General features: G+C 43.7%; 43 protein-coding genes (2 of these 43 running past the window's edge). 22 read left to right on the top strand and 21 right to left on the bottom strand.

Features of this window, described 5'->3' with window-relative positions; all coding sequences use genetic code 11:
• The 6 genes from FDP09_RS17875 to FDP09_RS24310 all read left to right on the top strand — a co-directional run.
• Positions 1–208, top strand: partial view of a queuosine precursor transporter gene (locus FDP09_RS17875; RefSeq protein ID WP_137403960.1) — the 3' portion only. Its footprint begins 593 nt before the window's first position; the window shows 208 of its 801 coding nt (coding positions 594–801); its start codon lies beyond the left edge, outside the window; its stop codon occupies positions 206–208.
• 192 nt (positions 209–400) lie between these two features.
• Positions 401–805: a hypothetical protein gene (locus FDP09_RS17880; protein ID WP_137403961.1), complete on the top strand. Its 405-nt coding sequence runs from the start codon at positions 401–403 to the stop codon at positions 803–805.
• 32 nt (positions 806–837) lie between these two features.
• Complete coding sequence (locus FDP09_RS17885; protein WP_137403962.1) at positions 838–1,266, top strand: DUF1330 domain-containing protein; 429 nt, start codon at positions 838–840, stop codon at positions 1,264–1,266.
• Positions 1,267–2,134: 868 nt separating this feature from the next.
• Positions 2,135–2,989: a DUF488 domain-containing protein gene (locus tag FDP09_RS17890; RefSeq protein WP_229683340.1), complete on the top strand. Its 855-nt coding sequence runs from the start codon at positions 2,135–2,137 to the stop codon at positions 2,987–2,989.
• Between the two features lies 1 nt (position 2,990).
• Positions 2,991–3,803 (top strand): hypothetical protein, encoded by an 813-nt coding sequence (locus FDP09_RS17895; RefSeq protein ID WP_137403964.1) that lies wholly within the window; start codon positions 2,991–2,993, stop codon positions 3,801–3,803.
• 341 nt (positions 3,804–4,144) lie between these two features.
• Entirely contained in the window at positions 4,145–4,294 is a 150-nt protein-coding gene (locus tag FDP09_RS24310; RefSeq protein WP_394344034.1) for a PLD nuclease N-terminal domain-containing protein, read from the top strand.
• Between the two features lie 120 nt (positions 4,295–4,414).
• Here the strand turns inward: FDP09_RS24310 and FDP09_RS17905 are convergent, their stop codons facing one another.
• Both FDP09_RS17905 and FDP09_RS17910 read right to left on the bottom strand, forming a co-directional pair.
• A complete protein-coding gene (locus FDP09_RS17905; protein ID WP_137403965.1) occupies positions 4,415–5,410 on the bottom strand; it encodes a bile acid:sodium symporter family protein in 996 nt (331 codons plus the stop codon).
• Between the two features lie 132 nt (positions 5,411–5,542).
• Entirely contained in the window at positions 5,543–6,289 is a 747-nt protein-coding gene (locus FDP09_RS17910) for a TrmH family RNA methyltransferase (protein WP_137403966.1), read from the bottom strand.
• Positions 6,290–6,304: 15 nt separating this feature from the next.
• On the opposite strand from FDP09_RS17910, the gene tamL reads away from it, so the two are divergent.
• From tamL to FDP09_RS17925, 3 genes are all read left to right on the top strand, one after another.
• Positions 6,305–8,722, top strand: coding sequence for a translocation and assembly module lipoprotein TamL (gene tamL, locus FDP09_RS17915; protein WP_137403967.1), 2,418 nt, complete (start codon positions 6,305–6,307; stop codon positions 8,720–8,722).
• A 210-nt stretch (positions 8,723–8,932) separates the two neighbouring features.
• The gene (gene hemF / locus FDP09_RS17920) at positions 8,933–9,841 is read left to right on the top strand and encodes an oxygen-dependent coproporphyrinogen oxidase (RefSeq protein ID WP_137403968.1); all 909 of its coding nucleotides are present in this window, start codon (positions 8,933–8,935) and stop codon (positions 9,839–9,841) included.
• Positions 9,842–9,845: 4 nt separating this feature from the next.
• A complete protein-coding gene (locus tag FDP09_RS17925; protein ID WP_137403969.1) occupies positions 9,846–10,439 on the top strand; it encodes a phosphatase PAP2 family protein in 594 nt (197 codons plus the stop codon).
• Between the two features lie 151 nt (positions 10,440–10,590).
• On the opposite strand, the gene FDP09_RS17930 is transcribed toward FDP09_RS17925, so the two are convergent.
• Positions 10,591–11,178 (bottom strand): riboflavin synthase, encoded by a 588-nt coding sequence (locus FDP09_RS17930; RefSeq protein WP_137403970.1) that lies wholly within the window; start codon positions 11,176–11,178, stop codon positions 10,591–10,593.
• Between the two features lie 145 nt (positions 11,179–11,323).
• Between FDP09_RS17930 and FDP09_RS17935 the strand changes: the two genes are divergently transcribed.
• The 6 genes from FDP09_RS17935 to FDP09_RS17960 all read left to right on the top strand — a co-directional run bounded on the left by FDP09_RS17935 (position 11,324) and on the right by FDP09_RS17960 (position 15,991).
• Positions 11,324–11,977 carry a protein-L-isoaspartate(D-aspartate) O-methyltransferase gene (locus tag FDP09_RS17935; RefSeq protein ID WP_137403971.1) on the top strand — a complete coding sequence of 218 codons (654 nt, stop codon included), beginning with the start codon at positions 11,324–11,326 and terminating at the stop codon, positions 11,975–11,977.
• Positions 11,978–12,531: 554 nt separating this feature from the next.
• Entirely contained in the window at positions 12,532–13,074 is a 543-nt protein-coding gene (locus FDP09_RS17940; protein ID WP_137403972.1) for an acyl-CoA thioesterase, read from the top strand.
• A 120-nt stretch (positions 13,075–13,194) separates the two neighbouring features.
• The gene (locus FDP09_RS17945; RefSeq protein ID WP_229683339.1) at positions 13,195–13,770 is read left to right on the top strand and encodes a hypothetical protein; all 576 of its coding nucleotides are present in this window, start codon (positions 13,195–13,197) and stop codon (positions 13,768–13,770) included.
• Between the two features lie 2 nt (positions 13,771–13,772).
• Complete coding sequence (locus FDP09_RS17950) at positions 13,773–14,096, top strand: DUF3817 domain-containing protein (RefSeq protein ID WP_137403974.1); 324 nt, start codon at positions 13,773–13,775, stop codon at positions 14,094–14,096.
• A 15-nt stretch (positions 14,097–14,111) separates the two neighbouring features.
• On the top strand, positions 14,112–15,128 hold the full coding sequence (locus FDP09_RS17955; protein WP_137403975.1) for a hypothetical protein: 1,017 nt from the start codon (positions 14,112–14,114) through the stop codon (positions 15,126–15,128).
• A 374-nt stretch (positions 15,129–15,502) separates the two neighbouring features.
• Positions 15,503–15,991 (top strand): Dps family protein, encoded by a 489-nt coding sequence (locus FDP09_RS17960; protein WP_137403976.1) that lies wholly within the window; start codon positions 15,503–15,505, stop codon positions 15,989–15,991.
• Between the two features lie 74 nt (positions 15,992–16,065).
• Here FDP09_RS17960 and FDP09_RS17965 read toward each other — a convergent pair whose 3' ends face one another.
• The gene (locus FDP09_RS17965) at positions 16,066–18,615 is read right to left on the bottom strand and encodes a phosphoenolpyruvate carboxylase (RefSeq protein ID WP_137403977.1); all 2,550 of its coding nucleotides are present in this window, start codon (positions 18,613–18,615) and stop codon (positions 16,066–16,068) included.
• Positions 18,616–18,949: 334 nt separating this feature from the next.
• On the opposite strand from FDP09_RS17965, the gene FDP09_RS17970 reads away from it, so the two are divergent.
• Together FDP09_RS17970 and FDP09_RS17975 are read left to right on the top strand one after the other, a co-directional pair.
• Positions 18,950–20,128, top strand: a complete 1,179-nt coding sequence (locus tag FDP09_RS17970; RefSeq protein WP_229683338.1) for a lactonase family protein — start codon at positions 18,950–18,952, stop codon at positions 20,126–20,128.
• A 337-nt stretch (positions 20,129–20,465) separates the two neighbouring features.
• Positions 20,466–20,657, top strand: a complete 192-nt coding sequence (locus FDP09_RS17975; protein WP_015267483.1) for a cold-shock protein — start codon at positions 20,466–20,468, stop codon at positions 20,655–20,657.
• A gap of 279 nt (positions 20,658–20,936) precedes the next feature.
• Here the strand turns inward: FDP09_RS17975 and FDP09_RS17980 are convergent, their stop codons facing one another.
• A complete protein-coding gene (locus tag FDP09_RS17980; protein WP_137403978.1) occupies positions 20,937–21,905 on the bottom strand; it encodes a glycoside hydrolase family 43 protein in 969 nt (322 codons plus the stop codon).
• Between the two features lie 350 nt (positions 21,906–22,255).
• Here FDP09_RS17980 and FDP09_RS17985 point away from each other — a divergent pair, with 350 nt between their 5' ends.
• Positions 22,256–22,753 carry a PEGA domain-containing protein gene (locus tag FDP09_RS17985; protein ID WP_137403979.1) on the top strand — a complete coding sequence of 166 codons (498 nt, stop codon included), beginning with the start codon at positions 22,256–22,258 and terminating at the stop codon, positions 22,751–22,753.
• Positions 22,754–22,841: 88 nt separating this feature from the next.
• On the opposite strand, the gene FDP09_RS17990 is transcribed toward FDP09_RS17985, so the two are convergent.
• The 4 genes from FDP09_RS17990 to FDP09_RS18005 form a co-directional block, all read right to left on the bottom strand.
• Positions 22,842–24,137: a D-alanyl-D-alanine carboxypeptidase/D-alanyl-D-alanine-endopeptidase gene (locus tag FDP09_RS17990; protein WP_137403980.1), complete on the bottom strand. Its 1,296-nt coding sequence runs from the start codon at positions 24,135–24,137 to the stop codon at positions 22,842–22,844.
• A gap of 140 nt (positions 24,138–24,277) precedes the next feature.
• A complete protein-coding gene (locus FDP09_RS17995) occupies positions 24,278–25,678 on the bottom strand; it encodes a SusD/RagB family nutrient-binding outer membrane lipoprotein (protein ID WP_137403981.1) in 1,401 nt (466 codons plus the stop codon).
• A gap of 12 nt (positions 25,679–25,690) precedes the next feature.
• A complete protein-coding gene (locus FDP09_RS18000) occupies positions 25,691–28,891 on the bottom strand; it encodes a SusC/RagA family TonB-linked outer membrane protein (protein WP_137403982.1) in 3,201 nt (1,066 codons plus the stop codon).
• Positions 28,892–29,160: 269 nt separating this feature from the next.
• On the bottom strand, positions 29,161–31,407 hold the full coding sequence (locus FDP09_RS18005; protein WP_137403983.1) for a sodium-translocating pyrophosphatase: 2,247 nt from the start codon (positions 31,405–31,407) through the stop codon (positions 29,161–29,163).
• Positions 31,408–31,728: 321 nt separating this feature from the next.
• Here FDP09_RS18005 and FDP09_RS18010 point away from each other — a divergent pair, with 321 nt between their 5' ends.
• Together FDP09_RS18010 and FDP09_RS18015 are read left to right on the top strand one after the other, a co-directional pair.
• Positions 31,729–32,718 (top strand): NAD(P)H-quinone oxidoreductase, encoded by a 990-nt coding sequence (locus tag FDP09_RS18010; protein WP_137403984.1) that lies wholly within the window; start codon positions 31,729–31,731, stop codon positions 32,716–32,718.
• 441 nt (positions 32,719–33,159) lie between these two features.
• Positions 33,160–34,566, top strand: coding sequence for an amidohydrolase family protein (locus FDP09_RS18015; protein ID WP_137403985.1), 1,407 nt, complete (start codon positions 33,160–33,162; stop codon positions 34,564–34,566).
• Positions 34,567–34,578: 12 nt separating this feature from the next.
• Here the strand turns inward: FDP09_RS18015 and FDP09_RS18020 are convergent, their stop codons facing one another.
• Positions 34,579–35,685: an o-succinylbenzoate synthase gene (locus tag FDP09_RS18020; RefSeq protein WP_137403986.1), complete on the bottom strand. Its 1,107-nt coding sequence runs from the start codon at positions 35,683–35,685 to the stop codon at positions 34,579–34,581.
• Positions 35,686–35,794: 109 nt separating this feature from the next.
• Between FDP09_RS18020 and FDP09_RS18025 the strand changes: the two genes are divergently transcribed.
• Positions 35,795–37,018, top strand: a complete 1,224-nt coding sequence (locus FDP09_RS18025; RefSeq protein WP_137403987.1) for an S-adenosylmethionine:tRNA ribosyltransferase-isomerase — start codon at positions 35,795–35,797, stop codon at positions 37,016–37,018.
• Here the strand turns inward: FDP09_RS18025 and FDP09_RS18030 are convergent.
• From FDP09_RS18030 to FDP09_RS18060, 6 genes are all read right to left on the bottom strand, one after another.
• Positions 37,015–37,431 (bottom strand): LytR/AlgR family response regulator transcription factor, encoded by a 417-nt coding sequence (locus tag FDP09_RS18030; RefSeq protein ID WP_137403988.1) that lies wholly within the window; start codon positions 37,429–37,431, stop codon positions 37,015–37,017. The genes FDP09_RS18025 and FDP09_RS18030 overlap by 4 nt on opposite strands.
• 330 nt (positions 37,432–37,761) lie before the next feature.
• Positions 37,762–40,920 carry an efflux RND transporter permease subunit gene (locus FDP09_RS18035; RefSeq protein WP_137403989.1) on the bottom strand — a complete coding sequence of 1,053 codons (3,159 nt, stop codon included), beginning with the start codon at positions 40,918–40,920 and terminating at the stop codon, positions 37,762–37,764.
• Positions 40,921–40,960: 40 nt separating this feature from the next.
• Positions 40,961–42,067: an efflux RND transporter periplasmic adaptor subunit gene (locus FDP09_RS18040; protein WP_137403990.1), complete on the bottom strand. Its 1,107-nt coding sequence runs from the start codon at positions 42,065–42,067 to the stop codon at positions 40,961–40,963.
• A gap of 22 nt (positions 42,068–42,089) precedes the next feature.
• Positions 42,090–43,424 carry a TolC family protein gene (locus FDP09_RS18045; RefSeq protein ID WP_137403991.1) on the bottom strand — a complete coding sequence of 445 codons (1,335 nt, stop codon included), beginning with the start codon at positions 43,422–43,424 and terminating at the stop codon, positions 42,090–42,092.
• A gap of 110 nt (positions 43,425–43,534) precedes the next feature.
• Entirely contained in the window at positions 43,535–44,107 is a 573-nt protein-coding gene (locus tag FDP09_RS18050; RefSeq protein ID WP_137403992.1) for a TetR/AcrR family transcriptional regulator, read from the bottom strand.
• A 1,782-nt stretch (positions 44,108–45,889) separates the two neighbouring features.
• On the bottom strand, positions 45,890–46,309 hold the full coding sequence (locus FDP09_RS18060) for a hypothetical protein (protein ID WP_137403994.1): 420 nt from the start codon (positions 46,307–46,309) through the stop codon (positions 45,890–45,892).
• Positions 46,310–46,777: 468 nt separating this feature from the next.
• On the opposite strand from FDP09_RS18060, the gene mgrA reads away from it, so the two are divergent.
• Positions 46,778–47,767 (top strand): L-glyceraldehyde 3-phosphate reductase, encoded by a 990-nt coding sequence (gene mgrA, locus FDP09_RS18065; RefSeq protein ID WP_137403995.1) that lies wholly within the window; start codon positions 46,778–46,780, stop codon positions 47,765–47,767.
• Positions 47,768–48,188: 421 nt separating this feature from the next.
• On the opposite strand, the gene FDP09_RS18070 is transcribed toward mgrA, so the two are convergent.
• The 5 genes from FDP09_RS18070 to FDP09_RS18090 form a co-directional block, all read right to left on the bottom strand.
• On the bottom strand, positions 48,189–49,949 hold the full coding sequence (locus tag FDP09_RS18070) for a glycoside hydrolase family 9 protein (RefSeq protein ID WP_137403996.1): 1,761 nt from the start codon (positions 49,947–49,949) through the stop codon (positions 48,189–48,191).
• A gap of 3 nt (positions 49,950–49,952) precedes the next feature.
• A complete protein-coding gene (locus tag FDP09_RS18075) occupies positions 49,953–53,291 on the bottom strand; it encodes a VCBS repeat-containing protein (RefSeq protein WP_229683337.1) in 3,339 nt (1,112 codons plus the stop codon).
• A gap of 415 nt (positions 53,292–53,706) precedes the next feature.
• Positions 53,707–54,978 (bottom strand): glycan-binding surface protein, encoded by a 1,272-nt coding sequence (locus FDP09_RS18080; protein ID WP_137403997.1) that lies wholly within the window; start codon positions 54,976–54,978, stop codon positions 53,707–53,709.
• A 216-nt stretch (positions 54,979–55,194) separates the two neighbouring features.
• Complete coding sequence (locus tag FDP09_RS18085) at positions 55,195–56,859, bottom strand: RagB/SusD family nutrient uptake outer membrane protein (protein WP_137403998.1); 1,665 nt, start codon at positions 56,857–56,859, stop codon at positions 55,195–55,197.
• 20 nt (positions 56,860–56,879) lie between these two features.
• A protein-coding gene (locus FDP09_RS18090) for a SusC/RagA family TonB-linked outer membrane protein (protein WP_137403999.1) crosses the window boundary here: on the bottom strand, positions 56,880–57,671 show its 3' portion. The gene runs 2,367 nt beyond the window's last position; only the last 792 of its 3,159 coding nucleotides appear in the window; its start codon lies beyond the right edge, outside the window; it ends in the stop codon at positions 56,880–56,882.

Raw genomic sequence — 57,671 nt, forward strand, 5'->3', positions numbered from 1 at the left:
GGTACTGGGCATCGCTTTTTATGTCTTTGGCAACTGGTCCATCGAGCAGCTGATCTCCGTGGGCATCATCAACTACATTTACAAATTTACCGTCGCCATCATCCTCACGCCCCTACTCTACCTCGGACACAATATCATCGACAACTACCTCGGCAAAGAATACGCCGAACGAATGGCTGAAGAAGCCGCTGGGAACACTTCTTTTTGAGGTATGTCGTCGTTCGTATTGATTCTATTTGATATATAGCACGCATTTGAAATGCGGGCTTCTGAGATAGGCATTTGCAATGCAACTCCTAAACCAACTGAGTAAGGGGGATTTTGATTTGGCTTGTTATAAAACCGATTCAATACAAACCTCCTAATCAAACAAAAAAATCAGATTAGCGTAACTATTATCATGAGAAGGTTCATCCTATTATCATTTTTGATTTCATTGGCTCACTTTTCTTGGGCCCAGCAGGAAAAGACAATTCCTGAAGATAACAATAAAATCCCCAGGTCCAATATGATTTGTAGAGTAACCGTTTCACTTCAGCCCACAGACCATTTTCTGGCAGACAGTATTCCCAAAACAGACTTTTATGAGAAAATGGTCACAGAAATCGATGAAACGCTTAACATTAATGGGAAAACGAACACCGTACCGTTAATTATAATCGATGGTGTACCTTCTAAAATCGCAGATCTAAACAAGTATACGGAAACAGAAATTGGACAGTACCAAATACTATCCCACCCAAGTAGTACAGCAATCTTCGGAAGCAGGGGAGACGACGGTGTGGTCTTGATCAAAACAAACTAAGAATCACTGAATAACCTGAAATCAAAGAAAACATGAGCAAACACCTTGATGCAAGGCCTGAAGCAGGGAAGGAATTTTATCAGACCTTTCACGACAAAGGAAAAGTAGTGATGCTGAACTTACTTAAATTTAGGGCAACAGCTGACTATACCAACTTAGAAGAATTAAAACCTGGCAAGGAAATCAGCGGAGAAGATGCTTACCAATTGTATATGGAAAGTACTTTACCTGAATTAAAGAAAGCAGGAAGCCGGATTATCTATTATGGAAAGAGCCGACACTTTCTGATTGGCCCCGGCTCTGAAAGATGGGATGCCGTTCTGTTAGTTGAACACGAGTCTGTTTTGAAGTTCATGGAATTGGCCCAAAGTCCGGACTATCTAAAAAAAGCGGGACACCGAACAGCAGCATTGGAAGATTCTAGGTTATTACCATCAAATGAAATGAAAGACTATATGTAGCGACTATGATTTCGTTACGTGCGAAGAACAAACAATGAATGTGATACACACGTAACCGGTGAGGTTCTTAAGGGGATTAAGTTGGGAATTTGTAGGGGCTGGAGGTTGGAAAAATCAAAATTGCAGAATCCCGTCCCGATAATGCTTTTTCTTTAGAGAATCATTTTGACACGGAGCAACTACTTCCCCACACAAGGAAGCCCGATAGAGACAAGCACAGACTTTTCGTCCTCTGGATTATTTTGGTATCATCGACACCTGACACCAATGCTAGGTACACACAATGCATATGATGTTCATAGCTGCTAAACGAAGTGAAATTTCAATATTTATTCGTAAATTAAAATTTCAGACATTGGAAAAACCTTTAAACAATGATAGTTAAAACAGCACAGTCACCTACCTTGAACGAATTAATTGAGGTTTTAAAGAGCCAGTTCTCCAATTACTCTGTTTATACGTTTGACTCTAAGCCTCAAAAGAGTATAATCGTACAGAAATCAGCCGTTATTGGCGCACAAATAACCATTTTAGATAACGAAATAATAGTTGATGCATGTTGTTCTAACATTTTTGTATCAGCCTTAATTGGTCTTATAAGTACAATTTTTCCTCCCTATCTTAATTTCGAAATGAAGATCACAGATTTCTTGAAAAATAAGTACACTCGACAATATTTATAAGCTGCTCAAAAAGTCAACACACAAAACGGCTCATTTTGTTTTTTTTTGCCGATACACTGATCTGAAAACTTGGCTACGATACTTAATCCAAGTTTAGTAATGACAATAATTGTAGCTACTTAGGAATAAATTTGGAATCGAAGTAACTTTGGAAAATGTTCTATAGACGAAAAATAATACTTGGGTTGATCGAGCTACTTGGTGGAGAAGTAGAAAAATTACGTTTACAAAAACTACTATTTCTATACACAGAGAAAAAGCCGCAGGCTGAGTACGATTTTATACCATATAAATATGGTTGTTATTCTTACTCTGCAAAAGCCGATGTAAATACCATGATCAAAAAAGGGTATTTGATTGAGACGGAAAACAAGTATTCTAAAATGGACACTTACAACTATTTTGAAAAGTTGAAACAAACAGACGCAACACTATTGCAACAAGTAGTCTCCGATTATGGACAAATGAGCAGCAATGCACTAATCAAGCATACCTATTTAAATTTCCCTTTTTATGCCATTCGGAGTACCATTGCCAATGAAATATTGCCAGGACAATTATATGAACGTATAGAAAAAGCAATGCCTAAAGATGAAGAAACTACTCTGTTCACAATTGGCTACGAAGGTATCTCCCTAGAAAAATACTTGCAAAAGCTTGTCAAGAATAATGTCAAGCTTTTAGTTGATGTTCGAAAAAATCCGCTGAGTATGAAGTTTGGATTTAGCAAAACATTGTTAAAGAGGTATTGTAACAGCTTGGGCATTGAATATTTACACATTCCTGAAGTAGGTATTAACTCAGACAAACGGCAAAAATTGGAAGTACAAGCAGATTATGATCGATTGTTTGCCGATTACAAAAAAACAACATTGTCTGAAACGAGCAAATCACAGGAGCAAATTTTAGGATCATTAAGACAATACAAGCGAATTGCACTTACCTGTTTTGAAGCAGAACCATGTCAGTGTCATCGTTCACATTTAGCAGAAGCTTTAATGAAGTCTCCAGACTTTAGTTATTCATTAAAACATCTGTAAAATGACTTTAACAAGAGTTCTCATTACCGTAAAAACCTACCCTACTATCTCTTCAAAATATGATGAGTTGGTTTGTACTGCAGGTTTTCGGGAAGATGGAACTTGGGTTAGAATTTATCCTGTCCCTTTTCGCAAGCGCACTTACACCGAACAATATAAGAAATACGATTGGATTGAATTAAACTTGGTTAAAAACACCAGTGATTTCCGTCCTGAAAGTTATAGACCTGCAACTTTAGAAACGGAAATAAATGTGATTGGCCACATTGATACTGCCAGAAACTGGGAAGAACGGAAAAAACTCTGCTTAGGCAAGATATACTACAACTTGTCTGAACTCATCGCAGAAGCCAAAGACAAAAACATTGGTACATCATTAGCCGTATTCAAGCCGACAGAGATTTTGGATTTCTATGTTGAACCTGTTGATAGAGATTGGAGTCAAAAGAAATTAGATGTGCTTTTACAATTGAACCTTTTTGAGGCCAATAAAAAGGGGCAATTCGAAGTAGTCAAGAAGTTACCGTATAAGTTCAAATTTAGATTTAAAGACAATCAAGGGAAAGAAAGTAACATGATGATTGAAGACTGGGAAACGGGGCAGTTATTTTGGAAGTGTTTAGCAAGACATGAAGGAAATGAGCAAAGGGCTATTGAAGATGTTCGTCAGAAATACTTTAAAGATTTTGCCATGACCAAAGACCTTCATTTTTACTTGGGAACCACACAGAAAAACCATTTCGTTTCGCACAATCCCTTTATGATTATTGGAACTTTTCATCCGAAAATTGAGACTCAAATGAAGCTGTTCTAATTCCAGCCCTCAATAGTCGCACACCGTTTCAAGATTAGATACCTAAAAGGTGATTTTAATACCACACTCGCTAAAAAAACCATTAAATATTTTATAAATACATCATTTGTAAGTATTTGGAGAAATAGTTCATAGTTTAAGCAAAATTCACTACTTTTTACTTAATTAATTTTTGGATTCCCATTCAAAATTGTTTTACTTCATCTATTATTTGCTAAGTAACCGTTTGCCACATAAAAATGTTGCCTACAAACTGATAAAATCATGGATCAAACCATCACCAATTTCTCATCTGGATTGGCTTTTGGCAAGTATCGATACTGTTCATCATAGGGGTTTGGATATATTGCCTAATCGACATTTTAAAAAATAGGTTCGAGCAAAATGACAAGTTGATTTGGGCATTGGCAGTGATATTTCTTCCGCTATTGGGATCAGTCCTATACCTAATCATCGGTAAAAATAAAAAACTAGAACAAACAGAAAATTAGTTCGAGTTAAATCAGAAGTCCAATATCAGGGTAAAGGATTTTACCATATTGGGTATTGCAACCCGTCTAGTCTGCATTTTGAATACAGACTTTCAGGAAAAGTATTTGCAACTCCTTCCCTTACTGTCCCTTCTTACCCCTCTCAGCCAACTGCTGGGCTATGATGCTGCCAGTCACCAACTGCAAAGCGTGGTAAAGCATCAGGGGAAGTAGGACCACCCCAAAAGTCACCGGATCAGGAAAGAGGACTTTGCCCATGGCTGCACCTTGGATCAGGGATTTCTTGGAGCCGCAAAAAAGCACCGTAATCTGATCGGCCCGGTCAAAGCCCATGAGCCTCCCCATCCCATACATCAAGGATACCATCACCAGAAATAGCAGCAACATCATTCCTCCCAATCCTACCAAAAACGCCCAGCTTCTCCCCTCAAACATCCCCCTGCCCACTGCGGCAGAGAAAGCCGAAAAAACAATCATCAAGATGATAGACTGGTCAAGGTTTTTGAGTGCGGTGCTGTGCCTATTGACCCAAGGCCCCAAGACGCGATGCAAAAGAAAACCTCCCATCACCGGAAACAACACCTGCAGGCTCAGCTGCCAAAAGGTATTCAACAGGTCAAAGGTCATCTCACTTCCTTCCAAGAACAATTCCATCCAAATGGGCGTAATAAAAATCCCTACCATGCTGGAAATGCTGGCATTGAAGATGGCGGCGGGGATATTGCCCCCCGCGATGGATACCATGACCACCGATGCCGATACCGTGGATGGCAATGCCGAAAGGTACAGCGCTCCCAGCCACATGGGATCATCGCCTGCGCCGACGATGGTCTTCACCATCATGACCACCGCCGGAAACACCAGAAAAGTGGTGCTCTGGATCAGCAGGTGCAATCGCCAATTGGCCAATCCGGCTTTTAGCTTTACAGGATCCATCTTTACGCCATAAAAGAAAAATATCACCGACACCCCATAATGCGTGATCTCCTTAAACGGAATCATGCTGTCCTCTGCCCCCAACTCTGGGAATATATTGGCCAAGACAATTGTCCCTATCAAGGCCAGAAAAAAACCGTTGAGACCGGCTTTGGTGAGGATCTTTTTAAGTTGACTCATTCCTTTACTGGTTAATGGTTACTAGCTTTACTGGTACACATTGCATACTGGTTACTCCTAACTGATCACTGGTTTACTTGTATTGGTGCCGACCCTGCTTACTTCCTTTAAAGCGCCGAAGCCGCTTAAGACTCAATGCCCACCTCTCCTAAAATTATCACAAATTACAGCAGTGGCAATGGCCACATTAAGGGATTCGGCATGGCCAAATGATGGAATGGTCAGCTTCTGGCTAACCAATGCCTCCAGCCGGGGACTGATTCCTTTGGCCTCATTGCCCATCAGGATGATTCCCGCTGGTACCAACGTGCTCCTATGGATGTCCTCTCCCTCCAAAAACGCCCCATAAATGGGTAGTGCCTGCTGGGGCAGGTAGGCTTCAAGGTCGGTATAAAAAAAAGACACCCGCGTAAAAGAACCCATGCTGGAATGAAGCACTTTGGGATTATAAAAATCGGCCGTTTGTGAAGAAAGCACCAGCTTATGGATACCATACCAGTCGGCGATCCGGATGATGGTGCCTAGATTTCCTGGGTCACGCACATCGTCCAGTGCAATGGCCAGTTCCCCTTCTTCGATATCAAATGGTGTATTTTTCTTAAGCTTGGCTACTGCCAAGGCTGCGTCGTTGGTTTGAAAAGAGCCTGCAGACTCCAAGGTCTTTGGGGACACTTCATAGCTGGCCGCATTGCAGGAACTGATCAGCTGGGAATGTTGCTCTTGGTATTTGGCAGTATAAAGAAGATGCGTAACTTCAAAATCCGAATGCAGTAATTCCGTTACATTCTTGGCTCCTTCCACAAAAAAAACGCCTTCCTGTTTACGGAATTTTTTCTGTTGCAAGGATTTAATAAACTTAACTGTATTTTTGCTGATCATTAAGGTCAATCAATTGTGAATAAAACCAAATATATAAACTTTATTCTAGCCTTGCTGTTGCTTTCGTCATGTTCTTTGACCAAAGGGCTCAAAGAGAACGAATACCTGATTTATGATGTGGACCTTAAGGGCATCAAAAAAGCCAATGAAGTAAAAGTAAAGCAGCTGATCAAGCAAACGCCCAATACCCGTGTACCGGTCATCAATTTTTCCCCCGGTGTATTCATTTACAATATTGGCGCGAAAAACTATGACAGTAGTAAAGTGGCCAAAAAAATGGCTTCCTTACAAGCCAAGCAACGTGATATCCAAAGCCAACTCGAAAACGACCCCAACAACAACAAACTAGAAAAACGGTATTACAAATACGCCAATAGATTAGACGATCTCAAAAAGAAATTGAACTATGGCAACTGGTTCATGCGAACGGGAAACCCCAAAACTGTCCATGACAGTGCCAAAACAGCAGAATCAGAAAAGGAAATCCAAAACTACTTGGTAAACCATGGATTTTTCGAGGCGGAAGTGAGTACGCAAATACAGCGGAAAAAGAAAAAAATGTACATCACCTATAATGTAGCGGAAAACAGCCCCTACTTAATAGACAGCAGCTATACCAAAACCGGTGATGCCAATATTTCCCGTTTGTTGGAAAAGGACAGTAAAAACAGCCTTGTGCATACGGGTCAACGCTACAACCAAGACAACCTTACGAAAGAGCGCCAGCAAGTCGAGGACTTGCTCAAAAACCGAGGGTACTATACGTTCTCCAAAACCTATATCGAATACAATGTCTATAAAGATACAGTGGACAAAAATGTGGTGATCGAACAGGTCATCCGAAAACCCTCCTTTGCAGATCAGCACAAGGTTTATACGATCGATTCGGTGATCTTTGAGATTTCTACTCCTACAGATGTTATTTCGGACCAAGAAGTGCAAAAGCAATATGATGACATCTCATACATCATGTACCGTGACCGCTATTCGGAAAAAATCATTGATTCAAGGGTCTTTATCGATAAAGGTGCACTATACAACAAGTCCGAAGTACTGGAAACCCAGCGGCAACTGGCCAATTTGGATATTTTCCGCTATATCAATATTTCTTTCGATACACTGGGCAACCACATTACCACGCGGATACAGACTCAGCCCAATGAAAAATACCAAATCACCAACCAATTGGGTGCCAGTATCACGGAACAACTACCAGGGCCGTTTTTTAGCCACTCGCTGCGAAACAGAAACCTCTTTCGTGGGCTGGAGATCTTTGAGTTTAACTTCCGGGCCGGTCTGGAAGGAGTGGCATCGGCAACGGCGGAAGGCGGTGTTTACCGTAGCCGAGAGCTCAGCACTTCGGCATCGGTCATTTTCCCACAATTTTTGCTCCCATTTAGCAGAAAAGGGCTCAAACGCTACGGGCGGTACAATCCCCGAACCAGAACACTGATCGGGTACAATTATGTAAACCGTCCGGAATATATCCGGGAGGGTTTCAACACGATAATAGCCTATAATTGGGCTACACGCAACCAACGGCAACAATACAGTGTAAATATCCTGGATGCCAACCTGATCAGATCCAATCTGGATCCAGACTTTGAGAATCGCCTGATAGAGCTCCAAGAGCAAGGTAACAACTTGATCAATTCCTTTCAGTCTTCGTATGTCAGCAGTATTTCCGGTCAGGTGATCATCAACTTCAACCAGTATGGCCTATGGCAAAGAAACCGGTCTTCCCTATGGCGACTTAACTTCGAAAGCGGCGGAACCACTATCAACTTCCTGAACAAAGCGCATTTCCAAAACCGAAACTTAAAATACTTCCAGTTTCTAAAATTCCAGTCAGACTTCAGAAGATACATTCCCCTCAGTAGAAAAAGCACATTTGCCTATCGCATCAATGCGGGACTGGCTGTTCCCTATGGCATAAGTGATGGAGTACTGCCGTATGAAAAATACTTCTTTGCAGGAGGAAGTACCAGTATTCGGGCCTGGTCGCCAAGACGTTTGGGCCCTGGGTCATTCACCCCCCAGACAGATGAAGAAGGGAATTTTGATTACCGGTATGAGCAGCCGGGAGACATTTTGCTAGAGGGAATGTTTGAGATCAGGCGTGAGCTATTTGGGTACTTTGACGGGGTGTTTTTTGTAGATGCGGGGAACACGTGGACCCTAAAAGAAGACCCCACAAGGGAAGGCTCCCAGTTTAAACCAAAGACTTTCGTCCGTGAAATTGCCGTGGGTACGGGGATCGGACTGCGGATGGATTTTGATTTTTTGGTACTCAGATTGGACATGGGGATCAAGGCCATCGACCCGGCTCAGCCAAAGGGAGAGCGTTTTGTTCTCGACAACCTTTCGTTTAAGAAACCTTTGGGCGAAAAAGGTCAAACCGTATTTAACATTGGTATTGGATATCCTTTCTAATGGTTTAATTTTGGAACATTGCAGCAATCAAACCGTTAAGAAGTGGGTATTACCGTTTGATCCTCCACTGGTTTGCCTGTAAAAAAGGTTTCCCGCAGATTCCAGATTACCGGCCAAAATTGGTGGACACTTGGTCTGACGGGCACTTTGCCCGGTAATCCTGAGGATAATTCTCGATAAAAACAACACGTATCATTTACCTATAGATAAATGTCAAAAAGCATCAGCAAAGAGCAGATTTCAGAAGCGTTCAAAGACATACAAGACCACATTTGCCAAGAACTGGAAGCAGGGGACGGCAAAGCCAAATTTCACGAAGACCTCTGGAAAAGAGCGGCAGGTGGCGGTGGCCGCACACGGATCATCAAGGATGGAAACATCATTGCCAAAGGCGGCGTGGCCTTTTCTGCTGTCCATGGTCCCACACCAGATAAAATCCTGAAAAAACTAAAACTGGAAAAGGCCGATTTCTATGCTACCGGTGTATCCATCGTGATCCACCCAAACAGCCCCATGGTACCAATCATCCATATGAACATCCGGTATTTTGAGATGAGCAACGGCACCTATTGGTTTGGAGGCGGAATAGACCTTACGCCACACTACGTGGACAAGGGAGACGCGCGGTACTTTCACCAACAAATAAAAGCGGTCTGCGACCAGTACAACCCTGAATTCTACCCAAAATATAAAAGGTGGGCGGATGATTATTTTTACCTCCCCCACCGTGAGGAAACAAGGGGCGTTGGAGGTATTTTCTTTGACCGCCTGACGGCAACAGAAGCCAACTCATTTGAATCTATTTATGAATTTGTAAAATCCATTGGCTTCCTCTTTCCAAAAATTTACCGTCACTTTATGGCCAAGAATGCCGCATTGCCATTTGGTGAAAACGAGCAAAAATGGCAAGCCTTGAGAAGGGGACGCTACGTGGAATTCAACCTTGTTTGGGATGCAGGGACGAAGTTTGGGCTGGACACGAATGGCCGCACTGAAAGCATTCTTATGAGTATGCCTCCCGTGGCAGAATGGGAATACATGAACATTCCGGAAGAAGGCAGTAAAGAGGCGGAAACGCTTGGATTACTGAAAAAAGATATTGACTGGATTAACCTATAAGCCTGTGATAGAAACACTGAAACATTGGGATGAAGAGCTTTTTCTTTTCCTGAATGCCCAGCACTTGGACTGGTTAGACCCCATCATGTTTGGCATTTCCGGTAAGTTGATTTGGCTTCCTTTTTATGCCCTTTTGGTCTATCTGATTATCAGAAATGCAGGTAAAGGCAGTATCTGGATTTTCATCGGGATTGCTTTGGCAATTCTTTTTAGCGACCAAATCGCCTCTGGTTTTATGAAGCCTTTCTTTGAGCGTCCGCGTCCCTGCCATGATCCGCGCTGGGAAGGTATTATGTTTAATTATAAACACTGTGGTGGCATGTATGGTTTTGCATCCTCCCATGCCTCCAATACTTTTTCGCTGGCCACCTATTTGCTGGTGACCTTCCACCGAAAAGTCAAGGGCTTCGGATGGATGTTCTTGTGGGCCGCTCTCGTTTCCTATTCCAGAATTTACCTAGGTGTGCACTATCCTGCCGATGTGCTCGTAGGCGCTGTGGTGGGCATGATTTCGGCATTCGTTGCCTGGTGGTTAGTCGTAAAAATCAAGATGACCACCATCCGAAAGGTCGAAGAAATGGATGAGCAAGAAGAATAGTCAGCAACCCATTGTGGATGGCAAATCCTACACTTCCGAGCGACTGATTACACCCTTCGACATGCCCAGAAAGTTTCGGATGCCTGTGCGTAGCCAGAAGCCATCCACGGCGACTCCCTGCTCTTTCCCCTAATCTTCCTTGGCCAAAAACTCAATAACCTTTCACCATGCGCTGGATATACTTGCCAACGATGTCAAATTCCAAATTGACCTTATCCCCTACTTTCAGCTGGTGAAAATTGGTATGCTCATAGGTATATGGAATGATGGCTACGGAAAAGACGCCCGGTCTGGAATTAAAGCAGGTCAGGCTGGTGCCATTAATGGTAATGGAACCTTTTTCCACTGTTACGTTACCGGCAGTTTCCTCAAATGAAAAATCAAAGAGCCAACTTCCATCCTGATTTCCAACCCGTTCCACTTTACCGATCTGATCCACATGTCCCTGCACGATATGCCCATCGAAACGGCCATTGGCCGGCATGCATCTTTCCAAATTCACCTTAGTACCTTCTTTCCATTCCTGAAGGTTTGTCCTTTTGAGTGTCTCATCAATGGCCGTTACCGTATAAATATCCCCGGCCACCTTTACCACCGTCAAACACACCCCGTTATGCGCCACCGATTGATCGATTTTCAGTTCTCCCGTAATCGGCGATTTGATATCAAAGTGGATATTTGTACCTTCTCGGGAAATGGCCACAATTTCGCCCATGGTCTCTACGATACCCGTAAACATCTTCCTAGTTAAATTTAACGTTCATAAAATCAGGCAATAAGTAAAATTGCCCATTAAGGATTAAAATTAAGCGATTTAATCCATTAACTTAGCATTAAACCTAGCTTAAAAAGAATTTTCAACGCAAATAAGTTCACTTATCATTATGATAAACTTGGAGGATGGCTATTCTCACAAAGGTCAGCGAAAAACTCTGGTAAAGACACTGGAAAGAAAGGGTATCATGGACAAGAAGGTGCTGGAAGCCATTGGTACGATTCCCCGTCATTTTTTCTTCGACAGTGCCCTGCATTCCCATGCCTATGAGGACAAAGCTTTTCCCATCGGTGAAGGACAGACCATCTCACAGCCATTTACCGTCGCCTTCCAAAGCGAACTCTTGGCGATCCAACCTGGTGATAAGGTATTGGAGATCGGCACAGGATCCGGGTATCAAGCCGCCATTCTCTATCTTTTGGGCGCGGAAGTACATACCATAGAATATAACCAAAGCCTATATCGAAGGACCAAAAATTTCCTTCCCAAGCTCGGCATCAAAGCCCATTTCTATCACGGTGATGGCTCCCTAGGCATTCCCGAAAAAGCTCCTTTTGACAAGATCATCGTCACGGCAGGGGCACCTGTGGTGCCCAAGAGCCTGCTCAAACAGCTCAAGGTCGGTGGCATTTTGGTCATCCCGGTGGGTGATAGAAAGACCCAGAAGATGATGAAATTGACAAAAAAAACGGCCAAACAAATAACCCAGGAGGAATACGACAGCTTTGCTTTTGTGCCGCTACTGGGACATGAAGGGTGGTAAGCAGCGCTGTCATGTATTTTATAAGTATTAACCTGAGCTCGACTTAATTTTAGTATTAAAAGCGTCATACGCGAACCCTTTTAAGGAGGATGTGGGTTGGAAAAGGGTGTGGCAGCTCGCCGCGGCGAGCTGCCACGGCTTCCACCCCTCAAATCTCCCTCTAAGCCTCGCAGTGACGATTTTATAATCGAACTGAGGTTATTAGTATTTAGTAGAAAGTGCGAAGTTTCCATTTCTGAATGGTGACTGAATGGTGCGGGATCTCTGCCCCAGCAAAGGCAAGAATGGAGTAACCGTGGATGGCCTTCGGCTACGCTCAGGATCCCTTAGCTGTCCTTAATTGGAATCCTTGACATCATTAGACAATTGGCCAACGGCAATTTAAAATGCTCCTGATTCCTGTATGGAGCAGGTCGAAAGGGACAATCCGGAAATCGCGGGTCGGCCACTTTAGCAATAAAACAAGCAGGATCAAAATTTTATTTCACACATTACGTTTTAAAACTTGATTTGTAGAATTAAAATTTTGTATTTTCGTAAAAAATATAATTAAAATGGGAAAAGTAAAGCGAGCACAGGAATCTGAAGTAATCATGACCGAGATGGTCCTACCCAATGATACCAATACACTCAACAACCTCATGGGGGGCAAATTGATGCATTGGCTGGATGTAGTAGGTGCTATTGCTGCACAGAAACACTCCAACAGGATCGTGGTAACTGCCTCAGCGGACAGTATTTCTTTCCAACATCCCATTGCCCTTGGCAACGTCGTCACCTTAAAAGCCCAGGTGACCCGGTCTTTCAACAGCTCCATGGAAGTCTATATTGAAGTATGGGCGGAAGATATTCCTGCCAACAAAAAAACCAAAACACACCGGGCATTTTTCACCTTTGTCGCCGTGGATCAAAACGGTCGCCCTATAGAAGTACCTAAATTAGAACCTACCACTGATGAAGAGAAGGAATTGTTTGACGGAGCACTTCGCAGACGGCAATTACGCTTGGTACTTTCCAAAAGGATGGATCCAAAGGATGCCGTGGAGCTTAAATCCATCTTCGGCTTAGAAGAAGCTTTAGGTGCAAAGAAAGAGTAGTTTCACAACACCCCTTTTGGGTTTTCAGGGTTTTGGATATAAAAACCGATCTAATCCCTGAGAAATCAAACAAAAGTTGTTTTCAGGCGATTTTTTGATCATTTTAGCCGTATGGAAGAAATGGACATCGACAAATTGGGATTCTTCATAGAGGAAGATATTTTCCTTATCCCAGAAGACGCCCAAGAGATACTGCTAGCAGATAAATTCAAGGATGTTGCTGGAGATATTTCTGAAAAAAATCCTGCAACTACGACCGGCAGCATTGCCGAAAACCCGGAAGCGCAACCGGACAACGAAACCGTCTCCCCTCCTTCGTTGGTTTACGACGGGGATTTTGAAAAAGGCTTGCTAGTCATCCATCAGGATGATCCATTGGGCGAGGAACTAAAGGAGTTTTTATTGAAAATCCTCCGAGCGGTTTCCTATTCGCTTAAAGACATTGCCTTGATCTCCGCCTCCCAAGTGGCCGAACTTCCACCAGAAGCAGTCCAACAGCTCAACCCTCATAAAATCCTGGTATTTGGGCGGCTGAGCCATCCGATGATCCAGCTCAAAGAGGTCAATTATGAAGTCACCAGTGACGGAGAAATTGAGTACCTTTTTGCCGATAGCCTGCCTGTCATCTATGAAGAGCAAAACCTCAAAAAGCAACTTTGGAAAAGTCTCCAAGCATTTTTCAACATCAATAAGTAACAATGGACAACGCACATAAATTACGAATACTCAATCGATTTAGAATCATCAGTTATGCAGAGGGCATTTCCTATCTCCTCTTGCTGTTTGTCGCCATGCCCTTAAAGTACACCATGGACATGCCTCTAGCGGTGAAATATACCGGTTGGGTGCACGGCATTCTTTTTATCCTGTATGTATATTTTGTTTTCCCTACCCGCAGAAGCCTGAACTGGACCTTTCGCAGGACGCTATTTGCCCTAATTGCCTCAGTGCTGCCTTTTGGTCCTTTCCTGTTCGATAGAAAATTAAGACAACAAGAGCATCAAATAGAAGAAAAGGATTAACGATCATCCCCCACTATGATAGATAAAAAGAAACATATCTATCCAATCCGGAGTGGACTACGCACCTACCTTATTAAATACGGCAGGGAAGTGGACATTCCTGTCCACTATAAAGAACTTCTCCGGTTTATGAGTTCGATCTCCCTCTATGATTCCAGGGGTAACGATACGCTCTGGGAAACGGTCTTTTACAATGAACAGGATCGGGCAGACATCCATTATAATCTTCGGAAGATCTATGCCATCCTCAAGGCAGAAGGTGATATGAGTGTCATGCAGCACCTTTATGTGGATAGAGTGGATCTATGTACATACGGCAACACCAAACCATTCCGTGTCCGGATTGTCAATCGCATCAATGACAACTTTGACTATTTCTATGTAAAAACGGCAGATGCTTCACGGGTGTACGGACTGGAACTTGAGCACCTCCTCTCTCCCAACAGGATCAGCTACCTGGTATATCAGGACACCCTTATCGAAGAACATATTGCCGGAATTCCCGGAGAGCAATTCATGCGGACACAGATCAAGGATCCCTTGCTGAACCCCATTAGGATCTCCAAGGAGTTTGTCAAGTTTAACGAACGCTGCTTCGTAAGGCTTTTGGGAGACATGCATTCTTCAAACTTCGTCGTGGATGTAACGCCTGATTTTGAAGAAATCCATTATAGAATCAGGGCCATTGATTTTGACCAGCAGTCTTATGAGGGACGAAAGACCGTCTATCTCCCACAATATTATAAGCAAAACAACACCCTTATACAACTAGGCATCAAACACATCACGCCTGAGTCAATGGCACAATACCAACGGGAAGAACGTGCGCTGATCGCTTTTAGACTGAAGACTTCCACCATGGAAATCGAAGATATCCTTTATAGCATGGAAAGGGACACCATTGCGCCGGTAGATAATGTGGAGAGCTTAAAAGAAGACCTCGCCAAGCACTATAAAACTTCCGTCTTTTTGGACTGTAAAAACATGGGCGAGATCCTTCGCCTTAGCCTGAGGCAGGTGCTTCATAAGTAAGGCATACCTCCATTGTGCGGAAGTTAAATCAAGAAACCTAAATTTGCTTTCAAATTCCTTAATTAACCAATCGAGATTAACCGCATATAGATGGGGAAGAATTAGCATGGCTCCACCAAGACAAGTTGTTTTTACCAATTTCAATTCCAAATTACTATCTAAATCAAAACAAAATCACATCCCGGCCAGTTGAATTACGTATAAGAAGATAGAGCTTGGCACAGAATATGTTTTATTCATGTCAACCAACAAAAGGTAAAATCAAAAGGGTTTTACCCTCTTTTCAGAATAGCGATCATTTTCATTTCGGGAATGATCAAACCTAAATATAGAACAGTTAATAAGTAACGTTTAATTTTAAAACCATCAAAACTATGATTACTTCAGAAAAAAGAGTTTTTAAGAAATTGGGTTACAATGCTGACGAATCAGAAAAAATCGTAAAATCACTAAATAAGTTATTGGCCAATTACCATGTGCATTACCAAAAGCTCCGAAACTTCCACTGGAATGTCACGGGTGGTGATTTCTTTGACCTGCACGAAAAGTTTGAGGAGCTATATACTGAATCCTTCGAAAACATCGATTTGATCGCAGAAAGGATCCGAATATTTGGTATGACGCCGCTTAGCCTTATCAAGGATTATCTGGAAAATTCTGACATCACCGAAGTGGGCACCGACCTCCCTTCCGATGAGATGGTCAAAGAAGTGCTCAAGGATTTTGAGATTTTGGCTGAAAACATGAATGAATGTGCAGAAAAAGTAGCAGACCTTGGTGATTCTGCGACAGAAGATATGCTGATCGCCATGATCAAAAGTATCGAACTGCACCACTGGATGTTGACTTCATTTCTTAAATAACTGATTTAAATAGTAATAAAAAAAAATCCCCGATCTAAAACGATCGGGGATTTTTTTTGGGTAATAGGCAAATCTTACGCCGCATTCCTAGCTGCATTGATAATACCAAACATGGTTCTTAAAATTAGCTTTTGCAAGACGGTATTTTCCTTACCTGTTTCCAGCATCTCCTGAATGGCATACTGCTGGATGGTGATAAGCGGCAATACAATTTTCTCACGAATTTCTATGGATTGGCTACTTACCGCATTGTCTTCCAACAGTTCATTCATACCTGAAATCTCAAGGATCTTCTTAAATGACTGTTGGTATTCGCTGTGCATCAGCTCCCAAAAACCACCATACTCTTTATCCTCCTTCAGGTAAGCTGTGGCCGGATAATAGGATTTGGCAAGCGACTGCATGGAATTTCCCATTAGAGAACGGAAGAAAAGGGAATCCCGGTAAAGCTTCGTCACCTGATCCTTTTTGCCTCTTTTTTCCATTTCGGTGATAGCTTTGCCCACCCCATAAAAACCAGGAATGTTCTGCTTCATCTGTGCCCAAGATCCCACAAAAGGAATGGCCCTTAAGTCTTCAAATTTCATGGCTTCCCCTTTGCTTCTTTTCAATGGCCTTGAACCTATATTGGTCTTGCCAAAGAACTTAAGTGGCGTAACTTTTTCCAAATAGGAAACAAACTGTGGATGGCTCTTAAACTCCTTATACGCTTGATAACTAATATCTGCCATCTCATCGATCAATGCCCTTTGGTCATCGGTCAACCTGTTCTCTTCAGTAGGATACAGATGATTTTCCAATCCGGCACTGAGCAATTGCTCCAAGTTATAGGTACAGGACACAGGCTTGCCGTAATTGGCACTGATGGTCTGGCCTTGGATGGTCACCTGGATTTCTTCATTTTCCACTTGGTCGCCCAGCGAAGCATAGAAGTTATGCATGTTTCCACCACCTCTAGCAGGAGGTCCTCCCCTTCCGTCAAAGAATACCACGCTCACATCAAACTTTCGTGAAGCCTTGGTAAGTTCTTCTTTGGCGCGTAGAATGGACCAATTGGCTCGGATATAACCACCATCTTTGGTACCATCCGAGAAACCAAGCATGATACTTTGCTTATTGCCCCTGGATTTTAAGTGTGCTCCATATGTCTCATTAGAATAAAGACGTTCCATGATATCGGGCGCAGCCGCCAAGTCATCAATGGTCTCAAACAACGGTACAATATCCAATTTCAAATTTCCTTTGGATGCCAAGGTCAGCTTGTTCAGCTGGAACACCTGAAGGATGTGAAGTTCTGATTGGCAATTGGAGATGATATAACGATGGAGGCCCTCGCTTCCGTTATTGTCCTGAACATAACTGATAGACGCGATGCTTTCCAGCATCTCCTGATGAAATTCGTCCTTCAGTGATTTTGGATTTGGCAATTCCTTGAACGAAAGGATTGTATTGATCTGCTCCTCCTCTGTTCCATTCTGATATTTCTTTAGCGCATCTTTTCCTTGGGTCACCTCAATGATCTCTTCCCACAATGCAGCGTGCTTCCTACTGTCTTGGCGCATGTCCATGGAAGCAAAATAAAATCCAAACACATTCACCTTCAGGATAAACTCATCCAGAATATCCAAAAACAATCCATCGTGGGATTCGATGATGATTCCCCTAGCTTTCAATAGAATCTTCAGCAAGTCTTCTTTAGACTTCAATACTTTTTCGCCTCCGTAGAGGGTCTTGTAGATTCCATTTTCAGCTTCCAACATCAGCGATTCTACACCCTTGAAGGTCATTCTTCTTCGCACTTTTCTGACATCCCGGTACAGGCACTTAAGAATCGTCTCCTGCAGCTTATCGGCTACATCCATCGTGATCTGGTGCGTCACAAACGGGTTGCCATCACGGTCACCACCTGGCCAGAAACCGACCTTGAGCAGGTCTGGGTTATCCCATTCGTGCAAGGGAATGTCAAGACGTCTAAGCACCCTGGCCATAATATCTGGAATACTTTTATAGAATACATGTTCTAAAAACCAACACAAGCTTACTGCCTCTTCATAGGGAGAAGGCTTTTCTTTGTTGATAAAGGCCGTCTTGCCCAATTGTCTCAGCAGGGCATCAATACTGCCCAAATCATCCTTACGGATAGCTGATTCCAGATCGGTAATGATGGCCAAAACATTGCCTGGATAAAACTGTGTAGGGTGGGCTGTCAGGGTAAGACGAATGGAGAAAGTCTTTAGCTTCTCTATCAGCTCAGCCTTTTTCTTATCTGTTTCCACTCTGGAAATCAACGCATTCATGGTACCTTTACCTTTTACATCGTTGATTTTCTCAAACGCAGCATCTTCAATAGAGTCAAAAAGAACAACCTGTCTTTCTACATATTGAACCAGCTGAAACAGTAAATTGTGTTTTTCTTTGGATGAATCTGAGGCCAGCATGCCCTCAAAAAATGAACTGATAATCTCCTTTGGGGTTTTCCCCTCTGTAAAGCCTTTTTTACATTCCGAAGATAAAATTGGGAGCAATGTCCCCGTTCGGTAAATGTCATCAAATGGCAGATCTAGAAATAAACTGTTGTAAATGGTAAACCGTTTGGCTACCTCAGTCTGGTAGGTATTTGACATGGTTTATAGTTACTTTTTTATGAAAATTTTAAGTTAATCAAAATATATGGAATTAAAAACACTCTGAACAAAAACAACCCTAATTTACGATAAAATATTCACAAAAACACTATTTTCATTAATTATTTTTTAAAAAAACAGCCATTTTTGCGATGATTCGACAAAACATTAACTGTTTTATTTAATAATCAAAATTCATGCCTTTAAGTAGCATCACTACTGAATCAACAGATAAAGCACAGAAATTCAAACGAATATAAAATACCACCTAAACTTTAGGTATCATTTTCAAAAAATAATTACCTTGACCTTTTCATTTAAACACCCAAAACTTGTGAAATTCTTATTGTCCTCCTTACTTCTTACTGTCATGTGTACGACGTTTGCTTGCAATTCATCAAGCACACAAGAGTCATCACAATCGTCCAATGACTCCCTGCCCTCTCCTATCACCTTTTGGCTAGGCACTTATACCTCGCAGCCAAGCGATGGGATACACCTTATCTCCTACCGACCAGAGACCGCCACTTTTGACTCAGTATTAATGGCCAGTGATATCAACAACCCATCCTTTGTGATCTCCAATAAAAAAGGGAATTTGGTTTTTGCCGTCCAGGAAGAAGGTGGTGACAATGGAGGCAGTGTTTGTTCTTTTAGGTTTGACCAAGCTGCCAGTACCCTCAATAAACTAAGCACCAGCTCCACCAAAGGCAGCGGCCCATGCTATATCACCTTATCTCCTGATGAGAAATACATCCTAGCTGGCAACTATGGAAGTGGCGACTTGGCGGTTTTGCCTCTCCAAGAAGATGGTACATTGGGAGAGCCTTCCCAAACGATCAGTCATGAGGGATCGAGTGTAAATGAAGATCGACAAGCATCCCCCCATGTTCATAGCCTTGTTTTCCACCCCAATGGGAAACAACTATTTGTGGCTGACTTGGGCACGGATAAGGTCTATATTTATGATTTTGACCCTAGCAAGGAAAAGCCGCTATCTGCCTCTGCCCCAAGCCACTTTACCGTAAAGGCGGGGTCAGGCCCTCGTCATTTGGTATTTAACCAAGCGGGGGACAAAATCTACCTGATCCACGAAATGACTTCCGAAGTAGGTTTGTACGATTACAATTTGCAAGAAAAAAAGATCACACATCTGGACAGCTATCCGCTAACACCAAAAGGCTTTGAGGGTGAAAAAGGCGCAGCTGAGATAAAAATCAGTGATGACGGCAAGTTCCTCTACGCCTCCAACCGTGGCGATTCGAATGAAATAATTGTCTTTAAGATCAAGCCCCAAACGGGAACACTGGATAAAATCCAAGCCATCAGCTCAGGGGGATTGACACCGAGGAATTTTGCCTTGTCTCCGGACGGCAATTACCTATTTGTAGGCAACCAAAACTCCGATCAGATCTTGGCTTATGAAAGGAATTCCCAATCTGGCATTATCAAAAAGACCAGTGCCAAGTTGGCCATACACCGACCCGTATATTTCTTTATGGTGGGCAAATAGCAGCTAACTACATAAATGCTGTTTTTTTTACCCATTGATTCACAATTATTTATTACCTAAAAACGACCAAATAATAGAATTACTCGCAATAGGTAAAAATCACTTATTCAAACAATTTCAACATATAATTCCGTTTTATCATAAAATTCAGTTAAAAAAACACTAAAAACCCAAAATGGATACGCAAAAGATCGTGCCTTAAAACAGGGTTTCTGCTAAATTATATATTATCGGTATTTTATCTTTTAAAAAAATATTTTATTCAAATAGTGCTAATGTAAAAACAATCACTACCTTTGGTTCATTAATTAAAACATCATTTATTATCATTATTACTATGAACACAGGAAGAGTTAAATTTTTTAACGAGTCTAAAGGATTCGGTTTCATTATTGACGACGAGTCATCAAAAGAATATTTCGTACACATCACCGGTTTGGTAGATGAAGTTAAAGAAGATGACGAAGTGACTTTCGACCTTAAAGAAGGAAGAAAGGGTCTTAATGCCGTGAATGTAAAATTATCATAAGATATAGCATTTAGTGACATTATCATTGAGAGCTATCAGCTGCAGCTGGTAGCTTTTTTTTTACCTATTCACTCCTTCGGCAGCCCCTTTGACCAAACGACAAAGCTGGGATCAAGCTGTATTTCTGGGGGGCTTCACTGCAGGGAGCAATACAAATACCTTACAAATACCTTTCTCAACAGTTCGCATTTCAAATGCGGAGCTGGGGAAAATAAGGATGAACACAGATTACCTGTCATTTAAGCGTTGACTTAACACTAGTGGAGTTTGTCTGATGCATCATTTATCATACAGGTAATGCCAAGTCTCTGGAAACATTTTTAGTACGGGGTTTCCATTATCGTCCTTGACGAAATCCATTTTGATTATAGCCGTTTTGCGGGGACTTACCTTATTATCATCATGATGGGTATGGAAGACATAGTTCCATTCACCAGCGTCATCCAAAAACACATCGCCATGACCAGTTCCGGCAATTTGAAGCATCCCTTGATGTAAAATCGGACTTTCAGAAGCTTTGGTCCATGGCCCCATAGGTGATTCACTGACAGCATATCCTACAGCATAATGTTTACTTCTGAAATCATTGGCACTATAGAGAAGGTAAAAAAGCCCCTCCCTTTCAATAATGGTAGGCCCTTCCGTTACGGTCCATTCAGCAGATTCTGCATTTTCCCATGGAGCCGTGGCCTCGACACATAAACGAGTACTTCCCGGCACCAGCCCGCTATAATCTTCCTTTAGCTCCGTGACAAAAATACGGTTACCGCCATTGGCAACCTTTACATGGTATAAGTAAAGATTGCCATCAGGGGCATTATACACGAAAGGGTCAATCATCCGCTGGTCCAAACTTAGTGCCTTTTTTTCCTGCTGTGTGAACGGCCCTATCGGACTCTCGCTGCGCGCAAGGGCTATTTGCTCATTTGCCGTATAAGCCATATAATAGAAACCTCCTCTTTTAAAAACTTGTGGTGCCCAAAACCCCTGGTCGCCGTACACTTGTCCTTTCTGCAAGCAAAATCCCTCAGGCAACTTTCCTGCAGGCCCTTGCCAATTTTCAAGATCTGTAGATTGATACACCAAAAAACCTTCATTTGCCCTGCTGGTACCATATAAATAATAGGTACCGCCGTCGTAGAAAATGGTAGGATCAGCTAACGTGATGATTGGTTTTTCCTGGCCCTTAACCTGGCCAGGAACAATCAAAAATGCCCACAAAAGGAGTTTTTGGGTATATCGCGACATGAGATTTTGGTTTAAATAATAAATAAAAATACATGTATTTACCCCTATTTAAAAACCATTTATCATAAACACCACAAGTCAAGCAATTTACCTAAGAAATGAATTCTAAATATTTTTGCCCTTAGGGAAATCGCTTTTACCCCCGTGAAGTCACTTAACCTCATGCAAAAATAACAGACCGAGCGGAGACGAGGTATAACGTCTAGCCTTCGACTCCGCTCCGGCTGACATCTCTTTACTAGTAGTTTAAAGCGAATATACTGTTGCATCCCCAAATTATTAGGATAAAAGAAATCGTTTTCATTATATTTGCGACTTAATTTTTTCCAATTTTTAACAAAACTACGAAAATGAAAACTACAAGTATCTCTACAAGAATGATTTCAATGCTGTTCATAGCCTTGATCCTATTTCCTAGCTGCGCCAGCAGTACCTTGATCCAATCAACTCCTGGAGAAGCAAAACTTTACTTAAATGATGAATATGTTGGAGTCACTCCTTACAAGCACCGTGATTCCCGCATCGTAGGCAGCTCTACGGATGTAAGGTTAGAAAAAGAAGGATATGAAACGTTTACAACGTTCTTTTCCCGAGACGAAAAAGCAGATGTTGGAGCCATTATTGGCGGTTTTTTTCTCCTTTTCCCCTTTCTCTGGACCATGAAGTATAAACCTTCCAGAACCTATGAGCTGACTCCTTTAAACAGTTACAATGAAGTTCAAGAAGACGATTCCTCCATGGCCTCCAAAGCAGATGAATTGCTAAAGCTGCAAGAATTGGTGGAAAAAGGATTGATTACCCAAGAAGAGTTTGTCCAAGAAAAAAAGAAAATCCTAGACGAAAAGTAAACATTTCTTTTTAGTACCAAACATAATCCGTGCATCCGTGGCTCCTTCAAAAAGTCCTCGAATGCACGGTTTTTTGTTCAACCCGAATTCAATACCGATCATAAATCAAATACAGCACCTTTTCCATTTCCTTCTTCAGTTCATTGGAGCTGATCACATAATTATTGTGCATAAAGCTAAAATAAAGTGTTTTGCCACTTTTGGTAAGTAGATAACCGCTGAGGCAGTGGACACCGCTAAGCGTTCCTGTTTTGGCATAGACATAGGGATGCTCATCGTCGGACTTGTACCAAGAGCGGATCGTCCCGGACTCACCACCTGAGGGGAAATAAGCGAAGATCTTTTCCTCTGGCACTTCAGCCTTAATTTTTACAAGTAACTTGATGATGCTCCTTGGTGTAAATTTATTGTGCGCAGAAAGCCCCGAACCGTCCACCCACTGGGGCTCATCTGGAAGATCTTCCAAGTAATGATCCTCCACATACCCAATGGCATTACGCATATTGAGCGAATCTCCAAGCTCATCTGCCACGAGGACCATTAGCTGTTCGGCCAGAAAATTATCACTGATCTTCAACATTTGCTTGTACAGCGAATCGGTAGCGATCCCTTTCAGTTTTTGATGAGGCCTATCCTTCACACTATCATAACTGATCATCGTGATACTTTTGTCCAAGGTATCCTGCAGCATTTCACGTGTCAGCTGAGAAGAGGTCACAAAAGGCTTGTCGGTTTCAAATGAAAGTTCCTCTCCCACCAAATGGTATCGGAAATCATTTATTTTCTGATCCCGTAAGATCGTGTACTCCCTGGCAGGCAAACTGAGGTCTTCTTGCACCTGATCGGCAAAATAACGGGGGGAAAAGCTGAAACGTGGTGATGACTTTTGCTTCGTAAACCGAACAATATTGCCATATATGGGCATAGCAGATCGCTCAGGACCGTAGTAGTAATTGTACCAGTTCCATGACCATCCCGAAGCATAGGCCTGCACCTCACCAAAATTGTCAGCCATGAACAATTGCTTATCGCTACTTTCCAGGAAGTTTAGCACTGATCGGTCTTCAAAATCCGGATGCATCAGGGAAGGATCGCCGGTGCCCCAAAAAATAAGGGAATCACCACTTTCCAAATAATCCAAGGCATTTACCCGATCGCCAAGTACCTTATAAGCTGCATAAAAGGTAAACATCTTGGTATTGGATGCAGGGGTGAAATATTTATCTTCATTTTGGGCATAGAGCACCTTGTCTTTGACTGGATCCACCAGCATAAAACCGGTAAAGCCTTGGCTAAACACCTCCGAATCGCGCATTGATTTCTTTACTTTCTGTACCGTACAGGCAACAAACAAAAGGAAAAGCACCGGCAATAATTTCTTCATGGCGTGGTTGGTTTTCGTAAGAGTTATTCGTTAGCAATTAAAAAAACCACAGATAAAGCGGATAAGCAAGGTATTAGGATTGATCCCCAAACACCTACGCAACCTATATTTATCTGTGGTTAAATTAGGTTTCTCAATGCTTATTCAGCATCCCACCAAACATTCCCATACAGACTTTCAGCACCACCAAACTGGCGTTGCACAGCCTCATTGTAATTATCAGTATTATTAAATTGCTCGGCTTCAATATACATTTGCCTATTCGGTACATCAGCACCGCCTGGTGACACCATATTATCCGGATAGCCAGTTCTTCTATACTCAGCCCATCCTTCATAACCATGCATAAACAGATGGATCCATCGTTGAGTCGAAATTTTCTCAATGGCATCTACGGAGCTGTAGGCTATTTCTGGCTGTGCCAAAAACGCATCTATATTTGTCATATCTGCTCCCCACTGCTCCATACTGCTCTGGACAGCCATTAGATAATAGTTTTCAGCTTCGATATCCCCTCCAGCAATCCATCCTAATTTAGCTGCTTCAGCCATGGCGAAAAGACTTTGAGCATAAGTAACTAAAAAGACGGGAGCATCTTGAGCGTGAATCGCTGCACCCAAAAGTGAATATTCCTCAGTTCCTATTTCATCAATTTCACCAAATGTAAGACCAGTATAATCACCGTCTGTCCGATTGGGGTCACCATATATGGAAAGTCGAGGGTCATCGTATGGTTTCATTTTCTCAACCAGCGTTTCACTTAAAGCCCACCATTCTCGATTTTGAACATCTACCTGACTGTACCAATAACTTTGGTTATTTGCATCAGCTAGATGCTTAAAGACAAAATTATCTTCATTTGAGCTAAAAACACCATCTTCCATCGCAGCAGTAAATTCCTGTTGAGCTAAAGTAGCATCAATTTCTGACAATCGAAGTGCCATCAGCATTCGAATGGTATTTGCCAATTTGGACCACTTCTCCATATCACCATTATAGATGATATCATTACTTATAGCACCTGCTGTCATTTGGGAATTTGCTTCTTTTAAGGTGGCAAATAAGTCAAGATATATGGATTCTTGTGTGTCATATGAAGGTGTGAAGTTTTCAGCTCCTTTTAAAGCCGCAGTATAGGGCACATCTCCCCAACGATCCGTTATATGCCACATATAATAGCATTTTAGAATTTTTGCTACAGCTATTTGATTGACAATTGGTCCCTCCGTACCGCTCAGCTCATCCTCTGCATTCAACACCGTTTCCAAGTTCATAAGTGGGCCTTGATAAATCCAATAAAAACTAGCGCTAACCTGCGGATATAGGGAAGCATTGACATACTGTGTTTCCGACAAATACTGAGACATAAACTCCCCTGTTGGAGATGAACTCAGACTTGACAATGATAACATCGCATTTGCGATCAATTGAGTACCGGATGATTGACTTGGTGCATTTGGATTGATGTTGATATCTTCATCAAAATTGTTACAACCAACTATCAATATTACGGACAAGCATAGTATAGTTAATTTCTTCATGGCTTTTTCTGATTAAAAGGTAACATTTAGATTAAACCCTAAAGAGCGGACAGAAGGTAACTGGCCAGATTCGTACCAGCCAATGGACTGGCTTCCTGTAGAAATCTCTGCTGGATTAATTCCCTTTGGAGCATTTTGGAAAATCATACCTAGATTTCTCCCCACCAGAGCCACTCTTACATTTTCGACAGGTATGTTACCCAATTTATCTTTGGTAAAATTATACCCCACTCGTACCTCACGGAGTCGCACATAGGATCCGTCGTAGAGCCATTCCTCATAAATCCTTCGTCCCAAAACATTTCGATAATAATTTCTGGCATCTACATAAGCGACAACTTCTTCGCCTGTTTCTGCTGAAATGCCTTCTACTCTAACACCACCACCTTCAGACACATCATCACGCACATTTGCGCCTTGGTCATTTGTAGCTACGGTAAGTGGATCTAGCCCCGTCCTTACAGCAAGCATTTTCGATCTACTGAAAAACTGTCCGCCTACCTGAAAATCAATCATAGCTGACAAGTCAAAATTCCCAATAGAAACTACATTTTGAAAGCCTCCATTAAAATCAGGCAACACAGTACCAAAATCGTTGGTAGCGGCAGTGTAAAGTGGCATATTATTTCCATCTAACAGAATCTTTCCTGTACTTTCATCCCGTTGATATGCCTGACCTACCAAACTTCCAAAAGGCTTGCCTTCATAACTATTTAAATAGCTATACACACTGGAATAAACTGTGTAATCATACTGATAAACATCAATCCCTGGATACAGTTCAACCACTTCGTTCCTATTTCGGCTTAGATTAAGCGCAATATCCCAATTTACTAAGCTATTCTTTATCGCGGTACCTGTCAATGCTAGTTCAAAACCTTTATTTCTAATTTGTCCAGCATTGATAGTAGCAGAACCAAAGCCACTAGCCCCAGATAAATCCAACTGTAAAATTTGATTTTTATTGATTTGTTGATAATACGTAAAGGCCAACCCAACTCTCCCTTCGAGAAACTTAAAGTCAAGTCCTGCTTCATATGAATGAGCAAAAGATGGCTCTAGGGTTGGGTTATTTAAATTATCCGGCACATAAAGGGTGTTTACCGTACCACTCGGACCAGCATATACGGTCCCCGCTCCATAAAATAAAGTAGTTCCATATGGTGAAAGATCTGACCCTGCCTGTGCATAACTCACCCTTAACTTTCCTAAAGTCATGGGTTCCCAATCGATCAACTCACTAAAAACCATACTTCCCGAAACCGATGGGTACCAGTAAGAATTGTTCCCTTCTGGTAAAGTGGAGGTATTATCATTTCGAATAGAAGCATCCAAAAAGTAGGTGTTATCGAAACCAAGTGAAACCATCGCATATGCACTCTTGATTTGCTTGCGGAGCTTATATGAGGTATTAGATGGTCTATCAATGGAAGCATCGATATTATAGAAGCCTGGTGAAGAAAGCCCTCCCACTGTCGCCATTCTTAAATAGGAGTATTTTCTGTCATAGAAGTTTGACCCTACATTAGCATCAATAGAGAATTTATCCCATGTTTTATTATATTGTGCCAAAAACTCATAGTTCATTTCTGTGTTTTGATATTTACCTACGGTGTAACCAGGTAAACCTTTCCCGCCAAATGCAGACCTAAACTCCAAGTTTTGGGTGTATGTATCCGTACGGATAAATCCACTTAACTTTAAGTCTGGTATTACTTCATAAGTCAACCCTACATTACCAAACAATCGATCTCTGTTATCTTCACTAAAATTCTCGTAAGCTGTATAATACGGATTATCCCAATACAACGGCGTAAAATCATTTATCTCCCCAGTAGTTGTACTTGGCCTGCTTAAATTCCAGTGGAAAAAGCTCCCATCATCATACTTATAGTTCTTTAGACGATTCATGTCTAAACTTCTTTGAAACCATTGCCCCATATACCTAGATCCATCTTCTGAACCTTGACCAGGACGCCTAGCCCTGTTGGTGGCATAGTTCACATTTGTGCTGATATTGAGTTTTTTTGTCAAATCTACGCCTAAGCTTACCCCTATGTTATTTCTCTTTAACATGGTGTTCGGTTCGACACCTTGAATTCTAGTATCATTTAGACTTATTCTAAAATTAGAATTTTCTCCACCACCTGAAATAGTAACCCCGTTGTTAACATTGGTTCCTGTTTCATAATAATCTTTGATATTATCAGGATGAGGCACAAAGGGTGCCAGCTGTCCATACTCAGGATCTTGTGGGTAAAAACTCTGTGCGTGTCTTACTAATGATCCATCCATTATTGGTCCCCAGCTCTCATCTACGTTCATCTGAACATACCTATCTCCATTAGGTAAAGTAGGCCATTCTTGAGACGATCCACCTCCATACATATTCTGGTAAGGCATGATGTTATAAACATTTTCGACAAACACTGCTGAATTTAGTTCAACTTTGACATCAGAACCTCTCTTTCCTTTCTTAGTGGTGATCATCACGACTCCGTACTGACCTCTAATTCCATAAAGTGCAGAAGCTGCTGGTCCTTTAAGCACGTTTACAGATTCAATATCCTCAGGGTTTACATCTTGGCCCAAATTCCCCAAGTCAACACCATCATCTCCTGAAAAGTTAGCATTGGAAATAGGTGTACCATCTACCACGATCAGCGGTGGACTTGCTCCAGAAATTGAGTTTACGCCCCTAATTTTTATCTTTTGCGTTCCTCCCATACTAGCCCCAGAGGCTCCTTCCACCTGAACACCAGCCACTTTTCCAGACAATGACCCAAGAACATTTTGCTCTTTGGTAAATGTTAGATTATCGCCATCAACCTCTTGAGTAGCATAACCTATAGAACGCTCATCTCTGGTAATACCAAGAGCGGTCACCACTACTTCCCCCATCTCAGACACATCTTCTTTCATGACCACATCGATTCTAGTTCGATTGTTGATTGCAGTGGTATGGGTAAGGTATCCTAAATATGAGAAGACCAATGATCCATCTCCAGAGGATGCATTAAGGGAATAGTTTCCATCTAGGTCAGTCACGGCACCTCTTGTACTCCCCTTCAATAGCACACTCACCCCCGGAAGTGGCTCGCCATCTTCCGCGGTCGTTACCGTTCCGGTGATCGTTACTTCCTGTCCATAGGCCATGCCTACTAACAAAAAGACGAAAACCAAAAAGGATAATTTTGTAAAGGTTTTCTTCATTTGTAGTCGATTTGTGGGTTACTAAACTTAATTTAAAATTATATTCCTAAATATTCAATAAAACAAAATAATTAACCATATTTATCAGTTTTACCGAAACCTACAAAACATAATATGTCAATTTTGTAAATTATTTGTTAATAAACAAACCGATAAAATAAAATTTAGATAATCCAGCACTTGTTGACTTTCCCCAAAAATCCGGTTCAAAAAAAAACCTCGAAACATCTTCGAGGCTTTAAATCATTTCTTTTCAGTTTCTTAACACATCACTCCGTTCGTTGTCCATCATCTTGCTCACTTAGCTGCTCTACATCCTGAAGCAACACCAATTTTTCCGGTTCTTTTTCCATCTTGATTTCTTTGGCATCATCTTGCCGATCACTTACCACATGTGCTGGTCCTTCAGCAATATGTGGCGCTATGATCAATGAAACAATGGAGGTCAATTTGATCAGAATATTCATGGATGGACCTGAGGTGTCTTTAAATGGATCACCGACTGTATCTCCAGTAACAGATGCCTTGTGCGCCTCAGAGCCTTTATATTCCATTTTTCCATCGATCTCCACGCCTTTTTCAAAAGACTTTTTGGCATTGTCCCATGCACCTCCGGCGTTGTTTTGGAATATCCCCATCAGCACGCCTGAAACCGTCACTCCTGCCAGTACTCCACCCAAGACCTCCGGTCCAAAAGCAAAACCCACAATAATGGGAACTACCAAGGCCAATGCACCCGGGGCGATCATCTCTCGAATGGAAGCGCTGGTGGATATGTGCACACATTTGTCGTATTCAGGCTTGGCCTTGTATTCCATAATTCCGGGAATCTCTTTGAACTGCCTCCTTACTTCATTGACCATGTCCATGGCGGCACGGCCCACTGCCGCAATGGCCAAAGACGAAAAAATAAACGGTATCATCGCCCCTACAAACAAGCCCGACAACACATCAGCTTTATAAATATCAATGGAGTCAATCCCCGCAATGCCCACATACGCTGCAAACAACGCCAACGCAGTAAGGGCTGCAGAAGCAATGGCAAAGCCTTTGCCCGTGGCTGCAGTGGTATTGCCCACCGCATCCAGGATATCAGTGCGCTCCCTCACCTCTTTTTCGCAACCTGACATTTCGGCTATACCTCCGGCATTGTCCGCAATCGGGCCAAAGGCATCAATGGCCAGCTGCATGGCCGTGGTGGCCATCATCCCCGCAGCGGCAATCGCCACCCCGTACAGTCCTGCACTCAAAAAGGACCCGTATATCCCTGCTGCCAACACCAAAATCGGCAGTACCGTAGATTGCATCCCGATGGATAGCCCGCCAATGATATTGGTGGCATGACCGGTGGAAGACTGCTTGATGATGCTATTGACCGGACCTTTGCCCATGGCAGTATAATATTCCGTGATGATGCTCATTAATGCCCCTACTACCAAACCGATCAACACGGCTCCAAAAACGCCCATTTTGGTAAATACTGGAGAATTGTCCCTTACCATGACCAAGTCTCCTTCCGGCAACATGAAATCGATCACAAAGTAAGAGGCAGCAACCGTCAACAGTATCGAAATCCAATTGCCCTTGTTCAAGGCGGCCTGGACACTATCTGTCTCCTTGGATATTTTTACAAATAAGGTCCCAATAATAGAAAATACTACTCCCAGTCCAGCAATGACCAATGGCAACAAAACAGGAGCGATCCCACCCATCTGGTCATTGGAAACTATCTCTCTTCCCAATACCATTGAGGCCAAGATCGTCGCGACGTACGATCCAAACAAATCCGCGCCCATGCCGGCCACATCACCGACATTGTCCCCTACGTTATCGGCGATGGTGGCAGGATTACGTACATCGTCTTCCGGGATGCCTGCTTCTACTTTTCCCACTAAATCGGCTCCGACGTCAGCAGCTTTGGTGTAGATTCCTCCTCCCACTCGCGCAAACAATGCAATGGACTCGGCTCCCAATGAAAAGCCAGCCAACACTTCCAATGCTCGTTCCATATCCAATCCATTGACATCACCACCTGTAGATACTACATATAAATGGTAAAAAACAATGAAAAGCGAGCCCATCCCTAAGACCGCCAATCCTGCTACCCCCAGTCCCATTACGGTTCCCCCCGAGAAGGACACTTTCAAGGCTTTTGCCAGTCCTGATTTAGCCGCTTCTGTGGTGCGGACGTTTGCCTTTGTGGCAATGTTCATCCCGATATACCCGGCAAATGCTGACAAAAAAGCCCCCAAAACAAAAGAAGCGGCAATCACCGGACTGGAGTTTTCTACCAGCGTCCCTGACCAAGCCAAAATAATTCCTGCAATGACCACAAAATAAAAAAGTACCTTCCATTCTGCTTTTAAAAATGCCATGGCCCCACGGGCAATATACCCTGCCAGTTCCACCATCTTTTCGTCACCCGTCGGTTGTTTATTTACCCAAGCGGACTTTACGGCCATCACAATAAGCCCCAATATCCCCAAGAAGGGGACCACATAAATAATCTGTTCCATAGTATGTATTAGCGGTTTTTTAAATGTTATATCCTAAACAAATATATTACTATTCAACTACGAAACAACCAGCATATTAATTACGGAAAGAGATCATATAACAATATAAATTTGGAATTAACAGTAAACCTGTAAAATATTAATAATTAAACAAATCAAATAGTTTTTGATTGTTAAAACCCAAACCGATGCCGTGGTTTATTAAAAATCAAGGGGTTTGAGTGATTTTTTCCTTTTTTCGGAACAGTGTTTGGTCTGTCACCTTGTTTTATTCCCTATTGCTAAATCTTACCTTTATGATAAGCAAAACAACTGATCACTATGAAAGCAATCATAATCACCACCCCGGGGGAACCTGAGGTCATGAAAATCCAAGAACGAAGCATCCCCAAACCTGCCCCGCAGGAAGTCCTGATCAAAGTAGCTGCTGCCGGGATCAATCGCCCTGATGTGGCCCAACGCAAAGGCCGCTACCCTGCTCCAGCTGATGCTCCCGAGGACATCCCTGGGCTGGAAGTCTCTGGAACCATCTCGGCCATGGGCGAGGACGTTAAGAACTGGGAGTTGGGAGATGAAGTCTGCGCGTTGGTGGCCGGAGGTGGCTATGCGGAATTTGTAACCGCCCCCGCTGTCCAATGCCTGCCCATTCCTGAAGGAGTCTCCCTCGTGGAAGCAGCTGGCCTACCGGAAACGTTCTTTACCGTTTGGAACAATATTTTTGATATCGGCCAGTTTGAAGCCGGCATGACCGTCCTGGTACACGGGGGCACCAGTGGCATTGGCGTAACAGCCATCCAATTGGTAAGGGCGCTGGGCGGTAAGGTAATCGTGACGGCTGGATCCAAGGAGAAATGTGAATACTGCTCTGACTTGGGCGCCAATTTGGCCATTAATTATAAGGAAGAAGACTTTGAAGAGGCGATCAAGTCCAATCCGGCATTTAATAAAATAGACATCATTCTGGACATGGTCGGTGGAGACTATACCGCAAAAAACATCCGCCTGCTCAAACCTCAAGGGAAGCTCATCATGATCAATGCCATGAAGGATAGAATGGGTGAAGTGGATTTGCTAAGGATCATGGCCAACCGCCTTACGCTAACCGGATCGACCCTTCGTCCGCAGTCTATCGGGTACAAAGGAAATATCGCCAAAAATCTCCAAGCGCATGCCTGGCCTTTCTTCCCGGAAAAGATCAAACCTATTATCCATAGAATCTTCCCCTTGGAAGAAGCACCCCAAGCACACCAGCTCATGGAAAGCTCTGCACATATCGGCAAAATCCTACTCCAAATCCCTACAGAAGTATAATGGGTTGGGGAATTAGGGAATTGAAAAATTTGAAGATTGAAAGGTTGTAAGGTTCCCATGCCCGTTGTTCCGACAGGTATGCTGGGGAACCAGTAGCATAGCGTTTTTAACTCAATACCACTAGTTTGGTGGTTTCAGGGAAAGCTTGGCATCGATATCAATCGGTAAAAGCAATTTTCCTCGCCGTAACCTCCATTGTCCTGTCCACTACCAAATAAATATGTATATTTAACTCGGATTATGCGTTGGGAATCGTAGTGAGAGCTGAAAGTGCAAGAAAATCAGTTAGTTTGGAGGCATTAGCGTAGCAACGCTACGGTTATGCCGAAAACTAAAGTGAAACGACTGATTTTGAAGCAGTTTCAGGTCGCAACACCTGTGCGCCGTGGCGTAGATAGGCTAATGCATATTCCGGGTTTAACTATCACAACCGTTTTATCCATGAAAACACCCGCCGCCTTTATCTTGATGGTCTTTTTTACCGTTGGCATGATTGCCTGCAAAAACAAAAGCAGCCAAAAGGAAGCACCTTTCCCAACCGCAAAAGTCTTTGCCGATGTCAACATCGTCAACATCAATAATGGGCACATCACAAAAGGCCACGTGGTCGTGGATTCGGGCAAAATCCAACGGATACTGCCCGTTTCAGAAGATGAGGCTGATGTGATCCAAGAGGCGGAACTGATCAATGGAAAGGGGAAATACCTGGTGCCGGGCATAGCAGAAATGCACGCCCACCTGCCTTCGGTCATCTGGAATGACCCCCAAATGGAAGAAGTACTTTTTCTCTACCTTTCCAATGGCATCACCACGATCAGGGGAATGCTTGGTCATCACCTACACTTAGAACTCAAGGAAAAAGTAGCTAACGATAAAATCCTCGGCCCCAGAATCTACACTTCCAGTCCTTCTCTAAACGGCAATACCGTCACCAGTACCGAACAGGCTACTGAAATGGTCACCGCTTACCAAAAGGACGGCTTTGACTTCCTCAAGCTTCATCCCGGCCTAAGACTGCACGTCTTTGACCAAATTGTCAAAACAGCCAAGGAAGTCAATATCCCCTTTGCAGGACATGTTTCTTCCTTGGTCGGGATCAGACATGCATTGGAAAGCGGCTATGCCAGCATTGACCATGTGGATGGTTTTCTGGAAGGCCTGGTGCCGGAATCAGCAGGGGTAAATCCTACCGAAAACGGATTTTTTGGCTATAATTTTACCGATAAGGCAGACACCACGCTCCTTCCAGACCTGGTAAAAATGACCAAAACTCATCAAGTTTGGGTGGTCCCCACCCAAAGCTTGTTTACCAGATGGTTTTCTCCTACCTCTGCGGAGCAATTGGCCTCGGAACCAGAAATGGAATACATGGCCCCTGAAGTCATCGAAAATTGGATCAACAGTAAAAAGAACCTTACCGAAACGAAAGGTTACAGTACTGAGCAGTGGGAAAAATTCCTACAAATCAGAAAAAAACTCCTCCGTAGCCTTCAAGAAAACGGTCACGGACTGCTCTTGGGCTCAGATGCTCCACAGGTATTCAATGTCCCCGGATTTTCAATCCAACATGAAATGCAGGCGATGGCAGATGCCGGTTTAAGTCCCTTGCAAATCCTCCAAATGGGCACGATAAATCCAGCCCGGTATTTTCGAGAGGAAGGAAATTTTGGAGAAATCACCGAAGGCGCCAGTGCTGACCTGATCCTCTTAGACAAAAACCCCTTGGAGGACATTGCTAATATGCAGCGTCCACATGGCGTTATGGTAAGAGGTACATGGATGAGCCGTGAACAGATCGACCAGAGACTAAAGACCATAGCCGACAAATACGACGAATTAAAGAAATGACATCGGTAATTATCACCAATTTGGTCCTCCCCATTTCCTGCCAGAATGATAGACCAGCCGTCCTTTTTGGATTTCCAGCGGGGATTCGATGTTGTTAAGAAAAAGCTGCCCTGTCCCTAAGCCCTGTGGCAATGTGGTACAGTAAGTAGAAGTAAGCTGAGCAATGGCATTAAGGCCGATATTGCTCTCCAGTGCAGACGTCATCCACCAGCCAATATTTCGATCCTCGGCTAATTGGATCCATTTTTTGGTAGCGCGAATACCTCCCAACAAAGTAGGTTTTAGGATGATAAAAGGAGGTCTTATCTTATCCAGTAAAGCTGCTTTTTGATTTCGTCCGGTCACCCCAATCAGTTCCTCATCCAAAGCAATCGACAGTGGACTGGAGGCACATAACCGCTGCATTTCTTGATGTTGTCCCGCCTTGATGGGCTGCTCAATACTGTGCAGGTCAAATTCGGCCAACTGGGACAATTTCCCCATAGCTTCCTCTGGTGGAAAGGCGCCATTGGCATCCACCCGCAAGGTAATGTCATCAGCAGAAAAGCGCGCACGAATACCGTCTAACAACCGGCACTCCTCCTCAAAATTTATCGCTCCTATTTTCATCTTAATGCACGAAAAACCTTGCACAAGCTTATCTTCGATCTGCCGGTGCATAAACGCCGCATCTCCCATCCATATGAGGCCATTGATGGCAATTTTTTCCTGTCCTTTGTAAAAATCATTGGCCATAATCAGCTTTTCACCTCCATGATAGAGATCTAGTAAAGCCGTTTCGAAAGCAAAGCGTACACTGGGACAATTGTCAGGCACCAACTCCTCGCACAGGTCCAATATGGCTTCTTCTTCCCACTCTACAGCTACCTGGGACAATTTAACCACCAATGCCTCCCATATCGAGGGCAGGTCAAGCCCATCTTCTGGACTGAGGTTTGGCAAGGGGCCTGCCTCGCCCCAGCCCACCCTATCCGGATTATCCGTTTGCCACACCTTCAAAAAATACGAATCTTTCGTTTTTAATACTCCCCTCGAAGTGCCTGCATCAAATTTAAAATCCAAGGTATATCGGTACCATTTGGCGTTTACTTTAGTGGGATTTGGCTGCTTATTGTTCATGTCTGATCGTAATGCCTTATATTTGCTGTCCGAAAAACAAAGCTAAGGGAATCAATGGTAAATTACCTTTCCCAAGTCTGAAAAATCCCAACATCTAAGAGGTAAACGAATGGACACCACTTCTGAAATCAAGCTTTCCGATTATCAATACGAACTTCCTGAAGACCGCATTGCCAAATTCCCTTTGGAAACGCGTGACCAATCCAAACTACTGCATTTTGAAGCGGGAATCATCGATCACCATAGGTTCTATGATCTCCCCGACTTACTACCGTCCAATACCCTTATGGTGTTTAACAACACCAAAGTCATCCCAGCCCGCCTGATTTTCCAAAGGGCCTCGGGGGCCAAAATTGAAATCTTTCTGCTCCAGCCCGTTGCCCCAAGTACCATCATCAACGAAACCATGATGCATACCGGCCCGGTCACCTGGCAGGCCATGATCGGTAATTTGAAGAAGTGGAAAGATGGTGAAGTACTCGAAGGAAAAATAATGGCCAATGGCAACGAAATGACCATCAAAGCGGTCCTTGAAAACCGTGAAGAGCGTCTGGTGAAAATAGACTGGGAAGATGACAGTCTTTCCTTTGCCGCTGTGGTGGAAGCCGTGGGAGAAGTCCCCCTGCCTCCATACCTCAACAGAACAGCCACCAGTGAAGACAAACCCCGCTACCAAACCGTTTACTCCTTAAAAGAAGGTGCTGTGGCTGCTCCCACTGCTGGCTTACATTTCACTGATGAAATCCTAGGAAAACTTACAGATGCCGACATCAAAACCGACTACCTGACACTTCATGTAGGTGCCGGCACATTCCAACCGATCAAAGAGGAAATAGTGACCCACCACCCCATGCACAGCGAACAGGTGGTGGTCACAAAAGAAAATATTGAACATTTCCTTGCGCATGACGGCAATATCGTAGCTGTAGGCACAACTTCCATGCGCTCCTTGGAAAGTATCTATTGGTATGGGATAAAACTACTACACGGTGAAAGCAAAGAATTCCAAATCCAAAAACTTTACCCCTATCAAAAACACCTGAAAAAGGCCTCCTTAAAAGAGAGTTTGCAGGCAATATTGGATTTAATGAATGCAGAAAACCTGGTCGAAATCACTGGCAGCACTGAGATTTTTATCATGCCGGGCTATGAATTCAGGGTTTGCAATGGGCTCCTTACCAATTTTCACCAACCCGCCTCCACACTGATACTCCTCGTAGCAGCGTTTACCAAAGGCGATTGGCACAAAATCTACCATGAAGCCCTAACACACGACTACAGGTTTCTGAGCTACGGAGATAGTAGTTTACTCTGGCACCATAAAAAGGCCTAAGCCCCGGCGCCAAGCTTATTTATTCCATGGATGAGTTTTTGATAATACGTCCGGCCGACAGGAACCCGCTCCTGCTCGATGGTCACTTCCTTGGGTGATATGGTGGTTATCCTGTCGAGTCTTACGAGGTATGATTTATGAATCCTCACAAATTCCTCCTCTGGTAATATCGCTTCAAATTCCTTTAGGATATTTCGCAGTGAATATACCTTATCCTTTGTCACCAAAGTGGTATAATTTCCATCCCCTTTAAGCCAAAGTACATTTTTGAACTTCACACGCCGAAGACAGCCCTTGTCTCGTACAAACAAGGCATCTTTGATCAACAGCTCATCGTGTTCAGAGTGGTGGTTCTCTAGGTTTGAATCTTTTTTATTCATTGCAGTCCCGTGATGATAGATTACTTCTCCCATAGTTTTTTCCTTTTTTTGGAGAGTTATTACATTAAAAACTTAAATCAGTTAACAATAATTGTATAATTGACTATGCCATAATTCAGAAGCCTACAAAACTCAAAATATGGGTTCAGATCCCCTATATTCCGACCGTAATCAGTATCAAAAATGAAATGACCAGTTGATTTTGTGGGCTCCTCAATTACTTATCTGCATAAATATAAACATAATATACATATTTATGTATTCAAAAGTCATTTTTTTTGATAAAAATAAAAAAATAATAGCCTGACATTTCGAGAATTTCCCGAATGCCAGGCTATTTCACAATCTATTTTATGCTGATTATCAGGCCTCAGGCTGATATTGTTCTTCCAATTCTTTCAGTTTTTTACTGCCATAGGCAATTTTAGTAATCACCACATAAAGGACAGGCACCACAAAAATAGCCAAGAAAGTCGCGGCAAGCATCCCGCCGATCACTGTCCAGCCAATGGTCTGTCTGGCCACGGCCCCTGCACCATTGGAAAGTGCCAAAGGAACCACCCCGAGAATAAAGGCCAAAGAGGTCATCACAATCGGCCTCAATCGAAGCTTAACGGCCTCAATCGTGGCAGCCAATAGCGGCATTCCAGCATCCACACGTTCTTTGGCAAATTCCACTATCAAGATGGCATTCTTCGCAGCAAGACCGATCAAAGTCACCAATCCAATCTGGGCATATACGTTATTGTCAAGCTTTGGCAGGAAGGTCAAAGCCAAGATCGCACCAAAGGCACCCAATGGCAGGGCCAACAATACTGAAAATGGAACCGACCAACTCTCATACAATGCAGCCAATAACAAGGAAACCAAAATGATCGCCAAGGCAAAGATCAAGATCGTCGTATTACCGGAGGCCAACTCCTCCCTACTCAATCCAGAGAAATCATACCCATATCCTGCCGGCAATACTTCTGCGGCCACTTCTTCCAATGCCTCCAGTGCCTGGCCACTACTGTAACCTTCTGCGGCATTACCATTAATTTCAGTAGATCTGAACAGGTTATAGTGGTTGATCACGGGGGCATTTTCCACCACTTCATAGTCCACCACAGCTCCCAGCGGAACGGACTTTCCTTGTCTGTTCATGACATAATATTGATCCAAGTCCTTGATGTCCATTCTGTAGGCGGTATCTGCTTGGGCCACTACGCGGAAATTACGACCGTAACGGGTAAAGTCATTGACATAGGAACTTCCCATATAAGTGGACATGGTCGAGAACACATCAGAAATCGCCACTCCAAGTTTTTTGGCCTTCTCACGATCCACAGTCACATGGTATCCAGGCGTCTGCGCCGTAAAGAAACTATAGGCCATGGCTATTTCCGGGCGCTGGTTAGCTGCTCCCAAAAACTGCCCAACCACTTGTTCAAACTCTTTGATGTCCCCACCAGAGCGCTGCTCAAGCATAAAGCTAAAGCCACCGGTTTGCCCCAAGCCCGGAATGGCTGGCGGTGGCACCACAATGATATTGGCTTCTTTGATGGCAGCAAATTTTTGGTTCAGCTGCGCGATCAAACCAAAGAGTTGCTTTGAAGGATCCTGACGCTCATCCCATGGATCCATCTGGATAAAGAACGTACCACTGTTTGACTTAAAGGAAAAGTTAATCGCGTTTAAGCCTCCAATACCGGTTACATTACGGATACCATCCGTGCTGGTAATCATCTCTACCATTTCGTCCATGATCGAACGGGTCCTGCTAGTGGAAGAACTCTCGGGAAGTTCGAGGGAAATAAACAACCTTCCTTCATCTTCTGTCGGCAAGAAACCGGTCGGTTTTGCCTGGAAGAGTCCCACTGTACCGGCATAAATACACACCAAGATGATAAGTACCAGTGGTGTGGCTTTGATACTTTTCTTAACACCATTTCCATATGAACTGGTCACCCGTTCAAACCAGACATTAAACTTATAGAAGAATTTATTGATCCCTCGGGAACCTTTCTTCACCGCTGTCGGCTTCAGCAACAAACTACATAGGGCAGGTGTCAATGTCAAGGCCACAAAGGCGGAAATCAATACGGAAATCGCAATGGTAATGGCAAACTGCTGGTACATCCTCCCCACGATCCCTGGAATAAAGCCTACCGGAATAAATACCGCAGCCAAAATCAAGGCTATGGCAATTACCGGAGCGGTAATATCCTTCATCGCAAGCATGGTGGCTTCCTTCGCAGATACCCGCTTGGAATCAATATAATGCTGGGCAGCCTCTACCACCACAATCGCATCATCCACCACGATACCGATCGCCAATACAAAACCAAACATCGTCAGGGTATTAATGGTAAACCCTAGCGGAATGAAGAAAATAAAGGTACCGATGATCGAAACCGGAATGGCCAAAATAGGAATCAAGGTCGCTCTCCAACTTTGCAGGAAGAGGAATACCACCACGATCACCAATATCAAAGCCTCTACCAATGTGTGCAGTACTTCGTCAATCGATACCTGCACCACCGAAACAGATTCAAAAGGAACCACATAATCCATATCAGCAGGGAAGGTGGCCTTCATTTCATCAAGTGCGTTATATATCCCTTCTGCCGTATCGATCGCATTACTGCCTGGTGCCTGATAAACCAATAGAATCGCTGCCGGCTCACCATTAACGGTAGAGAACCGGCCATAGTCAAATTCCCCAAACTCTATTCGCGCCACATCCTTCAGGTAAACCAAGCTTCCTGATGCAGGGTCTGTCCTTACGATGATGTCTTCAAACTCCTCTTTTCGCTCAAGTTTACCATTTACCGTAATTGGATACTCAAAAGTCTGGGAAGAAAGCTGGGGCATCCCCCCTACCGTACCCGCTGCCACTTGGAGGTTTTGCTCCTGAATAGCGGCGGTCACTTCGGTCGTAGAGATGTTGTATTGCGCCAGCTTATCTGGCTTCAGCCATACCCGCATACTAAAATCCTGTCCAATGGCATTAATATCACCGACTCCAGGCACCCTCAAAAGGGCATCCTTGACGAAGATGTTGGTGTAATTGGAAAGGAACTTGGTATCGTGGGTACCTTTCGGTGAATACAAACTGATCACCATCATGATACTGGGGTTCCGCTTACGCACGGTCACACCAAGGCGTTTTACCGCTTCAGGGAGACGGGGTTCTGCAATACTCACCCGGTTTTGCACATCCAGCGTGGCGATGTCAATGTCCGTACCCACGTCAAAAGTGACATTCATATTCATCTGCCCAGTACTGGTATTGGTACTGCTGATGTATGCCATCCCTGGCGTACCGTTCACTTGTGTCTCGATGGGTGTCGCCACGGTTTGCTCCACCGTTTTGGCATCGGCACCCGTGTAGTTAGCGGAAACAGATACTACTGGAGGCGTAATATCTGGATACTGTGTCACCGGTAGGTTGACGATGGAGATGGCCCCTACCAATAAAATGACTATAGAGATCACCATCGCCGTCACCGGGCGTTTAATAAAAACTTCGGATATCATAAAATTATCTTACTTTGGCGTTATAAAGGATTGGTTTAGCTTAGGCATCTATTTGTACCTTCGCGCCTTCTCGTAGTTTCTGGATACCTTCCACTACTATTTTTTGACCAGGCTTAAGCCCTTCTCTGACCACTATCTCAGCACCCACTTTGGTCCCCAATAGGACGTTCTGCTGGTGCACGACACTGTCATCCCCTATTACATAGACGAAATATTCCCCCATCTGCTCGGTCACGGCTTTGTACGGAATGGCAATTTGGTTGCCGATATCCTGGTTAAGTACTCGGAGGTTCAAGGTCATGCCCGGGATCAATTCTCCCGCTGGATTTGGAAATTCTACGCGCATATTGATCGTTCCTGACTGTCTGCCCACAGCCCGATCTATGGTGGTCAGTTCTCCATGATGTTGATAGACATCATTTTTCCCAAACTGAATGGTGAAGGTAGAGTCGGGAAGATTTTCATTTCGCATCATCTTACTGAACCTTCTTACATCCCGCTCATTTACCACAAAATCCACCAATACTGGATCATTGGATGACAGGGTATTCAGGAGGCTTTGGCCAGCAGACACTTGGGCACCCAGTCTCACTTGTGAAATCCCCACCGTTCCGGCAAAAGGTGCATTGATCACGGAGTAATTATAATCTGTCAATGTACTTCTCACCTGCGCTTCGGCCGAAGTAACCTGTGACTCAGCCGTCAGGATATCAGCCCTGGCATAGTCCAATTGCTGCTTGGCAATCGCATCTTGCTTGTCCAAAGCTTCGTAGCGTTCCAAGTCTTTCTTCACACGCTCCAAATTCGCCTTGGCACTTTTCAGTGTCGCCTGGGCTTGCTCATAAGCCGCCTGATATTTGCTCCTGTCTATTTCATAAAGCTTCTGGCCCTTGGTCACTTCTTGGCCGTCTTCAACAAATATCTTGGAGATATACCCACTTACTTGCGGCCTGATCTCCACTTCATTTAATGGCACGACAGTACCTGGATACAAGTCCAGCCCCGTCACATGCTTGCTGGTAACCGAGGTAGCGCGCACGGAGACCGCTTGCTGCCCTTGGCCTGCTTGCGTATTGGCTTCCGAACCACAAGAACTCACCACTCCTGCGACTCCCACAACGAAAATTATCCACAAAAACTTTTTCATTTCCCGATTGATTATTTGCTGTTTAGTTGATTTCTATATTTCCCAATGCTCTGTCCAGGTCGATCCTGCTGGACATTAAATTGTACATGGCATTGAAGTGGCTCAGTTGAGCTGTCCTCAATTCCGTCTCTGCCACGATCAGGTCCACATATGCTTTGATACCCTCATCGTATTGCAGCTTGATGATATTGTACACCTCCTCTGCCAGTTCCATGTTCTCCTTGATGGTCCTCCATTCATAGAGATCACTTCTATAATTGGCGAGTGCTGTTTTATATTCAGTGTTGATCTGCTTTTCCAGGTTTTGCTTTTCCACAGACACCTTTTCTTGCTGCAATTCCGCAATCCTGATATCCTGGTGCCTTTTCCCACCTTGGAAAATCGGCAGTGATAGGGTCAGCCCTAGGCCTGATGTCGGATAGCTCCTGTCATAAAGCTGAGAGAACGAATTGTTGAAATAAAGCCAATTGTAATTGTAATTGGCCGTAAGGGTGGGCATGTAAGCCCACTTTTGATAGCCTGTATTCAGCTGAGCCAAACTCTCTTCTGTCTGGATCTGTTGATATTCTATCCTATTTTCAGGGAGCATCATTTGCGTGGTATCCACAAATGCCTTTTCCTCCATGGCGTCATAATTATAGTCCAGTGACAAATTAGCATCAACAGGATATCCCATCAGCTGTTTCAAGTAAGCCAATTTGGCTTCCACACTCTCATCTGCCCTGCGCTTATTGCTACGGGTATTGGAAAGTGTGATCGCTGCACGCTGATAGTCGGTCTTATCCACCAATCCAGACTCATACCGGCTCTTGGCATCGTTGTACTGCTTCTGGAGTCTCATCAGGTTTTCATCGATGATCTTTAGCTGCTCATACGTCAGGAGCACATCATAAAATGCCTTGCTGACATCCACCACAGTCGCTATCTCCACATTGACAATGTTTTGATCCCACTGTTGCTTGATGTACTTGGAAGTCCTCCCCGCAAAAATCTGGTCCCTGTTGATCAGGTTTTGATCTACTTGAAGGGAAATGGATGAATTATAATTTTGACCAAACGTGATCAGCTGGTCACCGATAATCTGCTGTTGTAGTTTTATGTTCCTTGTACCTGCAGCAGAAGCTGTAATCTGGGGAAACCAACCTGAAAGACTGGATTTGATCTCTCGGTCTCCGATCCGCTCATCCAAAAAAGCCTGTTGCATCGCAGGGCCATTATCCAGGGCATATTGTATGCACTGATCCAGTGTCAACTCCAGCTGACTCTGGCTTCCCATGACCTCCTGTCCATACAAAAAGCTGGGTAAAAACAAGTACCCCGCTATAAGCCATAAGAGTACACGATTTCTCATTTTCATAAAATTATTGATTGAAATCACTTAATTGATACGTATTTATTATAATTAAACTATTGCTACACGTGATAAAAGGTTATCTGGGTCTATTTGAGCTTATATTAAAAAAGCGGTTAGGGTTGTTTTCTTATACCATCCCAAACGATCTCTGCAATCTCTCCAAGGTTGATAGCATCGAGGTTCATTTTTTTATTGTGATGAAGTGCTACTTTGACAGAACTGACGATGCTTCCATGCACCATAATGGCCAAAATTTCTGGTCTCGCCCCCATCCGAAGTGCTCCGCTCTCAATACCACTTTCAAAAAACCTCCGCATCCAGCTATACCAAATATTGTCTTTCACCTGCATCTGGTCCGTAAAGTAAGGGGAGTTATAAAATTGCTCCAAAAACCGTTGTATGGATGCCTCTTTGATGTAAAACTGCTTCATCGTATGCCAAAACCGCATAAACCTGGCTTTAAAATCCAAACTGGTGTCATCAGATGCTTCAGCCACACTGACCAGCTTTCCCACCACATAGTGGTAAAGTTCCATGATCAAATCATCCTTGTTTTTGAAGTGATGATAAATTGTCCCTGCTGCTACATTGGAATTTTTTGCCACCATACTCATGGGACACCCATGAAAACCATGATCCCTGATCAATTCCAATGTAGCCTCAAGTATAATTTCCTTCTTATTCATTTTCTTTCTCCATAAAACCGAATGAACATTCAATCAATTTCAACAAAGTTTAGTTCCATGAATCAATTATTTTTACTTTTTTTTAAATTACAGAAACTTAAGTGGCTCTAAATCAACTTAAAACTTTACCACTTTTCCACATGTAGTCATCCAAAATATAGCTGACATAGCACCCTTTGCCATGCCAAGACTACTATTACCCATCTTAACTATCAGTTACCAATAACCTCACATAAAAAAGTAAAGTTCTCTTAAATTAAACAAATGTTTGAATTGGTGATGTACGGTTATTTGCGTGGATAAACCTTCCTATTTCGGAGATTAAATATCATAGCGAAAAATAATTCGATTTTTGATCGAACAGTAGCTTTGGCTAAAAAAAGCGGTTAAGTAGTTGAATGTTAATGATTATAGTATAACGGTCTAAACGTCAAAAATCAATCAAGTGTAATCATTCCAGACTCAAAATTGGTGTAATCAATGCACTTAATCATTTTTATCAGTGTATCGGCAAACTCTTGTTTGCATATAGAAACTCCGTACGAAAATGTGTCATGTTCAATCGGATATATTCTTCTCTCATCAAATAAACGGGACAAATCAGCCTTACTCTTTGCCCTCACCAGTAAATGATCCACGTCCAATGGACTATTCACTACAGACAAAAATCCGTTTGTAGAAGTTATCAGCATATGTAATCTTGTTTTAGTAAATATTTAATGAATGATAGAATATTTAGCTATTTTTTAATTCTTTTCCCAAACACATGAAAAACAAGCATTTGAACACCAAGCAGCAAAATTATTAATAAAAAACAGGAAAATTTCAATTTTTTTAAAATATCTCCCTACTTCTTTTGATAGTCAGTCATTAGGATAAAAGTAACTAGAGATTTCTAAAAATGCAATGAAAACAGCTGACATAATATACTTTTTACCAATTACTTAACAGAAAATAAAAGCAACTTAAAAGTCCGATAACAAATTCTACCACATAAAAAATACCCCAAACAAGGTATTTTCACAATCAATTTTATGCTATTTAAATACATTTTTTATATATATTACTTTTGTTGACTGACTATAAATATTTTTATTTAATAAACTAAACTTCATACCAACATTGGATTTCAACCTAATGAACCATTTTGGGATCATGCATTATTTCTGAGGAGACGAATATTGACATGATCTTATGAAAGAGAATTTCATACCATTAAAACGGTGGGCTTCCTCCATCCGCCCGATTGGGTTTTACTGGAATTTTGTGGGAAATAGGGAGGGAAATGCAGCTAAAACATTAAACGTTGGGTGGGCAAATTTACCACGAGCTTCACCCAGGTTAAGAACGTGTCACTCCGCTGGAGCTAGCTTTCGAGTGCAATCTTTCAATGCAGGGCCAACATACCCTTGGTGCCTTTGTGGAATTTTTTTTTAACGGTGGTTTTGCCATTAAGAAAACTGGCAGCCACCCAACTTTTACGCTTGATACTTTATCAGTGTTCATCTGTGGCCAAATAGAAACCAAAGGTGACACTGAATATATTTACCCATAGAAATTAGCACCCCCATCTTTTCTGCTTGATCCCATTTCTTTCAATGCAAGGCCAACATCCCCTTGGTACCTTTGTGGCATTATTTAAATGCCAGTACCCAACTTTTACGCTTGGCTCTATATTTGTCTTGGTGAAGCCTCTAACAGAAGGACGCCAGGATAAAAAGTAAAAAGGTCCAGAAAAAATCCCTGAACCTTTTTTTTCACCAAGTTTGACATATTAAAAAATCAACGAAAAGAATCTTTGAGTGCTCTCAATATTTTTAAAATGGTCTTATCCTTAATCTTTTTCTCCAAATATCCGTGATCCAGATGATCCATCTTTACCACGCTCATTAATGTATTCCATAATTTCATTTCCCCAAGCTGCTCACACGCTTCCAAATTTCGTTCAATCGCTTCCTTTCCCCAAACATCCTTCACAGCTGCAGACTTTCCTTTCAACATCACTTTGATCTCAAAAGCCATATCGTAAAAGTCGTAGTAATAATAGGCAGCTTCTGGTGTGAGCTCCTTGCCTATTATGTTTTCCACCCTGCTGAATTCTCTTTCCATTAACGGAATGAAATCCAACACACCTTTTGGTTTTCCGAATACGTCCATTTCAGACAATAATACATGATCGGAAAAATCTTGATTCAGCTTCATATCCATACCTTTTCCAAGTAAAATGAAACATAAAAACAACCAAGGTTTCGAGTATCAAAAACTACTTAATCTCTTTTCCTTTACGTTGATACTAAGATGAATATTATTTTTTTAACAAACAACAAATTTTCATTTTTTATATAAAAAAATGCTTTTTGTATATTGTTTTAGATATTTCATATAAATTCTTGCATAAATACAAACTTTTATCCAGTACTATATTTCTGAATCAATTTTTAAATAGTCAAGCATAAATTAATGCCAGTTTTAAGTGATAAAACTTTGTTAAAATGAGTACTTTTTTTTTTAAATTGTTCACGCTCTCTTTTCCACATATCTTTCATTCAAATAAGGAGCATCCTTTCCCGATCCATCACAAACAATTTTGTACTTTTCCTTCATTAACAGAGGGCAGCACTTTGGCATTTATTATATTGGAAGCTGAAAAAAACATCAACCAAAAATCCTATGAACTACCAACCTGCCCAAAACCGCTACGAAAAAATGACTTATCGTCGATGCGGAAATAGTGGGCTAAAACTCCCCGCCCTTTCATTGGGACTCTGGCATAACTTTGGCCATGTGGATGTGCTTGAAAATTCAAGAAAGTTGTTGCAGCTCGCTTTTGATGCTGGTATCACTCATTTTGACCTGGCCAATAATTATGGCCCACCTCCGGGGTCTGCTGAAGAGAACTTTGGCAAAATCCTTAAGAGCGACTTTCAGGGATACCGTGACCAATTGGTCATTTCTACCAAAGCCGGTTATTATATGTGGGAAGGCCCCTATGGCGAATGGGGCTCCAAAAAGTACCTGGTATCCAGTCTTGACCAGAGTTTGCAGCGTATGGGACTGGATTATGTGGATATATTTTACCACCATCGGCCAGACCCAGACACTCCACTGGAAGAAACCATGGCTGCGCTAGACCTGATCGTCCGTCAAGGCAAGGCACTCTATGTAGGCATCTCCAATTATCAAGCTCGAGACGCCGCCAAAGCTATTGCTATTTTACAGGAACTTGGCACTCCATGCCTGATCCACCAACCAAAGTACTCTATGTTTGAACGATGGGTGGAAGGTGGACTGCTGGATATACTTGGAAAAGAAGGCGTCGGCTGTATCCCCTTTTCACCCCTTGCCCAAGGGATGCTTACCGATAAATACCTCCATGGCATTCCCGATGATAGCAGAGCTGCCAAATCCCATGGATTCCTCCAAAAATCCGCTATCACAGAAGAAACACTGTCCAAGATCAAACAACTAAACGAACTCGCCTCTTCACGTGGACAAAGCCTCGCCCAAATGGCCCTTTCTTGGCTGCTTAAAGATGACCGCGTCACCTCCGTCCTGATAGGGGCAAGCAAGACCTCCCAGCTGGAAGACTCCCTAAAATGCTTGGATAACCTCCACTTTTCGGACGAGGAACTGAGCTCTATCGAGAAGATTTTAAAATAATGCCCTAGGGCAATTAACCTCAGTTCGATTATAAAACCGTCACTGCGAGGCTTATAGGGAGATTTCAGGGGTGGAAGCCGTGGCAGCTCGCCGCGGCGAGTTGCCACACCCTTTTCCAACCCACATCCTCCTAAAAAGGGTTCGTATGACGCTTTTTATACTAAAATTAAGTCGAGCTCAGGTCAATTAAGAAAGAAGCTAAACCATGTTGTCATCCTGACGACAGGAAAGATCTCCTAAGGTAAATTTGCTTGCGAATCCTCCTGTCGTCGGAATGGCCAGTATACCACCGTTGAATTGGCGTTATACCCCGGGGCACAAATCTCCTATTTTGGAGAATTCCTGATTTCACTCTTCAACACGCCCGGAAGCAGTTTCAAATTTTGTCTCAAATCTCGATACTCACTTCTTAACAGGCCATTTATGGTTGTTCCATAGCCACTACCGCTCCCAACAAATAGGCCATTGGGGCATTCCAATTAATCGTAATTTCATTGCTGGCATAGCTGCAAAGATGATCTACATAAGATTCATCAAAAACAGTGGAAGGATAATCACAACCATCCTGCTGGCCAGGGTTGGGGCCTCCTACCAACAACCCTGGAATCGGCTCTTCGACATCATCAGCTTCTGAAATCCTATGGTGTGGATGCATGGGCGACTTGGCACCAAAACCCGTAACGAAACAATATCCCGTAGCATTTCTGCCTAATAAATAGTCTAAATTGGCCATGGCCGCTTCTAAATAAGCGGGATCCTTATCAAAGAAATACAACTGGATAAGCGCTATGCCTTGATTGGCGGCCACTGCATTACTGCCCCACACAAAATCCTTTGGATCCTTTCCCATCACTGACTGAAAGGAAGTGGTGTTCATTTGGCCCAACCAATCTGCTCCGGTGGCGCTCAAAGAAGACCTTAAAGAGGCTACAAACGGCTGCAGTGCTTCGAGCTCATCCGCCTTCCTCAAAAGTGAATAATACCCCAACCAAGCCACATCACTCCAGCTCGGTAAAGAGAAACTTGGAACATCATCGAGAGGTATCTTTTCCAAATAAGCACCATCACTGGTGTTGAGGTAAAGCTCACAGGCAGCCCAGATCCATTCGTCCTGCAAGTTTCCATCGCCATAGGCACCTGTATTGATATCGGGATCGTAGTGGTCATTGAGCTTCTGCTGGTCATAGAAACGATCAGGATGTTCAGTTGCCCATTTCCAAGCCGCTTCCGCTTGGGCTTGCCATTTGTCAGCCTTGTCTTCCAAACCTTCCACATCCTTCATCACCCTGGCAGCTTGTGCCATGAAAGCCGCAAAATCTAAAGTAGCAGCAGTGGACTTGCTCACCACATATCGCTTTGCCGTGGCATTGACGGGAGTCACCATGCCTTCAAATTCAGCCGTGGTCAATTTATGGTACACGCCACCATCTAATGGATCCTGCATCCGCTCCATCCAGTCCAAATTCCACAAGATTTCATCCAAAATATCCGGAATGGCATTCTGGCTCTCGGGAATATCCCAGCTTTTTTGGTCAAAATAACCTGGAAAATCCTCGAATAAGGACAAAAGTGTCCCCATAGATATACCACTATTGACGATGTACTTGTTATAATCCCCGGCATCATACCATCCTTTTGGAGCTGATAGGACCGTTTCCTCGCTCTTGGCATCACTTACCGCCGAAGGATGGACAAAGACCTTATCATCCCAGTGTCCTGCCGCACGCGCCCATTTACCGGCATGCTCGGGCTCAAGCGCAGTAGATGCCCGCTGAAAATAAAACCCTTTCAGCACTGCATCCAATACCTCGTCATACACATCTTCCCGAATGATGACCGGGTAGGATTTGCCTAATCCTTCTATGGTGATATGGTAAATTCCTGGCTGTTGAATACTGCTAAAATCAGCTTTCCATGCTTCTCTTTGAGGTACTTGATCTTGGGCTACTTTCACCAAAGTACCTTCATACACTTCCTCACCGGAGAGGCTTTCGATCACTTTAAACATTTCTCCTTCTCCACCTTCCTTGATGACCGCCACTTTTTTACTGGAAGGATAATGGCCTACTTGGTTTATGCTGATGGCTTCGGTCAGCTGGGCAAAAGACCTCTTTTCCTGGCAACCCAGCAGCAGAAGTGCCCATCCAATAAACATTCGATACAAATAATCAGTTTTTTTCATAGGTTATTGAGGGTTTTTAAGGGATGTTTTTCGAAATCTAAGCAGTGGCCCGTCATGTACACCCACCCACAACTCTTCACCAACCTGCATCGTACTGCGCACATCACCGGTAATCCTAAAACCACTGGCTAATTGATCCACATACCGGTATTGGCCCGTCTGATCCATTTCCAGCAGTACCCCGTGGTTGGCATCAGTATCACCTAATTTTATCCGGGTTTGGTGGATATTTCCCCCTAGCCATAGCTGTTTTTTCCCGGGAGCGGTGAGTGACACTATGCTGAAGATCGGGGAAAATTGAGCCTGAATGGGCAAGGCCACCGGAGCAAATTTTCCTGATGATGCCTGTGAAAACATCATCGTCTCCAACGTCGTAGCTTGATAGTTGCCGGCCCCTTCCAGTTCTTTTTCAGTAAATATATCGTTGATCTTGGCCTCGGAATAGCTAGCGTAATTGTCAAACGCTGTACGCTTCATACTGATTTGTTCAAACAGTTCATCCCGGGTGACATATGGATAGGTTTCGCCTTGGATGTAGAAGGACAATATGGGATCCACGGCACCATTTCCATCAAAATCCTTGAACAGCAGTTCGGCAGGCTCCTCTTGGCTTGCCCTGATCTGGGAATTTAGCCCAAGGTTACCGGCCATCAGCTCTGGCCTTCCATCCGCATCCAAATCTTCCACCAGCAGTGTGTTCCAGAGCCCGATGTACGATTGATCAAAATAATCTGTTGTCACTCGCTTAATTTCTCCATCCACAAAATCAAACACCTCAATGCCCATCCAATGGCCTACGACTATCAATTCCTCCTCCCCATCATTGTCCAAATCGGTAACCTTTGCATCCGTCACCAGGTGTAAGGGCAAAAAGGCCTCGTTCAATTCTTTGGCTGCCAATTTAAATTTCCCTTGGCCATTATTTAGCAGCAACTTAGAAGTGTAAGACTCGGGAAAACGTCCCGGCATCACTGCTCCCCCCATAAAAATATCCGGAGATCCATCCGCATTGTAATCCCATGCCACCACAGCACCCGTGCTTTCATTTATGTGCGGCAAAGCCTCAGAAGCCAATGTAAAGTGTCCCTTCCCATCATTTTCATACAACCGATCGATCAGTAACGCTGCACCCGGTGATAAATCGTGATAGCCGCCACTGGCTACATATAAATCCTGGTCGCCGTCACTGTCTGCATCCAAAAATAATGCGGCAGCGTCCACCGCATCTTTACCTTGTTCGAACGAAGGTAGCTCCACCGCTTGGTATTCCTGGCTCCCCATGGACAGCAGCAAGCTAGCGGCCTGCCCTTTTCCTCCCCCAAAAAACACATCCGGCTCGCCATCATTATTGACATCGGCTTTGGCCATTACGGGGCCTAAGGTACTTTGTGGATTGATAAGCAAGGGCTGTCTTTTAAAATCGTTGAACAGGACATCCTTATGGGTGACGAGGGCAGATCCATTTACCTCTTCCCAAATTGACTTCTGTATTGCTTTAGGACCAACCGTCTCTTTTTTCGCCTCTTTTTGCGTCAGGATCAGCCGCTGATTGGTCGGGACGGCTGTTATTGTCTGACGGGAACCATCCCTCCATACCACTTTCACCGAATCGATATTTCCCTCGGCCAACCCAAAAGTAAGCACTGGGCTTACACTGGATTGGTACCCCCGAAAGGGCATTTGCTCGAGCAGCTGTTGCTTATCGCCTTGATATACCCAGACCTTTGCGCCGATGCCAAGGGTGTTGGTACCATTGCCGGTTAAGGACACTTGCAGCCACTGGTGATTTGGACGCTCATTTCGTTGGTTTTCGTAGATAAATGCCTCCAAATTCACGTTGTTGACGACCAAATCCAAGTCTCCATCATTGTCCAGGTCTCCGTAGGCCGCTCCATTGCTATTCGAAAAATGGTCAATTCCCCAAGTGTTACCTTGGTCGGTAAATTGAAGGTTCCCGCTATTTCTGTAGATATAGTTTTTCACCTCGGAAGATGGCATCTGCTTGATCAATTTCAGTATATCCTCTTTGGCCATCGCTCCCACATTAAAAATAGAACTGCGGTACTTGATAAAGTCCAAATTCGTAAAGTCCCTCAAAAAACCGTTGGCTACAAAAAGGTCTTTCCAGCCATCCTGATCAAAATCCGCCCACAACGGTGCCCAGCTCCAGTCTGTATTGGAGACACCGGACAACTGGCCAATCTCACTGAAGGTCCCATCGCCATTGTTCAACTGGAGCATATTTCGCATATATTGGTGGTGAAGGCCCACTTCGTGAAAAAGGTTAAAATGTTCATAATTGTCCTGAGAGGATAAGAGCTTTTGCCTTTTATTCGCTTCCGGAAGCATGTCCAAGCTGATCAAGTCCACCAATCCGTCATTGTTCACATCAGCGGCATCACTGCCCATGCTGTACAAACTGGTATGCCCCATCCTAACACTCAACTCGTCACGAAAACCATGGTTTTCCTGCTGGATGTACAAATAATCAGGGGCAGAATAATCATTGCCAATAAAAACATCCGGCCGATGATCCTCATTAAAATCAGCTATGCTCAAGCCCAGGCCATAGGAAAGCGGGCTTTCGTCCCATCCCACCTCGGCAGTAATGTCCACAAACTTCCCCTCCCTGTTTTCCAGTAACTTGGAACTGGAATGTTTGTCCTTTTGCGACAGGATATACTCAAAAGACATGGCATCTAAATTCCTGAATAAGTCAGCGTTATGATTGAGCAGTACGGCGTCCAGATCACCATCTCCTTCAAGGTCAAAAAACGCTGCGGAAGTGGTATAGGCAGGATCATCCAATCCGTAAGCCGCTGCTTCTTCCTTAAAATAGGGAATTCCTTCCTCATCGGCTCCTTGGTTGATAAAAAGCTGGTTTCTTCTTTTATCCTCCGACAGTTCGCCACTATAGCAAACATAAATATCCAGCCATCCATCTCCATTGATGTCCACCATGGACACTCCCGTAGCCCAAGAACGCGGCTTTCCGGCGACATTGGCGGCGAGGGTGATGTCCCTAAATTGCATTTCCCCTTGGTTTAAATAGAGCTTATTGTCCACCATATTCCCGGAAAAGTAACTATCCTCCAATCCATCATTATTGACATCGCCCAGGGCAACACCTCCTCCATTATAAAAATACTGGTACTCAAAAACATTCGCCTCTGGGGTTTCGGTGATGGTATTATGAAAGGCCACTCCGCTCTGCTCATGGTCCAGTAATGCAAAAAGTGGATCTGCTTCCCGGCCTTTGGTACCTTCCTGATTATCTGAACAAGACATTAAGCCCATCGTCATCAAGGTCAACAGAGAGGTGTAGATGCTAGCTTTTGTCATTTTGAGTGTTTTATTTTTTGATTAGGCCTTACTTATCAGCAAGATAATTGCTCACAGATTTCCAGAAATACCACACATAAATGTTAAAATATTATGGATGTCAGGCCGAGCGCTTGCCTATCCGGCAATAAAGGAGTCGAGGCCATACGACATCCTGCGACGTTATCTGGCGAAAAAACAGGTCCGCTAAGAATGACTATCGGACTAAACTTCCCTTATCTTAAGAGCATTGCTAGCCCCTAAAGGAGAAATTTGCTGCTGATCGACAGCGAAGTGATGAGGCCGAAAATCGGCACAACCAAGGTTCCTGAGCGCAGCCAAACGTTTACTGAGCGTAGTCAAAGTAAAACTCGAAGCGGCAACTTACCGCTTCGAGAGTTGAAACCATAATCCAAAATTTTAAATCTTAATCGCTTTATTCTTCAGCCCTTACGACACGGACATTGTCAATGCCCATGGTAACTGGAACGGTGGATGAATTAGCGTTTTGTATCACTATTCTTAGTTGTTTCACACCGTCAGCTCCCCCAGCAAGAAAATCGCCATAGGTTGCTAACCTCACATTGCCACTCGTCAGTTGGTTTGCGTTGATAGACACCGTATACCACTGTCCGTCAGAAGTACGCACAAAATCTGTAATCGGAACACTTGCCTGTAACTCATTTCCATTTATATCCGGATACCACAGGTCCAATGTCACTCCTTCTAAGGACGCCTCAGTAATCGTCGCCACCTCCATACGTATATCAAAATCCGCTATTGGAGCACTAGTAGTGTATTTGTCGGCTGGTTCTGTGGGGAATATCTGTTCACCACCCCAATTGGCGAAATTGATCACCTTATCGTTACTCCAACCGTAAGAAGGTGGCAACTCCATATCAATGGCTCCGAAATTGCCATCAATCCCCTCTATCCCTCCAATGGAAGGCACGATCATCTCTCCAGAAATCCCCCAACCCCAGTTCCACGGCCACTCTAGAGCACCGTTGGTATCAAAGTCCGCCACCATGCCATTGCCATCGTAGATTTGGGTTCTTCTGTTTGTAGCCGAGGCACCACTTTGGGTGACGACCGTAATGGAATTGCCTTCAGCAAAATCCAATCCGTCAGGAACGGTCACCGTAAGCCTGCTCCCAGTACTGTTGGTGCTGAATCCATCGGTCACAAATACATCCTCTCCGGGAAAATATACTGTATCGATAAAGTAATAGTACCGCCCAAACAGCGTCAGTTGATCGCCTGCTTTCACGTATTCGTTGGCCACTCGGCTGACCTGTGGTGCCGGTGGCAGGGTCTGGAAAGGAATCGACGTCTCCCCGCCTTTGGTGACCAACCGAAGCATATTGGGCACATCCGGGTTGGTGGCCACGGTGGGCACACTGTCCGTAATGGTCACGATGACATTGTCATTGGTGACATAGGCGGGATTTACCCCTACCGGATAATCATTCAGGTAAACCTGCTGGGTGGTCCCCAAGTTCTTACCAAGAATCGCCAAGGTACTGCCCAGTGTAGCACTGGTAAAAGTACTGTCTGACGTATCCGGATCCGTATAGCGCACACGCTCGATCGAGGGCATGCCGGTCACTTCATCCTCATCTTCCTGGCATGCCAGCGAACACAGCGCCATCGCAAGGATCAAGGCACTGCTGAGGAGATTAAATTTATTTATATGTTTATTTTTCATTGCTTTCTGAGTTATTCGTTAATGGTTTATTGGATTCCAAATCTGCTTTATCATCGGCCTTGTATGGCAGTATCCAGCACTCCCACGTCCAGCAAAACCGCTGTCAAAGATCACTGGCCTTCGAACCCGACCGGTTCCTAAGCAAAACCAAGTGGCCTATGAACGTAGCCGAAAGATTCCTGGGCGTAGCCAAAGGACCGATCACACCCTCCGCCATTATTCCGCAACATTGAAATCGTACGGTACAGGAGGCTTCCTTAGATTTGGAGCTTTCGAAAGCTCTACGGAAGGAATCGGCAAGTGGAAATTACTGGAATTCACATCAAAGAACCTTGGACTGGTATCATCTTCAGGGATTTCCACTTCCCACATCCTTGGGTCAGGAATTTGGTCTGGATAGATCCTAAACGTACCCCGATCCTGGTTGCTCAGCAAGTCATATGTCCGCTGCGGGTCATAATAGTGAAGGCGCGTAAACTCGTACCAAGCTTGTCCCTCCATGGCAAATTCCAATATGCGCTCGTTAAAGATATCTTCCCAAGTGATGGAACTTTTGGTGCTCACACCTGCCCGCTCCCGCACCAGGTTATAGTAGGTCAATGCCTCGGCAGGATCCGTTTCCAGCATTGCCTCCGCATAGATCAAATAAACATCTGAAAGCCGTAAAATATAAGTATTGATTTCTGTGCCTTGCTGCACGACTTTTCCGTCATTGTCCTCAGGTCTGCCCACCACGTATTTTTTTACCCAAGCCCGGGTGCCATAAGGCTGACCGGCATCTTCGCTGGGTGCAGGCACACGCAGCTCCTGAGCAGCACCTCCGGCAGGTACTTGGGTGATATAATCGTAATGGTCTCCGGGAAACATAAACGTGGCTTTCCTTCTTTCATCAAACACCCAATCATCATACAGGTCAAGCACCCACTTGGAGCCACCAATATCACCTCCCCAGCCGTCAGAAAAGCCTGTAATCTCAGACCCAAAGGCCAGAAAAGCCTGTACGGAATTCTGTGCACCCCAAGCATTGAGGTTACCTGCATTATACGTCCACTGAAGGGCTGCCAAGGTCTCTTGGTTATTGTTATTGGCCGTCTTGAACAAGTCCTCATAGTCTTCCATTAGGCTTGCCCCGCTATTGTCGATGACCCGCTTGGCAAAGTAGGCCGCGCTGTCCAGATCATCTTGGTCACGGGTTCCTGAAATCCCTGCTCTGGTCAGGTACATTTTTGCGAGCATGCCTTCAGCACTCCACTTGTTCAGCCTTCCCTCCTGCACGGAACTCTCGGGAAGGTTATCCACTGCATAGCGGAAATCCTTGATGATAAATTGCCAAACGGATTCCACGGTATTTCTCGCAATGGTCGTATCCTGCAGCAGGGTCGTGTTATTGGTAATGATCGGCACAGGCCCCCAGTTTTGGACCAAGTAGTAGTATGCCAATCCGCGCATAAACCTTCCTTCTGCGATTCCGTGTCGCTTGATCCGGTCGGAAACTGCCTCTCCGGAATATTGGACGACGTTATTGATTAGGGTATTGGATTGGCCCACGACATTGTAAAATGACCGCCAGGAGGCTCCATTTTCTGGGGTTTCCCCGGTGGTATTAAACCGCACATTCTCCAATTGATAGGATCCTGAAGTCAGGATCCCCCCTCTGGCATCACCAATACCGTGGGAAGCCTTGTCATTATAGGAAAACCACACGATATTATAAAGTGGTGCGGTACCTGCCAGTACCTGTTCATCATTTTGGTAGAAGTTGGCATCCACGATCGCATCCAATGGCGGCCTGTCCAAAAACTCTTCTCCACAGCCCCACAAGCTAGCGGCAAGTACCAGTCCCCCCACGAGCATCTTGGCTTTTTGAATATATTTTTTCATGACTGTTTTCATTTTTAAATTTAGAAATCAATGCCCAAGCTGAAATTGTACATTCTAGTGGACGGATACCTTCCGTAGTCCACCCCGATCAGCTGCTTATCAGCCTCCACATTATTGCCGACATAGGCACCTACTTCAGGATCATAACCTTTGTATTTGGTCCATGTCGCCAAGTTCTGTACGCCAAAGGAAAGCCTTGCTCCTCGGATGACATTTTGCCAGCCCAGCAACTCTTCATCAAATTCATAACTTAGGTTGATATTTTTCAGCCTTACATAAGAACCGTCCTCTACAAACTTGTCACTTATTCGGGTACCATTACCATTTGGATCTGTCACCGTGATCCGGGGAATGTCCGTTTCTGGATTGCTCAGGTAGGGATTGCCTTCACTGTCGGTTTCCACTTTGGCATAGTCAAAGGTTTCCACCAGAAGGTTTCGGCCAAGGTTGATGTTATTGGGATTGGTATTGTAAAAGCGTGCATAATTAAACACATCCGCCCCAAGCGCTCCCAAAATCAGCACATCTAGTTTAAACCCTTTATACTCGAACGTCTGGGTCGTCCCAAACGTAAACTTGGGCCAAGGATTTCCGATAAATGTCTGATCCCTTTCGTCGATGATATTGTCACCATTTATATCCTTATACTTGATATCTCCGACCCAAATATCATCTTCTCCGATGGGCAAACGCTCACCATTATTATCTGCTGGTATGGCACTCCCCTCAATGTCCTCCACTGATTGGAAAATCCCGTCGTACTGATAGCCATAAAACAGCCAAGGGGATTGGCCAATGACTGCCCGTTGGGT

Source organism: Echinicola rosea (assembly GCF_005281475.1).
GTDB classification, from domain to species: Bacteria; Bacteroidota; Bacteroidia; order Cytophagales; family Cyclobacteriaceae; genus Echinicola; species Echinicola rosea.

Excerpts from the sequence above, each read along its gene's own strand:
- FDP09_RS18080 (WP_137403997.1), bottom strand. The coding sequence starts at position 54,978 with ATGAAAAATAAACATATAAATAAATTTAATCTCCTCAGCAGTGCCTTG.
- FDP09_RS18000 (WP_137403982.1), bottom strand. The coding sequence starts at position 28,891 with ATGAAGAAAACCTTTACAAAATTATCCTTTTTGGTTTTCGTCTTTTTG.
- FDP09_RS18010 (WP_137403984.1), top strand. The coding sequence starts at position 31,729 with ATGAAAGCAATCATAATCACCACCCCGGGGGAACCTGAGGTCATGAAA.
- FDP09_RS17935 (WP_137403971.1), top strand. The coding sequence starts at position 11,324 with ATGATAAACTTGGAGGATGGCTATTCTCACAAAGGTCAGCGAAAAACT.
- FDP09_RS17985 (WP_137403979.1), top strand. The coding sequence starts at position 22,256 with ATGAAAACTACAAGTATCTCTACAAGAATGATTTCAATGCTGTTCATA.
- FDP09_RS18025 (WP_137403987.1), top strand. The coding sequence starts at position 35,795 with ATGGACACCACTTCTGAAATCAAGCTTTCCGATTATCAATACGAACTT.
- FDP09_RS18075 (WP_229683337.1), bottom strand. The coding sequence starts at position 53,291 with ATGACAAAAGCTAGCATCTACACCTCTCTGTTGACCTTGATGACGATG.
- FDP09_RS17910 (WP_137403966.1), bottom strand. The coding sequence starts at position 6,289 with ATGATCAGCAAAAATACAGTTAAGTTTATTAAATCCTTGCAACAGAAA.
- FDP09_RS17945 (WP_229683339.1), top strand. The coding sequence starts at position 13,195 with ATGGACATCGACAAATTGGGATTCTTCATAGAGGAAGATATTTTCCTT.
- FDP09_RS17950 (WP_137403974.1), top strand. The coding sequence starts at position 13,773 with ATGGACAACGCACATAAATTACGAATACTCAATCGATTTAGAATCATC.
- FDP09_RS18060 (WP_137403994.1), bottom strand. The coding sequence starts at position 46,309 with ATGAAGCTGAATCAAGATTTTTCCGATCATGTATTATTGTCTGAAATG.
- FDP09_RS17990 (WP_137403980.1), bottom strand. The coding sequence starts at position 24,137 with ATGAAGAAATTATTGCCGGTGCTTTTCCTTTTGTTTGTTGCCTGTACG.
- FDP09_RS17930 (WP_137403970.1), bottom strand. The coding sequence starts at position 11,178 with ATGTTTACGGGTATCGTAGAGACCATGGGCGAAATTGTGGCCATTTCC.
- FDP09_RS18050 (WP_137403992.1), bottom strand. The coding sequence starts at position 44,107 with ATGAATAAGAAGGAAATTATACTTGAGGCTACATTGGAATTGATCAGG.
- FDP09_RS17955 (WP_137403975.1), top strand. The coding sequence starts at position 14,112 with ATGATAGATAAAAAGAAACATATCTATCCAATCCGGAGTGGACTACGC.
- FDP09_RS18030 (WP_137403988.1), bottom strand. The coding sequence starts at position 37,431 with ATGGGAGAAGTAATCTATCATCACGGGACTGCAATGAATAAAAAAGAT.
- FDP09_RS18005 (WP_137403983.1), bottom strand. The coding sequence starts at position 31,407 with ATGGAACAGATTATTTATGTGGTCCCCTTCTTGGGGATATTGGGGCTT.
- FDP09_RS17880 (WP_137403961.1), top strand. The coding sequence starts at position 401 with ATGAGAAGGTTCATCCTATTATCATTTTTGATTTCATTGGCTCACTTT.
- FDP09_RS18040 (WP_137403990.1), bottom strand. The coding sequence starts at position 42,067 with ATGAAAAAGTTTTTGTGGATAATTTTCGTTGTGGGAGTCGCAGGAGTG.
- FDP09_RS18085 (WP_137403998.1), bottom strand. The coding sequence starts at position 56,859 with ATGAAAAAATATATTCAAAAAGCCAAGATGCTCGTGGGGGGACTGGTA.
- mgrA (WP_137403995.1), top strand. The coding sequence starts at position 46,778 with ATGAACTACCAACCTGCCCAAAACCGCTACGAAAAAATGACTTATCGT.
- FDP09_RS18070 (WP_137403996.1), bottom strand. The coding sequence starts at position 49,949 with ATGAAAAAAACTGATTATTTGTATCGAATGTTTATTGGATGGGCACTT.
- FDP09_RS17995 (WP_137403981.1), bottom strand. The coding sequence starts at position 25,678 with ATGAAGAAATTAACTATACTATGCTTGTCCGTAATATTGATAGTTGGT.
- FDP09_RS17965 (WP_137403977.1), bottom strand. The coding sequence starts at position 18,615 with ATGTCAAATACCTACCAGACTGAGGTAGCCAAACGGTTTACCATTTAC.
- FDP09_RS17975 (WP_015267483.1), top strand. The coding sequence starts at position 20,466 with ATGAACACAGGAAGAGTTAAATTTTTTAACGAGTCTAAAGGATTCGGT.
- FDP09_RS17980 (WP_137403978.1), bottom strand. The coding sequence starts at position 21,905 with ATGTCGCGATATACCCAAAAACTCCTTTTGTGGGCATTTTTGATTGTT.
- FDP09_RS17895 (WP_137403964.1), top strand. The coding sequence starts at position 2,991 with ATGACTTTAACAAGAGTTCTCATTACCGTAAAAACCTACCCTACTATC.
- FDP09_RS17940 (WP_137403972.1), top strand. The coding sequence starts at position 12,532 with ATGGGAAAAGTAAAGCGAGCACAGGAATCTGAAGTAATCATGACCGAG.
- FDP09_RS18015 (WP_137403985.1), top strand. The coding sequence starts at position 33,160 with ATGAAAACACCCGCCGCCTTTATCTTGATGGTCTTTTTTACCGTTGGC.
- FDP09_RS18035 (WP_137403989.1), bottom strand. The coding sequence starts at position 40,920 with ATGATATCCGAAGTTTTTATTAAACGCCCGGTGACGGCGATGGTGATC.
- FDP09_RS18045 (WP_137403991.1), bottom strand. The coding sequence starts at position 43,424 with ATGAAAATGAGAAATCGTGTACTCTTATGGCTTATAGCGGGGTACTTG.
- FDP09_RS17885 (WP_137403962.1), top strand. The coding sequence starts at position 838 with ATGAGCAAACACCTTGATGCAAGGCCTGAAGCAGGGAAGGAATTTTAT.
- FDP09_RS17960 (WP_137403976.1), top strand. The coding sequence starts at position 15,503 with ATGATTACTTCAGAAAAAAGAGTTTTTAAGAAATTGGGTTACAATGCT.
- hemF (WP_137403968.1), top strand. The coding sequence starts at position 8,933 with ATGTCAAAAAGCATCAGCAAAGAGCAGATTTCAGAAGCGTTCAAAGAC.
- FDP09_RS18020 (WP_137403986.1), bottom strand. The coding sequence starts at position 35,685 with ATGAACAATAAGCAGCCAAATCCCACTAAAGTAAACGCCAAATGGTAC.
- FDP09_RS17905 (WP_137403965.1), bottom strand. The coding sequence starts at position 5,410 with ATGAGTCAACTTAAAAAGATCCTCACCAAAGCCGGTCTCAACGGTTTT.